Annotated in this window: 44 protein-coding genes, 1 tRNA gene and 2 rRNA genes (2 of these 47 running past the window's edge); 18 read left to right on the plus strand and 29 right to left on the minus strand. The window is 60.5% G+C overall.

Translation table 11 applies throughout. The features are described 5' to 3' along the window. A protein-coding gene (gene polA, locus I6L44_RS15870; RefSeq protein WP_216952357.1) for a DNA polymerase I crosses the window boundary here: on the minus strand, nucleotides 1-2,322 show its 5' portion. It extends 444 nt beyond the left edge of the window; only the first 2,322 of its 2,766 coding nucleotides appear in the window; the start codon lies at nucleotides 2,320-2,322; the stop codon falls past the left edge of the window. 400 nt (nucleotides 2,323-2,722) lie between these two features. On the opposite strand from polA, the gene elbB reads away from it, so the two are divergent. Beyond that, nucleotides 2,723-3,373 carry an isoprenoid biosynthesis glyoxalase ElbB gene (gene elbB, locus I6L44_RS15875; protein ID WP_216952358.1) on the plus strand — a complete coding sequence of 217 codons (651 nt, stop codon included), beginning with the start codon at nucleotides 2,723-2,725 and terminating at the stop codon, nucleotides 3,371-3,373. Nucleotides 3,374-3,445: 72 nt separating this feature from the next. Here elbB and I6L44_RS15880 read toward each other — a convergent pair whose 3' ends face one another. The 4 genes from I6L44_RS15880 to I6L44_RS15895 all read right to left on the minus strand — a co-directional run bounded on the left by I6L44_RS15880 (nucleotide 3,446) and on the right by I6L44_RS15895 (nucleotide 6,902). Then, on the minus strand, nucleotides 3,446-3,655 hold the full coding sequence (locus I6L44_RS15880; RefSeq protein WP_005339554.1) for a cell division protein ZapB: 210 nt from the start codon (nucleotides 3,653-3,655) through the stop codon (nucleotides 3,446-3,448). A gap of 246 nt (nucleotides 3,656-3,901) precedes the next feature. Continuing rightward, nucleotides 3,902-5,182: a hypothetical protein gene (locus tag I6L44_RS15885; RefSeq protein ID WP_216952359.1), complete on the minus strand. Its 1,281-nt coding sequence runs from the start codon at nucleotides 5,180-5,182 to the stop codon at nucleotides 3,902-3,904. 20 nt (nucleotides 5,183-5,202) lie between these two features. Next, a complete protein-coding gene (gene cysE, locus I6L44_RS15890; protein ID WP_005339552.1) occupies nucleotides 5,203-5,982 on the minus strand; it encodes a serine O-acetyltransferase in 780 nt (259 codons plus the stop codon). A gap of 8 nt (nucleotides 5,983-5,990) precedes the next feature. Then, entirely contained in the window at nucleotides 5,991-6,902 is a 912-nt protein-coding gene (locus I6L44_RS15895; RefSeq protein ID WP_216952360.1) for a cation diffusion facilitator family transporter, read from the minus strand. 85 nt (nucleotides 6,903-6,987) lie between these two features. On the opposite strand from I6L44_RS15895, the gene I6L44_RS15900 reads away from it, so the two are divergent. From I6L44_RS15900 to trmL, 3 genes are all read left to right on the plus strand, one after another. Then, nucleotides 6,988-7,683: a response regulator gene (locus I6L44_RS15900; RefSeq protein WP_216952361.1), complete on the plus strand. Its 696-nt coding sequence runs from the start codon at nucleotides 6,988-6,990 to the stop codon at nucleotides 7,681-7,683. Then, entirely contained in the window at nucleotides 7,680-9,035 is a 1,356-nt protein-coding gene (locus tag I6L44_RS15905) for an ATP-binding protein (protein WP_216954469.1), read from the plus strand. The genes I6L44_RS15900 and I6L44_RS15905 overlap by 4 nt, the downstream gene beginning before the upstream one ends. A gap of 74 nt (nucleotides 9,036-9,109) precedes the next feature. Beyond that, entirely contained in the window at nucleotides 9,110-9,574 is a 465-nt protein-coding gene (trmL, locus tag I6L44_RS15910) for a tRNA (uridine(34)/cytosine(34)/5-carboxymethylaminomethyluridine(34)-2'-O)-methyltransferase TrmL (RefSeq protein WP_005339545.1), read from the plus strand. Between the two features lie 13 nt (nucleotides 9,575-9,587). Here the strand turns inward: trmL and I6L44_RS15915 are convergent, their stop codons facing one another. The 4 genes from I6L44_RS15915 to lexA form a co-directional block, all read right to left on the minus strand. Continuing rightward, nucleotides 9,588-10,877, minus strand: a complete 1,290-nt coding sequence (locus I6L44_RS15915) for an MATE family efflux transporter (RefSeq protein WP_254204299.1) — start codon at nucleotides 10,875-10,877, stop codon at nucleotides 9,588-9,590. 74 nt (nucleotides 10,878-10,951) lie between these two features. Continuing rightward, nucleotides 10,952-11,578: an SCO family protein gene (locus I6L44_RS15920; RefSeq protein ID WP_150997314.1), complete on the minus strand. Its 627-nt coding sequence runs from the start codon at nucleotides 11,576-11,578 to the stop codon at nucleotides 10,952-10,954. A 210-nt stretch (nucleotides 11,579-11,788) separates the two neighbouring features. Beyond that, nucleotides 11,789-12,004, minus strand: coding sequence for a hypothetical protein (locus I6L44_RS15925; protein ID WP_019446524.1), 216 nt, complete (start codon nucleotides 12,002-12,004; stop codon nucleotides 11,789-11,791). Nucleotides 12,005-12,488: 484 nt separating this feature from the next. Then, the gene (lexA, locus tag I6L44_RS15930) at nucleotides 12,489-13,112 is read right to left on the minus strand and encodes a transcriptional repressor LexA (protein ID WP_005339540.1); all 624 of its coding nucleotides are present in this window, start codon (nucleotides 13,110-13,112) and stop codon (nucleotides 12,489-12,491) included. Between the two features lie 204 nt (nucleotides 13,113-13,316). On the opposite strand from lexA, the gene plsB reads away from it, so the two are divergent. Then, nucleotides 13,317-15,740 carry a glycerol-3-phosphate 1-O-acyltransferase PlsB gene (gene plsB, locus I6L44_RS15935; protein WP_058057057.1) on the plus strand — a complete coding sequence of 808 codons (2,424 nt, stop codon included), beginning with the start codon at nucleotides 13,317-13,319 and terminating at the stop codon, nucleotides 15,738-15,740. A 69-nt stretch (nucleotides 15,741-15,809) separates the two neighbouring features. Here plsB and ubiA read toward each other — a convergent pair whose 3' ends face one another. Together ubiA and I6L44_RS15945 are read right to left on the minus strand one after the other, a co-directional pair. Then, nucleotides 15,810-16,679: a 4-hydroxybenzoate octaprenyltransferase gene (gene ubiA / locus I6L44_RS15940; RefSeq protein WP_216952367.1), complete on the minus strand. Its 870-nt coding sequence runs from the start codon at nucleotides 16,677-16,679 to the stop codon at nucleotides 15,810-15,812. Next, complete coding sequence (locus I6L44_RS15945; RefSeq protein WP_005339534.1) at nucleotides 16,676-17,212, minus strand: chorismate lyase; 537 nt, start codon at nucleotides 17,210-17,212, stop codon at nucleotides 16,676-16,678. The genes ubiA and I6L44_RS15945 overlap by 4 nt, the downstream gene beginning before the upstream one ends. Nucleotides 17,213-17,357: 145 nt before the next feature. Here I6L44_RS15945 and I6L44_RS15950 point away from each other — a divergent pair, with 145 nt between their 5' ends. Together I6L44_RS15950 and I6L44_RS15955 are read left to right on the plus strand one after the other, a co-directional pair. Continuing rightward, the gene (locus I6L44_RS15950; protein WP_216952370.1) at nucleotides 17,358-17,798 is read left to right on the plus strand and encodes a flagellar basal body-associated FliL family protein; all 441 of its coding nucleotides are present in this window, start codon (nucleotides 17,358-17,360) and stop codon (nucleotides 17,796-17,798) included. Nucleotides 17,799-17,910: 112 nt separating this feature from the next. After that, a complete protein-coding gene (locus tag I6L44_RS15955) occupies nucleotides 17,911-18,075 on the plus strand; it encodes a hypothetical protein (RefSeq protein ID WP_216952372.1) in 165 nt (54 codons plus the stop codon). A gap of 18 nt (nucleotides 18,076-18,093) precedes the next feature. Here I6L44_RS15955 and I6L44_RS15960 read toward each other — a convergent pair whose 3' ends face one another. From I6L44_RS15960 to I6L44_RS15985, 6 genes are all read right to left on the minus strand, one after another. After that, entirely contained in the window at nucleotides 18,094-18,426 is a 333-nt protein-coding gene (locus I6L44_RS15960; protein ID WP_216952374.1) for a DUF2799 domain-containing protein, read from the minus strand. Nucleotides 18,427-18,563: 137 nt separating this feature from the next. Then, entirely contained in the window at nucleotides 18,564-18,701 is a 138-nt protein-coding gene (locus tag I6L44_RS15965; protein WP_216952376.1) for a hypothetical protein, read from the minus strand. A gap of 74 nt (nucleotides 18,702-18,775) precedes the next feature. After that, nucleotides 18,776-19,756, minus strand: a complete 981-nt coding sequence (locus I6L44_RS15970) for an MDR family oxidoreductase (RefSeq protein WP_216952383.1) — start codon at nucleotides 19,754-19,756, stop codon at nucleotides 18,776-18,778. 95 nt (nucleotides 19,757-19,851) lie between these two features. Then, nucleotides 19,852-21,117, minus strand: coding sequence for a lipid IV(A) 3-deoxy-D-manno-octulosonic acid transferase (waaA, locus tag I6L44_RS15975; protein ID WP_216952385.1), 1,266 nt, complete (start codon nucleotides 21,115-21,117; stop codon nucleotides 19,852-19,854). 1 nt (nucleotide 21,118) lies between these two features. After that, nucleotides 21,119-22,153, minus strand: coding sequence for a lipopolysaccharide heptosyltransferase II (waaF, locus tag I6L44_RS15980; RefSeq protein WP_124243350.1), 1,035 nt, complete (start codon nucleotides 22,151-22,153; stop codon nucleotides 21,119-21,121). Nucleotides 22,154-22,191: 38 nt separating this feature from the next. Next, nucleotides 22,192-22,584 (minus strand): hypothetical protein, encoded by a 393-nt coding sequence (locus I6L44_RS15985; RefSeq protein ID WP_216952387.1) that lies wholly within the window; start codon nucleotides 22,582-22,584, stop codon nucleotides 22,192-22,194. Nucleotides 22,585-22,633: 49 nt separating this feature from the next. Here I6L44_RS15985 and I6L44_RS15990 point away from each other — a divergent pair, with 49 nt between their 5' ends. Continuing rightward, nucleotides 22,634-23,410 carry a glycosyltransferase family 2 protein gene (locus I6L44_RS15990; protein ID WP_216952388.1) on the plus strand — a complete coding sequence of 259 codons (777 nt, stop codon included), beginning with the start codon at nucleotides 22,634-22,636 and terminating at the stop codon, nucleotides 23,408-23,410. Nucleotides 23,411-23,461: 51 nt separating this feature from the next. Here I6L44_RS15990 and I6L44_RS15995 read toward each other — a convergent pair whose 3' ends face one another. Then, nucleotides 23,462-24,499, minus strand: a complete 1,038-nt coding sequence (locus I6L44_RS15995) for a glycosyltransferase family 9 protein (protein ID WP_005339514.1) — start codon at nucleotides 24,497-24,499, stop codon at nucleotides 23,462-23,464. 134 nt (nucleotides 24,500-24,633) lie between these two features. Between I6L44_RS15995 and coaD the strand changes: the two genes are divergently transcribed. Continuing rightward, a complete protein-coding gene (coaD, locus tag I6L44_RS16000) occupies nucleotides 24,634-25,119 on the plus strand; it encodes a pantetheine-phosphate adenylyltransferase (protein WP_071914926.1) in 486 nt (161 codons plus the stop codon). Nucleotides 25,120-25,210: 91 nt separating this feature from the next. On the opposite strand, the gene I6L44_RS16005 is transcribed toward coaD, so the two are convergent. The 6 genes from I6L44_RS16005 to radC form a co-directional block, all read right to left on the minus strand. Further along, nucleotides 25,211-26,083 carry a VirK/YbjX family protein gene (locus I6L44_RS16005; RefSeq protein ID WP_216952390.1) on the minus strand — a complete coding sequence of 291 codons (873 nt, stop codon included), beginning with the start codon at nucleotides 26,081-26,083 and terminating at the stop codon, nucleotides 25,211-25,213. A gap of 177 nt (nucleotides 26,084-26,260) precedes the next feature. After that, nucleotides 26,261-27,073, minus strand: a complete 813-nt coding sequence (gene mutM, locus I6L44_RS16010; protein ID WP_005357390.1) for a bifunctional DNA-formamidopyrimidine glycosylase/DNA-(apurinic or apyrimidinic site) lyase — start codon at nucleotides 27,071-27,073, stop codon at nucleotides 26,261-26,263. Between the two features lie 24 nt (nucleotides 27,074-27,097). Next, a complete protein-coding gene (locus I6L44_RS16015) occupies nucleotides 27,098-27,553 on the minus strand; it encodes a hypothetical protein (protein ID WP_216952392.1) in 456 nt (151 codons plus the stop codon). 93 nt (nucleotides 27,554-27,646) lie between these two features. Next, a complete protein-coding gene (gene rpmG / locus I6L44_RS16020; protein ID WP_005307500.1) occupies nucleotides 27,647-27,814 on the minus strand; it encodes a 50S ribosomal protein L33 in 168 nt (55 codons plus the stop codon). An 11-nt stretch (nucleotides 27,815-27,825) separates the two neighbouring features. Next, the gene (rpmB, locus tag I6L44_RS16025; protein WP_005307492.1) at nucleotides 27,826-28,062 is read right to left on the minus strand and encodes a 50S ribosomal protein L28; all 237 of its coding nucleotides are present in this window, start codon (nucleotides 28,060-28,062) and stop codon (nucleotides 27,826-27,828) included. Nucleotides 28,063-28,198: 136 nt separating this feature from the next. Further along, complete coding sequence (gene radC / locus I6L44_RS16030) at nucleotides 28,199-28,873, minus strand: DNA repair protein RadC (RefSeq protein WP_033113596.1); 675 nt, start codon at nucleotides 28,871-28,873, stop codon at nucleotides 28,199-28,201. 148 nt (nucleotides 28,874-29,021) lie between these two features. Here radC and coaBC point away from each other — a divergent pair, with 148 nt between their 5' ends. The 6 genes from coaBC to I6L44_RS16060 all read left to right on the plus strand — a co-directional run bounded on the left by coaBC (nucleotide 29,022) and on the right by I6L44_RS16060 (nucleotide 34,601). Beyond that, the gene (gene coaBC, locus I6L44_RS16035) at nucleotides 29,022-30,224 is read left to right on the plus strand and encodes a bifunctional phosphopantothenoylcysteine decarboxylase/phosphopantothenate--cysteine ligase CoaBC (protein ID WP_216952395.1); all 1,203 of its coding nucleotides are present in this window, start codon (nucleotides 29,022-29,024) and stop codon (nucleotides 30,222-30,224) included. 81 nt (nucleotides 30,225-30,305) lie between these two features. Further along, on the plus strand, nucleotides 30,306-30,764 hold the full coding sequence (gene dut, locus I6L44_RS16040; protein ID WP_005339498.1) for a dUTP diphosphatase: 459 nt from the start codon (nucleotides 30,306-30,308) through the stop codon (nucleotides 30,762-30,764). A 68-nt stretch (nucleotides 30,765-30,832) separates the two neighbouring features. Further along, on the plus strand, nucleotides 30,833-31,429 hold the full coding sequence (slmA, locus tag I6L44_RS16045; RefSeq protein WP_005339495.1) for a nucleoid occlusion factor SlmA: 597 nt from the start codon (nucleotides 30,833-30,835) through the stop codon (nucleotides 31,427-31,429). 165 nt (nucleotides 31,430-31,594) lie between these two features. Continuing rightward, nucleotides 31,595-32,431: a mechanosensitive ion channel domain-containing protein gene (locus tag I6L44_RS16050; protein WP_005339493.1), complete on the plus strand. Its 837-nt coding sequence runs from the start codon at nucleotides 31,595-31,597 to the stop codon at nucleotides 32,429-32,431. Nucleotides 32,432-32,778: 347 nt separating this feature from the next. Next, the gene (gene pgi, locus I6L44_RS16055; protein WP_103251795.1) at nucleotides 32,779-34,428 is read left to right on the plus strand and encodes a glucose-6-phosphate isomerase; all 1,650 of its coding nucleotides are present in this window, start codon (nucleotides 32,779-32,781) and stop codon (nucleotides 34,426-34,428) included. Continuing rightward, nucleotides 34,416-34,601, plus strand: a complete 186-nt coding sequence (locus I6L44_RS16060; protein ID WP_216952396.1) for a hypothetical protein — start codon at nucleotides 34,416-34,418, stop codon at nucleotides 34,599-34,601. The genes pgi and I6L44_RS16060 overlap by 13 nt, the downstream gene beginning before the upstream one ends. On the opposite strand, the gene ilvC is transcribed toward I6L44_RS16060, so the two are convergent. Next, nucleotides 34,598-36,079 (minus strand): ketol-acid reductoisomerase, encoded by a 1,482-nt coding sequence (ilvC, locus tag I6L44_RS16065; protein ID WP_005355979.1) that lies wholly within the window; start codon nucleotides 36,077-36,079, stop codon nucleotides 34,598-34,600. The two genes, I6L44_RS16060 and ilvC, sit on opposite strands and share 4 nt — an antisense overlap. Before the next feature lie 221 nt (nucleotides 36,080-36,300). Here ilvC and ilvY point away from each other — a divergent pair, with 221 nt between their 5' ends. Further along, a complete protein-coding gene (gene ilvY / locus I6L44_RS16070; RefSeq protein WP_005339488.1) occupies nucleotides 36,301-37,194 on the plus strand; it encodes an HTH-type transcriptional activator IlvY in 894 nt (297 codons plus the stop codon). On the opposite strand, the gene I6L44_RS16075 is transcribed toward ilvY, so the two are convergent. Beyond that, nucleotides 37,183-38,043 carry a transporter substrate-binding domain-containing protein gene (locus I6L44_RS16075; RefSeq protein ID WP_216952397.1) on the minus strand — a complete coding sequence of 287 codons (861 nt, stop codon included), beginning with the start codon at nucleotides 38,041-38,043 and terminating at the stop codon, nucleotides 37,183-37,185. The two genes, ilvY and I6L44_RS16075, sit on opposite strands and share 12 nt — an antisense overlap. A gap of 192 nt (nucleotides 38,044-38,235) precedes the next feature. On the opposite strand from I6L44_RS16075, the gene I6L44_RS16080 reads away from it, so the two are divergent. Together I6L44_RS16080 and I6L44_RS16085 are read left to right on the plus strand one after the other, a co-directional pair. Continuing rightward, nucleotides 38,236-38,427: a hypothetical protein gene (locus I6L44_RS16080; RefSeq protein WP_216952398.1), complete on the plus strand. Its 192-nt coding sequence runs from the start codon at nucleotides 38,236-38,238 to the stop codon at nucleotides 38,425-38,427. A gap of 73 nt (nucleotides 38,428-38,500) precedes the next feature. After that, complete coding sequence (locus I6L44_RS16085; protein WP_216952400.1) at nucleotides 38,501-41,083, plus strand: bifunctional acetate--CoA ligase family protein/GNAT family N-acetyltransferase; 2,583 nt, start codon at nucleotides 38,501-38,503, stop codon at nucleotides 41,081-41,083. A 266-nt stretch (nucleotides 41,084-41,349) separates the two neighbouring features. Here I6L44_RS16085 and I6L44_RS16090 read toward each other — a convergent pair. The 3 genes from I6L44_RS16090 to I6L44_RS16100 form a co-directional block, all read right to left on the minus strand. Then, nucleotides 41,350-41,426 (minus strand) — tRNA-Asp (locus tag I6L44_RS16090). 97 nt (nucleotides 41,427-41,523) lie between these two features. After that, nucleotides 41,524-41,638: ribosomal RNA gene (rrf, locus tag I6L44_RS16095) — 5S ribosomal RNA — on the minus strand. Nucleotides 41,639-41,761: 123 nt separating this feature from the next. Further along, a 23S ribosomal RNA gene (locus I6L44_RS16100) occupies nucleotides 41,762-42,500 on the minus strand; it runs 2,151 nt beyond the window's last position.

Raw genomic sequence — 42,500 nt, forward strand, 5'->3', positions numbered from 1 at the left:
GGCACGGCCGATACCCAACTGCTTGGCCAGACCGAAGGCACTCATGCCGTAGATGAGGCCAAAGTTGATCGCCTTGGCGCTGCGGCGCATGTCGGTGGTGACCGCATCGAGCGCCACGCCGAATACCTCGGCGGCAGTCGCCTTGTGGATGTCCTTACCCTCGGCAAAGGCGGTCAGCAGCCCCTTGTCACCGGAGAGATGCGCCATGATGCGCAGCTCGATCTGGGAATAGTCCGCCGCCACCAACTTGTAACCGGCGCTCGGAATAAAGGCCTGACGGATCCGGCGCCCCTGCTCGTTGCGCACCGGGATGTTCTGCAGGTTGGGATCAGATGATGACAAACGGCCCGTAGCCGCTACCGCCTGATGATAGGAGGTGTGCACCCGCCCGGTCCGGGGCTTGATCATCAGCGGCAACTTGTCGGTGTAAGTGGACTTGAGCTTGGCCAGACCGCGATGTTCCATCAGCAGTTGCGGCAGCTCATAGGTCTCCGCCAGCTCGGCCAGCACCTCTTCTGCGGTGGACGGTGCCCCCTTCGGAGTCTTTTTGATGATCGGCAGGCCCAGCTTGGTGAAGAGGATCTCCCCAAGCTGCTTGGGTGAGGAGAGGTTGAACTCCTGTCCAGCCAGCTCATGGGCCTGCTTCTCCAGCTCCGCCAGACGCACTTCGATCTCCTGGCTCTGCTGGTGCAGCAACTTGGGATCGATGGTGGTGCCGAGCAACTCCATCCGCGCCAATACCGGCAGCAGCGGCAGCTCGATCTCGCTGAATACCCTAGCAAGGCCCGGTACGGCCTCCAGCTGACTCCACAGGGTCTGGTGCAGGCGCAAAGTGATATCGGCATCTTCCGCCGCATAGGGGGCAGCCTGCTCCAGCTCGATCTGGTTGAAGGTGAGCTGTTTCACTCCTTTGCCCGCGATATCTTCAAAGGAGGTGGTCTCGACCCCGAGGTAACGCTTGGCCAGCGAATCCATGTCGTGACGGCTGGCGGTTGAGTTGAGCACGTAGGACTCGAGCATGGTGTCGTAGGCGATGCCCTGCAGGTCGATGTCATGGTTGAGCAGCACGTTGCGATCGTACTTGAGATTCTGCCCCACCTTGAGACGGGTCGGATCTTCCAGCAGCGGTTTGAGCTTGCCCAATACCACAGCCTCGCTCAGCTGTAACGGTGCCCCCAGATAGTCATGGCCAAACGGCACATAAGCAGCCTTGCCCGGCTCAACCGCGAAGGAGACGCCGACGATCCGCGCCTCCATATAGTCGAGACTGGTGGTTTCGGTATCGAAGGCAAACAACGGTGCCGCTTTCAGCTGTTCCAGCCAGCCGTCAAACTCGGCTTCGTCCAGAATGCAGCGGTAGTCGGTTTCGATGGCGGCAACCGGAGCGGCGCTCTCATCGCCAGCCTCGTCTTGTCCGGCGCTCTCGCTGCCCTCTTCACCACCGGATTCCAGCTCCTTGATCAGGTTGCGCAGCTCGTATTCGCGATAGACCGCCAGCAGGGACTCCTTGTCGACCGGCTTGAGCAACAGCTCTTCCAGACTCTGTTCCAGCTCGACATCGGTCTTGATGGTCGCCAGTCGATAGGAGAGGCGCACCTGCTCTTCCTGCTCGCGGAACTTGTCGGCGAACGCCTTGGAGCCGCGGAAACCGAGCGCAGCCACCTTGTCGAGGTTGGCGGCGATCTCGTCGATGCTGCCGATCCCCTGCAGCAGGGCCAGTGCGGTCTTCTCGCCGACACCGGTCATGCCGGGGATGTTGTCCACCTTGTCCCCCATCAGGGCCAGATAGTCGATGATGAGCTCGGGCGGTACGCCAAACTTCTCGATCACCCCTTCCCGATCGGTCTTCACATCTTTCATGGTGTCGATCAGGGTGACATGGTCGGAGACCAGCTGTGCCATATCCTTGTCACCGGTGCTGATCAGCACCGGCAGCTGCTTCTCGGTCGCCTGGCGGGCCAGGGTGCCGATCACGTCGTCGGCCTCCACCCCCTCCACCATCAGGAAGGGGAAACCCATCGCCTTGATCATCTGGTGGATAGGGGCAACCTGGCTGCGCAGATCGTCCGGCATGCTGGCGCGGGTCGCCTTGTACTCGGGATAGATGTCGTCGCGGAAGGTCTTGCCCTTGGCATCAAACACCACGGCCACATGACAGTCAGGATATTGCTTGCGCAGGCTGCGCATCATGTTGGCCATGACACGGACGGCGCCGCTCGGCAAACCGGTCGATGTGCGCAGATCAGCCTGCTGGGAGGCGAAGAAGGCGCGGTAAAGATACGAGGAGCCGTCGACCAGAATAAGGGGGTTGCTAGGGGCCATGAAATCGTCCTGCCAGAGATAAACAGCCGCTAGGATGCCACAGGGCCCCCCTCACACCAAGGGGCGCAGCAACAGCACACAGCGCCTGATAAAGGGACTCAATCTGTGGATAACTCTGTGTTCAAAAATGGGGCGCATCAGAGTGCACAGTGATAAAACTGTGCATAAGAATATAAAAAGCCATTAAAAACAATGAATTGAGATCGTAAAAACAGATCGCAAGACAGTTGGAATGATCTCGATCAATGTGGAAAAAGATTTAAGGGAGTAGGTACGGCAGGATCCAAAACGAAACAATCCTAGCACAGCAAGATGACTTGACCAGCGGAGGGCGAGCGATAACCATACAAAAGTACAACAATCCATCCTGGCTCACATTTTCAACAACGAGGAGTTTGCCATGAAAAAAGTGGCCGTGATTTTGAGTGGCTGCGGTGTCTTTGACGGGGCCGAAATCCACGAGGCCGTAATCAGCCTGCTGGCGTTGGCCCGTCAGGGAGCCGCCGTCCAGTGCTTCGCCCCGAACGTGGCGCAGCTCCATGTCATCAACCACCTGACCGGTGAAGTGAGCGAGGGAGAGAACCGCAATGTGCTGGTCGAAGCGGCCCGCATCTGCCGTGGCCAGATAAAGGATGTGGCCGAGCTGGATGCGGCCGATTACGACGCGCTGCTGGTGCCCGGCGGCTTTGGCGCAGCCAAGAACCTGTGCGACTTCGCCATCCGGGGGGCCGAGTGCCAGATCCAGCCCGATGTGCTGAAAGCGTGCCAGAGCTTTGCCAAAGCCAACAAGCCGGCCGCGTATATCTGCATCGCGCCCGCCATGATCCCGCTGATATATGGCGCCGGGACGCTGGCGACCATAGGCCATGACGAGAGTACCGCCAACGCCATCGAGGCGATGGGTGGCAGCCATCTCAACTGCCCGGTCAACGAGTTCGTAGTGGATCAGGAGCGCAAGGTGATCTCCACCCCCGCCTACATGCTGGCCAACAATATTGTCGAGGCGGCGGACGGCATCGAGAAGACAGTCAAGCAGCTGCTGGCGCTATAATCCTCACCCAGCCAAAAACAGACGGGCCGCTCATGGAGCGGCCCGTTTTCAATTCTGCCTGAAGGCGATGAATTAGATGGTTTCGCCCATCTGATCCATTTTGCCCAGCAGGGCACGCAGACGCTCCTGCCATGCAGTGTGCTCGTTGCGCAGCTGATGGTTCTCGTCTTGCAGCTTGCTGTTCTGCTCTTTCAGCTCGTCCAGCTCCATCTTCAGCAGGGAGATGTTGTCGACAGCGGATTGTACTTTGGATTCGAGTTGCTCAAGGACTTCTAGTGACATATGCATACCTGTTTGTTCAATTGCGATGCCCCACAGAGGGCGATTCAAGCGCGTGAAGCCAGCATACCCCGAGCGCATCGGCACAAACAAGCCAGTGCGCTGTAAAATGCGCCTTCCATAGATGTATTGTCTAAATATGCGTCTATTTTTCTCGCATCCTGCGCCAGAGCCGCGACAACACTCTAAACCGTACCTAAAAAGCGCCGCTACCAACGCATCATTGATGCCATCCTGATGGCACGGTCGCTATCCATGCAAGGCGATATAAGCCCCCAGCAACAGACAGGCGACGACATACATCAGCAGGCCGTAGAGCAGGTTCCAGCGCAGGATCAGCCCGGCACTGAGGTTGTAGCGGGAGGCCAGCGCCAGATTGGATCCGGAGAGCGGACTGGTGCCGGTGGCAAGCCCCCATCCCAGCAGGAAACACATGCCGAGCAGGCTGGGATCCGGCGCCAGCGGCCAGAGCAGCGGCGCCAGCCCGGAGATACTGATGAGCGGATGTACCCCGACGATGGCCACCAGCAGGATCAGCAGCAGAGTGAGGGATGCCTCAAGCCAGCCAAAGTGGTTGAACAGCGGCAGACCGTGACCGGAGCCGAAATCGATGACCGACAGCGCACTGTTGATGCCTGCCGCCAGCAAACCGGCCCCCAGAAACAACACCAGCTGACCGCCGATGGCGGGAAAGCGTTCCACCACCTGCCGCTTGAGGGCCGCCTTGCGCCCAACCCTCGGCATAAAGAGCAGCGCCAGCAGTGGGGCCACCAGCGCGATCACTGCCAGAATGCCAAGCTGGGGCCAGATCTGCTTGATGAGGAGCACCAGCAGCGCCAGCGTGACCGGCAACCCCAGGGTCTGCAGCCGCAGCGGATAACCGGCAAAATCGGCCACTCCGATCCGCTCCACCTGCCAGGCGGTCAGCCCCATCGCCAGCAAGGCGGCGAGGATCCCGAACGGCAGAATATGGGAGAGTTGCAAACCCGGCGCATAGGTCAGTGCTACCGCCATGGCGACAAAGAAGGGTGACCAGAAGGCGGCGGCACAGAAGATCCGGCTCAGTACCATCACCTGACGCCGCTCCAGGGTGCCATTGCGCTCCAGCCGATCGCCGATGATAAAGAGCACCGAGAGGTTGATGACCGCCCCCAGCAGATTGAGGCTGGCCATGGTGCTCCACAGCCCCTTGCGCCCGGTCCAGGAGGTGGTGCCGGTCAGCAAGCCGGAAGTGGCAAGGTTGAGGGTGCTCACCGCGGCAAACATGGTGAGCATATTGATATTGGGCAGCAGCCAGTCACCGGCAATGAGGGTCGCGCCCTGCCACCAGGAGAAGATCAACAGCAGCAGGGCGGCACTATACAGGGCCAGCGCCTGCCGCCTGGCGGCCCCTACCAGCCAGGGCCAGGTGAGCAGTGACGCCCCCCAGGCTGCAATGGCCGCGGGCCAGGGGGAGAGACCCAGATAGAGATGAAGCAGGTTGAGCAGCCACATCCCCAAAATCAGATAACCCGACCAGCGTTTGGCCATCGACGCCTCCGGTCAGGAGATCAGAGACACTGATCCATATCCAGTGAAGGCTTGTCGCACTCCGGACGGCCGACGATCTTGGCGGGTACGCCAGCAACCGTGGTATGAGGTGGCACCGGGTTGATCACCACGCTGCCCGCGCCAATTTTGGCACCCACGCCCACTTCGATATTGCCGAGCACCTTGGCGCCCGCCCCTATCATCACCCCTTCGCGGATCTTGGGGTGGCGATCGCCGCTCTCCTTGCCGGTACCACCGAGGGTCACGCTCTGCAGGATGGAGACATCATCTTCAATCACCGCCGTCTCGCCCACCACTATGCCGGTGGCATGGTCAAACATGATCCCCTTGCCGATGCGGGCAGCCGGGTGCACATCCACCCCGAACACCACCGAGATCTGGTTTTGCAGATAAAGGGCCAGCGAGCGGCGCCCCTGACGCCACAGCCAGTTGGCGACCCGATAGCCCTGCAGGGCATGGAACCCCTTGAGGTAAAGCAGCGGGGTGGAGAAGAGATCGACCGCAGGATCGCGCTCCTGCACGGCGCAGATGTCGGCCGCCACTACCGTCAGCAACTCGGGCTCGCTGCGCAGGGCCAGCTCGATCACCTCGCGCAGAGCGATGGCGGGCATGGTGGCGCTGTCGAGTTTGTTGGCCAGCTGGAAGCTGAGGGCCGAACGCAGATTCTTGTGATTTAGAATGGTGGAGTGGAAGAAGCTGGCCAGCATCGGCTCCTGGGCCGCCATGCACTCCGCTTCTTGCTGAATTTTGTGCCAGGTTTTGGCAACCAGTTCATCCATGTTGCAGCCTACTGTTGTTCTGGGTGAGGGCTCTGTTGTTCTTTTGTCAGCACCGAGATGGGGTCCATGTGGATGATGACATCCATCCGCTCGAATGCCTGGCGTACCGCCAGCTCGGCTTCATCGGCGATCTGATGGGCCTTGACCAGGGGGATCTGATCATCCAGTTCCAGATGCAACTGTACGAATCGGGTCGGCCCGGATTGACGGGTGCGCAGGTCATGTACGCCGTGTACACCTTCTACGGCACAGCAGAGCGCCATTATTCTCGCTTGTTCTTCCGCTGGCAACTGACGATCGAGCAGGGCCTGCACCGACTCGTAGCCGATATGTCCCGCCCCCCACAACAGGAACAACCCGATCAGGATGGCAAACAGGCCGTCAGCCCAGTACCACCCCTGCCCCGCCAGCACCAGCGCCAGCAAGACACCGGCGTTGAGCAGCAGATCGGAGCGGTAGTGCAACATGTCCGCCTTGATGGCCACGCTGTTGGTCTTGCGAATAACGAAACTCTGGAAACTGACCAGCAGAAGGGTCAGCACAATGGAACCGCCACTAACCCAGAGACCCGCCTCTAACCGTTCAATAGGTGCCTGTTTGAGCAGGGAGGAGATGCCGTGCATCACCAGCAGCAATGCGGAACCGGAGATAAAGGCCGACTGGATCAGCCCCGCCAGAGACTCCGCCTTGCCGTGACCGAAGCGGTGTTCATCATCGGCGGGGGCCAGCGCATAGCGAATGGCCAGCAGGTTGATGATGGAGGCACTCACATCCATAAAAGAGTCGGTGAGCGACGCCAGCAGGGTCGACGAGTCTGTCATCAGCCAGGCGATCAGTTTGCCGATGATGAGCAGGGTGGCAGTCGTGACGGCCGCCATGCTGGCAAAGGTAACCCAACGGGAATATTGTTGATGGCTCAAAACCGGCTTTCCTCTGGCGATGAAAAACTTATTATACCCTGACCCCGGCGTCAGTTTGGCGCGAAAATCTGCGGAATAACACCCGATGAACAGAATACTCCTGGTCGACGACGATCTTGAATTGACCCAGCTGCTCACCGAAATTCTGACCCTGGAAGGATTTCAGGTCACGGTCGCCGAGGATGGTGAAGAGGGGCTGCAACGGCTGGCGGAGCAGGGCTTCGATCTGGTGCTGCTGGACGTGATGATGCCCAAACTCAACGGCTTTGCCATGCTGACCAAGCTGCGCAAGACCCATGAAACCCCGGTGCTGATGTTGACCGCTCGTGGCGACAGCCAGGATCGGGTTAACGGTCTGGAAGCGGGTGCCGACGACTATCTGGCCAAGCCGTTCGACGATCGGGAGCTGCTGGCCCGGGTTCGCGCCATCCTGCGCCGTACCCAGAGTGCCCCGCCCCAGCGTGGCAGCTCCTCCGACGAAGTGCACTTCATGGATATCGTGCTGCAACCCGGCCTGCAGCAGGCCCGCTGCGGCGTACAACTGCTGGAGCTGACCGCCACCGAATTCGGGCTGCTGGAGTGCCTGCTGCGCAATCCCGGCCAGATTGTCAGCAAGAGCCACCTCTCCGAACAGGTGCTTGGCAAGAAGCTGGAGCCCTTCGATCGGGCCATCGACATGCACCTGAGCAACCTGCGCAAGAAGCTGCCGGACCGCAGTGATGGCCAGCCCCGCTTCAAAACCGTACGGGGGCGCGGTTACCTGTGGCTAGAGCAAGAATAAAGAGTACCAGCTCCCTCAACGGCATATCGACCCACATCTTCCTCTGGTTCTGGTTCATGCTGCTGGTGATGCTGGCCGCCGTGATCAGCCTGCCCACTCTGGATCCTCGCAACCAGATCCCGCTGCCGACCCATGAGGCGGTGCGAATGCAGAAAAATGTGCAGGCCCTGCTCAACGCTGCCGATCCGAATCAGGATTTCGATCTGGCCAAAACGATGGACAAGATCGCCATGCTCCCGGTGGACAATGTCTACCTGCGCGACGAGAGGGGGCAGATCCAGTCCACCACCCATCCGCGCAAGTTTGTGGTGCGCTTTATGGTGGACGCCGATGACCCGGCCAAACCCATGCTGGGCAACGAGGATCGCAAGGCGATCGCTGGTCCCTTCCTGATGGAGCACCGCGGCCATCGCTATCACGTCTATTTCGGCCTCAATGCCGAGAATCCCTACCTGTTCCTGTTTATTCAGGTGCTGGATCACCCGATCCGCATTCTGGGCATCTCGATGCTGGTCAGCACCCCGCTCTGCCTGCTGCTCGCCTGGCGGCTGACCCGCCCCATCCTGCAGTTGCAGAAATCGGTCTCCCAACTGGCGGCTGGCAATCTGGAGGTACAGATCCCCAACCTGGGACGGGGCGACGAGATTGGCCAGCTGGCGGACAACGTCAGCCGCATGGTGGAGACGCTCAAGAGCATGATCCAGAAGCAGAAACAGCTGCTTTCCGATATCTCCCACGAGCTGCGCAGCCCCCTCACCCGGATGCAACTGGCGCAGGCGCTGATCCGCCGCAAGCAGGGTGACAGCGCCGAGCTGGCGCGGATCGAATCGGAGATTGGGCGGCTGGACAAGCTGATCGGCGATCTGCTGGATCTGTCGCGGGTGCAGCAGCATGTGGAGGCACCGGTGGTACACCCGCTGGCCGACCTGCTGGAGCCCATCCTCGAAGATGCCATGTTCGAGGCAAACCAGAGCGGCAAACAGCTCAGACTGCCGCCACTGCCCGCAGAGTCGATCCAGATGTGGCCCGAGCTGCTGGCCCGGGCGGTGGAGAACCCCCTGCGCAACGCCCTCAAATATGCCCGCGAGTTCATCAAGGTGGACTGGTATCGGGAGGGGCAGGAGTGGGTGATGACCATTCGAGATGACGGCCCCGGCGTGCCTGACGAGCAACAGGCGCTGCTGTTCCAGCCCTTCTTCCGGGTCGATGATGCCCGCAACGCCAAGACTGGCGGCACCGGGCTGGGGCTGGCCATCGCCTCGGAGGCGATCCAGCGCCACGGCGGCACCATTGCAGCCAGCAACAATCACCCGACCGGGCTGACCATCACCATCCGCTTGCCCATCGCCTGATCCTTTTCATCCGGACGGGCGCTGGGTATGCTGGCGCCCCTTCTTGGCTTTACATCTCTTTGCAGGAGCTCGTCATGCTCGATATCGTCCTCTACCAGCCGGAAATTCCGCCCAACACCGGCAATATCATCCGGCTTTGCGCCAATACCGGTTACCGGCTCCATCTGATCGAGCCGCTGGGATTTGAGTGGGATGACAAGCGGGTGAAGCGGGCGGGACTCGACTATCACGAATTTGCCGAGGTGAAGCGCTGGCCGAGCTATGAGGCTTTTCTGGCCGCCGTGGCGCCCAAGCGGGTGTTTGCCTGCACCACCAAGGGCCGCACCGCGCACTCGGCAGCTCAATATGCCCTTGGCGACGCCCTGCTGTTTGGCCCGGAGAGTCGCGGCCTGCCCATCGAGATCATCGAGAGCCTGCCATTCGAGCAGCGGCTGCGCATCCCTATGGTGCCCCAGAGCCGCAGCATGAACCTCTCCAACGCGGTGTCTGTCTTTGTCTACGAGAGCTGGCGCCAGCTCGGCTACGACGGCGCCATGTAAGCGCCACCGATGCTCAGTGGCGGGCGTCGAGCAGATGCCCGCTGCGCTCCAGCCGCCAGCAAGTAACCCCCAGCGACAGACCTCGCCCCACCATCAGCGCTGCCATCGCCGCCCATAACGCGGCCACGCCCCACGACTGACAAAGCCACCAGATCGGGAAGAAGCCGCCAAACGCGGCAAGCAACATGCTATTGCGCATCTCCCGTGCCCGGGTCGCCCCGATGAATACGCCATCCAGCAGGAAACACCAGACCGCCAGCAACGGCATGGCGATCAGCCAGGGAAGCTGACGATTTGCCTCCGCCACCACGGCCGGAATATCGGTGATATAGCCGATAAGGTGGGCACCAAAGAGGGCAAACACCAGGGTAAAACCACTGGCAATGAGGGCGGCCCAGCCCAGATTGAGCACGATGGCCTCCCGCAGTTTCTGCCGATCCCGCTGACCGATGGCTCGCCCTACCATGGCCTCCACCGCATAGGCAAAACCATCGAGCCCGTAGGAGATGAGCATCAGGAAGTTGAGCAGCACCGCATTGGCGGCCACCGCCACATCCCCCAGTCGTGCCCCTTGCAGAGTCATGAAGGCGAAACAGAGCTGCAAACAGAGGGAGCGCAGGAAGATATCGCGGTTGAGGCCGAGCAACCGCACCATGGGCGCAAGCTGCCGCCAGCGCTGCCAACCATCCTGCCACACCGTCGGCGCCAGTTGCCGCAGCTGACGGCGTACCAGCCAGATCCCGGCCGCCAGCGCGCAGTAGTCCGCCATGACCGAGGCCGCCGCCACTCCCCGCACCTGCCAGCCGAGCCCCAGCACAAACAGGGCATCGAGCGCCATGTTGACCAGATTGGTGAGGATCAGCATCACCATGGGGCTGCGGGCATCCTGCATCCCCAACAGCCAGCCCATGACCACCAGATTGCAGAGCGCCGCCGGGGCGCTCCAGATCCGCACCGCCACATATTGGCCCGCATAAAGCTGCACCTCGGGCGAGCCGCCACTCAGGGCGATCAGTCGTGGCAACAGGGGGAAGAGCAACAACAGCAGCGCCAGACCGAGAGCAATGGCCAGCCCCAGCGCCCGCAGCAGGGTATCGAGCTGGGCACGACCATCAGCTGCGCCGTGCGCCTGCGCCGTCAGGCCGGTGGTCGACATCCGCAAAAAGCCGAGCAGCCAGAAGATGAGGTTGATCAGGGTCGCACCGACCGAAACGCCCCCCAGAAACCAGGCCTGACCGAGATGACCGCTCACCCAGGTGTCCACCAGCCCCAGCAAGGGGGTGGTGATATTGGAGAAAACCATGGGCAGGGCGAGCGCAAACACAGCGCGGTGGCGAGAGGGATCTCGCCACCAGGGGGCAACAGCTGGGGTCACGCTCAGTGGCCTGTCAGCTTCAGGATGCGGGAGAAGTCAGAGAGCATGGTGGCCATCTGCACTCTGGGCACCTGACCCGGCGCCACCTGCGGACGGAATACCGCCTGCAGCTTGCCCTTGGGATTGATGAGCACGATGGAGGCGGAATGATCGATCAGGTAATCCTTCTCCCCCTGATTGGCGATGGAGTAGATGAGCCCCAGATTGCGCACGAACGGGAACAGCTTGTCGTGGGGGGCAGTGGCCGCCTTGAACTCGGGATTGAAGAAGGCGGTATAGGTCTTGAGGCGTGGAATATCGTCACGCTGGGGATCCGCCGAGATAAACACCACCTGACTGTCGGGCGCCATCTTCTTCAGCTGGTCATAGACGGAGCGCATATCTGCCAGCGTGGTGGGGCAGATATCGGGGCAGAAGGTGTAACCGACAAACAGGAAGGTCCAGTGCCCCTTCAGGTTGGCAGGAGTGAACGGCTGGTTGTCCGCATCGGTAAAGGCGAAATCATTGATGTCCCGCCCCGCTGGATAGTAGTCGGCCTGTTCCGGCTGCTCTGGCTGCGTGGCGTAGAACACCAGGATCAGACAGGCAGTCAGCAGCAGAAAGAGCAGGGGATAGCGGAGCTTCATCATAACAAGAGACCCTTTCAGTTCGAGGCAGATGGCCAGCAGTGACCGGACAAGAGGGGGGCATTGTACCCCAGCGAGCCGCCAAGGTGGTTCAACCTTGTGCAACGCCCTGTCAGGAGTCGACCATTTGGCATAATTAATCGCCAGTTGCGGCCATAAAAAAACCGGCCCCCTCGGGGGCCGGTTATGGATGGATTTGTTGGTCTCTTCTGCTCAGGGGCGAGCGTTACGCCCCTGCTGCAACATCTTGCCGATGGCCCGCACGCCGATGGGAATCACGGGGGCCAGCCAGCCCTCTTCCCCCTGGCGATCACCGTGACCCCGTTTGAACAGCAGCACCAGACGCACCACCTTCTCTTTCGGGCATCCCAGCCAGAGCGTCCAGTGCGAACCACGATGGTGCAGCCAGAGACCGTAAAACCAGGTCATCCGGCTACCTTTGACAAAACGGGTGATTGACGATTCCGCTGGCGCAACCCCAGCCTCTGAATCCCATGGCGATCTTGATGCCATACCAGTCCTCCTTGACCGACAGGTCATGTTGCTTCGTCGGCCTGAACTGGGAACAGGCCCGTCACGACTATCTGCAACCATTACGAGTGGTCCCCTTTGCCCGACAAGGCTCGGGATCTCCCCACTCCCCCTTCATATCCCGTGAAGGTGCACTGCCCGATTCTCGTTGTTACCGGCCCTCCCGTACCGACACATTGTGATGGTCAGAGGGAGGTGCCAAGCCCTGTCTCAGCGACAGGGCACTGATCTGAGCATATATCTGAAATGGATGATTGGTAGCCGGTCGCACAGGACAAAAATGCCGCAGCCGATGATCTGTTTGATATGACAGGGAAAGTGCGCCAGAAACAGCACGGCCTCCCGAAGGAGGCCGTGTGACAAACGCAGTTGGCGGGGATAATTACATCCAGTCGGCGTTGCGGATCACCCCGACAGCCAGTCCTTCGATGGTGAGCTGCTGGCAGGAAAGATCCACCTCGATGGGGGAGAGCTCTTCATTTTCCGGCAGCAGCCATACCTGACTGCCCTTGCGCTGGAAGCGCTTGACGGTGACATCCTCATCGAGACGGGCGACCACCACCTGACCGTTGCGCACCTCCTGGGTCTTGTGCACCGCCAGCAGATCGCCATCCAGAATACCGATGTTCTTCATGCTCATCCCCTGCACCCGCAGCAGAAAATCTGCGCGCGGGTGGAACAGGGCGGGATCCACCTGATAGTGGCTCTCGATATGCTCCTGAGCCAGGATAGGTTCACCGGCGGCAACCTTGCCGATGAGCGGCAGACCGCTCTCTTCCAGCACCTCTTCCTCTTCGAGCAACAGGCGAATGCCGCGGGACGTGCCCGGCATGATCTCGATGACCCCTTTTTTGGCCAGGGCCTTCAGATGTTCTTCGGCCGCATTGGCCGACTTGAAACCAAGCTTCTGGGCAATCTCGGCACGAGTCGGCGGCATACCGGTCTCGCTCATGTTCACCTTGATCAGCTCCAGCACTTCGGCCTGGCGGGGGGTAAGGGGTTTCATAGAATTGGCACCTGTCTTTTTATACAGCACACTGGCAGTATATACAGTGCAGTGGCCAAGGCAAGGCGCAGCTGACATTTGTCGCAACAGACCCCTCATTTACTGCTGTTTTGATCCTGCGCAGCCGACTCATCGTACCTCTCGGCGACAAGGGGCTGTCGATTTGCTATGCTCACGCCGCATTTTTTTGGAGAGCAGACGCACATGTCCCTAGGACAGAAGATTTCCAGAGCCATCTTGCAATGGCCGGTCAGCGGCTTGGTCAATCACAAGAGCCTGCCGGAAAATCCCATCACAGAACTCAATCTGGATCCGGCCAGACCCATCGTCTATGCCCTGAAAACCAGTTCGATCACCGACCTGATGACCCTGCAGCAGTGCTGCGAGGATCTCGGTCTGCCCGGCCCCTTCACGCCGCTGGAACTGAACGGCCAGCTGCTGCCGCGCTATGTCTGTCTGGACCGTCCGCCTCCCCTGTTTGGCAAACGCAGCAAACCGCTCCCCTTCCTGCAGGAGTTCCACCAGCTGCTGGATCTGCACAAGCAGGATCCCGAGCTGGATATCCAGGTGGTGCCCGTCACCCTGTTCTGGGGCCGCGCTCCGGGTCGGGAAGGGGAAGAAGCCTCCGGCCTCAACATCATCAGCAGCCTGGCGCCGAACCGGCTGAAGAAGGCGCTTATCGTGATCCTCAAGGGTCGCGAGAATCTGGTGCGCTTCTCGCCGCCCCTCTCCCTGCGCTACATGGCCGACAAACACGGCACCGACGAGGCCATCGCCCACAAGCTGGCACGAGTGGCCCGTACCCACTTCAGCCGCCAGCAGCTGGCTGCCACCGGCCCGAAACTGCCGAACCGCAACCTGCTGTTCAAGCAGTTGCTCGACTCCGCGGTGATCCAGCAGGCGATTGAAGAGGAGGCCCAGCGCGAGGGGATCAGCCTCGAGAAGGCGCAAAAGCGTGCCCATGGCTACATGGACGAAATCGCCTCCAACTTCTCTTACCGGCTGATCCGCCTGGGTGAGAGCTTCCTCGGCTGGCTGTGGAACAAGCTCTACCGCGGTTTGTCGGTCAATGGCGCCGAGAAGGTACGCCAGCTGGCGCAGGAAGGGCACGAGATCGTCTACGTTCCCTGCCACCGCAGCCACATGGACTACCTGCTGCTCTCCTACGTCATCTACCACCAGGGGATGGTGCCACCCCATATCGCGGCAGGCATCAACCTCAACTTCTGGCCGGCGGGCCCCATCTTCCGCCACGGCGGCGCCTTCTTCATTCGCCGCACCTTCAAGGGCAACCCGCTCTACAGCACGGTATTCCGGGAATACCTCAACCTGCTGTTTGCCAAGGGTTACTCGGTAGAGTTCTTCACCGAAGGTGGTCGCTCCCGTACCGGCCGTCTGCTACCGCCCAAGACCGGCATGCTGGCAATGACCCTGCAGGCAATGATGCGCGGGCTGGACAGGCCGGTGACTCTGGTGCCGGTCTATCTGGGCTACGAGCACGTGATGGAGGTGAACACCTACCACAACGAGCTCAAAGGGAGCCGCAAGGAGAAAGAGAGCTTCCTGCAGGTGCTCGGCATCCTGCGCAAGCTGCGCAACTACGGCCGTGGTTTCGTCAACTTCGGCGAGCCGCTGACCCTCAACAGCTACCTGAGCGAACATATCCCCGACTGGAAAAAGCACATCGGGGAAGAGGAGCGTCCGGAGTGGATGGCGGGCACCGTCAACAATCTGGCCGAACTGCTGATGACCCGCATCAACGGTGCGGCCGCGGTCAACGGCCTGACCCTGAGCGCGCTGGCGCTGCTGGCCGCCGAGCGCCACGCCCTGACCCGCGACGAATTGCAGGCCCAGCTCAACACCTATCTGGATCTGCTCAAGGCGGTGCCCTACAGCCCGCAGAGCACCATTCCGGATGAGGATGCCAAGACCCTGCTGGATCAGGCGATGGAGCTCAACAAGTTCGAGGTGAGCGAGGACAAGCTGGGGCAGATCATCAGTCTCGACCGCTATCAGGCGATCCTGCTGACCTACTACCGCAACAACATCCTCCACCTGTTTGCCATGCCCTCTCTGGTGGCGGCATTGATCGAACGGTGCGAGGGGATCTCCCGCAGCGAGATCATGGCCCGCTGCATCGACATCTATCCGCTGCTCAAGACCGAGCTGTTCCTGCGTTATGAAGAGGAGGATCTGCCGGCGCTGGTTGACAGCCTGCTAGACGCCCTGCAGACCCAGCAACTGATCGAGACCCGCGATGACGGCTACTGGGTCAATCCGGCCAACCAGATGCGCCTGTTGCTGCTGGCGGAGAGCATTCAGGAGACCCTGCAACGCTACGCCATCGTGCTGACCCGGGTGCTGGCACAGCCTCATATCGAGGCGGAGCAGCTGGAGGCGGACGGCCTGATGATGGCAGAGCGCCTCGGCACCCTGCACGGCATCAACGCCCCCGAGTTCTTCGACCAGAAGCTGTTCAGCACCCTGATCCACACGCTGCGCAAGGAGGGTTACCTCTCTCCCGAGTGCAAGCCGGATCTCGGCCGCTTCCAGGCGCTGGCCGACAACATAGTGCCGCTGCTGAGCAACAAGATCCGCCGCACCATTCAGGCAGGCAATCAGCTCTGATCTGCAACGCAAACAAAGAAGGCCGCATCATGCGGCCTTCATTTTTATCGGAGTCTGCGCGGGAACATGTCACGCCAGCAGGTAATCGAGCACCAGACCGGCAAACACCAGCGCCCCCACATAGTTGTTGTTGAGAAACGCCTGGAAGCAGGCTTCCCGCTGCCGCTCACGAATAAGCCGCTGCTGATAGACAAACAGCACCGCCGCTCCCAGCAATCCCCAGTAATACCAGCCCCCCAGCGTCATCAGTTGCCCGACCGCCAGCAACAGCAGCAGCGTCGAGAGTTGCAGTGCGCCGATGATCCGCTTGTCGTAACGACCAAACAGGATGGCGCTGGATTTGAGGCCGATCTTGAGGTCGTCATCCCGATCCACCATGGCGTACTGGGTGTCGTAAGCCACGGTCCAGAGCAGGTTGGCAAAGAAGAGCAGCCAGGCCACCAGCGGCAGGGCATCCGCCTGCGCCGCATAGGCCATCGGGATCGACCAGGAGAAGGCCATCCCGAGCACCAGCTGGGGATTCGAGATAAAGCGCTTCATGAAGGGGTAGCTCACCGCCAGCAGCAGGGCGACAAACGACAGACCGATGGTGAGCGGATTCATGGTCAGCACCAGACCAAACGAAATGAGCGCCAGCACGAAGAAGAGCGCCAGCACTTCCCACGGCTTGACTCTGCCCGTGGGCAAGGGGCGACCTGCGGTGCGTTTGACGTGGCCATCGAAGTTGCGATCCGCATAGTCGTTGATCACGCACCCTGCCGAGCGCATCAGAAAGACGCCGACCACAAACACGGCCAGCACCCAGAGATTGGGCAGGCCACCAGCGGCCAGCCAGAGCGCCCACAGGGTTGGCCACAGCAGCAGCAGAGTGCCTATGGGTTTGTCGACGCGGGCCAACTGCATATAGGCAAGTCCCCGCTCCTTGGTTAACAGATTCACTCCAGCTCCTTGTCACAGACGAGAGAGGGCAGAAACAGCTCGTGCACCAGCAGTGGCCACTGCCCCAGAAACAGACGGGAACGACGCCCCCAGACAGTGGCGGCCGGGCAACGGGGATTGGCGGCAATATCGAAACGGGCCAACTGCAGATGATCGCGGCGGGCAGGCTCATGGCCAAATACCCGCTCACCCAGCGGCTGCTCGCCAAGCTCGGCAATGCCGCTCCCTTGCAATGCGTCATCGGCAAACAGGGTCCAGCCCAGCACGGCGGGCCCACGATCCCCGTGCAGGATCACCTCGCGGCAGGTACCGGCCGGAGAGGCCGAATCCACCAGCCACTGCTCATCGGCAGTAAGGGCGACCGGGTGATTGCCCAGCCACTCCACCGAAAAGTGGCGATTGTGCTGACGCAGCCGCCGGGTCATGGAGCCGGGCTCCAGCAGCCAGGGGCGCAAGCTGGCGGGCAATTCACAACATTCGGGGGCCAGCCACCCGCTTAACGGCGTGAGAGGAACAGTCAACTCGGACTTCACAGCTTCACCATCCAGAGATTTCCGTGTTCAGGTTAAAATCCGGTTTATTATCCGTAAATCAATAGCGAAATGTAAGAACATCCGTGCTTGACGGCCCCGATGGCAACATCAAAAATGGGTTATCTCTTGCTGATGAGCCATCTATATGAAGATCTTCAAAATTCTGCTGGTGTTGTTACTGAGCTGTGGTGCGCTGCATGTACAAGCCTCATCCGAAGAAGAGCCGCCCGCAGAGGGAGAAGAAGCAGCCGCAGCCGCCAAGCCGGGCTTTTCCTACCACGCGCTCGACCCCGACATCATCACCAACTACCTGAGCAACGGCAAAACCCTCGGTTATGTCCGAGTCACGGTGGAGCTAATGGCGGAAAACGAAGCCGACCTCAAGCTGCTGGAGCAGCATGACCCGCTCATCCGAGATACCATCATTCGTTTGATGGGCAGCAAGAGCGCCGAGCAGATCAAATCCCTGGTCAGCCGTGAAGAGTTGCGCAAGGAGTGCGAAACCAAGGTCAACGAACTGCTGGTCAAAGAGACTGGCAAGAAAGCGGTGCGCGAGCTTATCTTCACCAAGTTCCTCTACCAGTAATCCCTCCCGAAACAATCGCTTATTGGCATAACGGCCAATAAGCGAGCTTTACCGATTCACTCGAAATGAAAATCGATTACAATACGGCCGTCGAGTCTTAGAGGTAGTCGTTATGGGCAGCAAGACCCTGTGTGAGTGGCGTCGCCACGAGATCCCCACGGATCTCAAAGCGTTGCGCAAAATTGTTCGCAAGCCGAAATTCGTCTGCGGCAAGTGCGCCCGCAGCGCCAATGACAAGGGTTACCTCTGCCTGCCACTCCGCTTGAAAGAGGAGTAACCCCTCACGGTCAGTGCACTATTGATCGGTCCAACCCTGTCGTCCCTGCTCGAACAATCTGCGCGCCTGGGTATCGTTCGGGCAGACACCGCGATACTCCTCGCCTGAGCGGCCAGCCAGATAGAGATGCTCGGGGCGGCAATACCATGCCAATCCCTTCTGATGTCCCTGCTTCCACAGTTCGGTATCCACCTTCTTGCCACACTGGCCCTGATGGAACTCAACCCGTTCGGTGGTGAAGCCCAGCTTGCCGTCAGCCTCCCCCACTTCGCTCCACACCTTCTCGCAAGGGTCATCGTTGGAGACACAGCCCCCCAGCAGGGCCGCCAGCAATATGATGGAAAGTCGCATAGTCATCCTTGAGTGTCGTTTGAGCTGTTCATTCTTGACCAGCCAGGGGATGACCACAAGCAACTTGCATCCACCCTGTGAGCGCACCAAAAAAATCAGGCGGGCACAATGCCCGCCTGTTCATTCAATGCTATGGATCACGGGTTGTTGAAGGGGTCATCGAAGGGATCATCGTCCTGCCAGCCTTCTTCTTCCCACTGATCCAGCTCTTCTTCCCAAGAATCCGGCTCCCAATCATCATCAGAGGAGTCGTAATCCGGCTTGTGTCCACCCATCTTCACTCTCCTTGGATAGTTCACCCGCACTCCAATTTTATCCAGAATTGTCGGGCTCGCCAGTCAGAGAGAGTTCAAAGTTTGACCAAGGTGCGGCCGGCGATCTGGCCTTGCGTGATGGCCTCGGCGGCCTCCACTACCTGCTCCAGCCCAATCTCGGTGACCGCCTGTTCAAAGAAGCTGGCAGGCAGATCCCGTGCCAGTCGCTGCCACGCCAGTTGGCGACGTTCAAACGGGCACATCACCGAATCGACCCCCTGCAACCGCACATTACGCAGGATAAAGGGCATCACACTGGTCGGCAGATCGAAACCGCCCGCCAGCCCACAAGCTGCCACAGCGCCGCCATAGTTCATCTGGGCCAGCAGCTTGGCCAGCACCTGACTGCCGACGGTATCGATGGCAGCGGCCCAAAGCTGCTTCTCCAGCGGTTTGGCAGGCACCTGCAGCTCGCTGCGCGGCACGATGCGGCTGGCACCCAGTGCGGTCAGCATGGCGCCCTGCTCTTCGGGACGACCGGTCAGCGCCGCCACCTGATAGCCAAGGGCCGCCAGCAGGGCGACCGAGGTGGCCCCCACACCGCCTGCCGCACCGGTGACCAGCACCTCGCCGCTTTCGGGAGTAATGCCCGCCTCTTCCAGCGCCAGCACGCAGAGCATGGCGGTGAGACCGGCGGTACCGATGCACATGGCCTGCCGTTCATCCAGCCCGGCGGGCAATGGCACCAGCCAGTCCCCCTTGACCCGCGCCTGTTCGGCCATACCGCCCCAATGCCCTTCGCCCACGCCCCAACCGGTCAGCACCACCTTGTCGCCGGGCTTATAGCGGCTGTCGGCAGACTCGAGCACGGTACCGGCGAAGTCGATACCGGGCACCAGCGGCCACTGACGCACAATCTTGCCCTTGCCGGTAATGGCCAGCCCGTCCTTGTAGTTGATGGAGCTGTAAACGACCGCTACCCGCACTTCACCTTCCGGCAACTGGCTCTCGGTCAGTCGGGTCAGGGTTGGAACAGTCTTGCCGTCTTGGTTTTCCAGTAACAGAGCCTTGAACATGGTTGCCTCTTTGATGGGGATTGAAACGGAACGGTTAGCTGCTTTGGCACTTTTGCAGTTGAAAATCCAGAGCCAGTGCGATGCTCGTTATGGGTTCAGTCGTTCTCCAGCGCAGTGAGGCAGTGCGAGAGAGTGCGCGCCAGCGCACCCTGATTGCGCAACACCACGGCGCGGGCCTGCTCGCCCATCTCGCGACGGGCGTTGCCGTCGGCAAACAGCTGGGTCACCCGCTCGCCCAGCTCGGCGGCATCGGCCACGATGGCGGCGCCCCCCTGAGCCACCAGCTGGCGGGTGATGTCGCTGAAGTTGAAGTAGGCGGGGCCGGTCAGACAGGGCTTGCCGAGGGCTGCCGGCTCCAGCAGGTTGTGACCGCCAATCTTCACCAGACTGCCGCCAACGAAGGCCACATCGGCCGCCGCCAGCATCAGCGGCAGCTCGCCCATGGTATCGCCGAGATAGACCTTATCCTCCGCACTCACCGCAGCACCATCAGTGCGCCGCACGCAGCCGTAAGGGTCACACTGCTCAGCCACCCGGTCGAACCGCTCGGGGTGGCGCGGCACCAGAATGAGCAGCGCGTCGGGCTGGCGTTTGAGCAGCAGATCGAAGGCGGCCAGCACCTGCTCGTCCTCACCCAGATGGGTACTGGCGGCGATCCAGACCGGCCGCTCGGCGCCCAGCTGCTGGCGCAGGGCGCGCCCCTTGGTCTGCACCTCGTCACCAAACTGGATATCGAACTTGATGGAGCCAGTCACCGCCAGCCGCGAACGATCGATGCCGAGGCGGGCAAAACGGTCGGCATCATCCTGATGCTGGCAGAGCAGATGGGTCAGTGGCCGGCTCAGGGCGTCGAAGGCGCCGTGGAAACGGGCATAACGCTGGCAGGAGCGCTCGGAGAGGCGGGCGTTGATGATTGTCACCGGCAGGTGGCGCGCCTCGCAGGCGGCCAGCCAGTTCGGCCACAGCTCGGTCTCCATCACCCAGAGCGCGCGCGGCTTGAAGGTGTCGAGAAAGGCCGCAATGGCCCAGGGGTAGTCAAGCGGCGCGTAGCGATGGATCACCAGATCCCCCAGCCTGGCAGCCTGATCGGCGCCGGTGCGGGTGGTGGTGGTGAGCAGGATCGGCAGATCGGGCCGCTCCGCCTTGAGGGCACGAATGAGCGGCGTGATGGCCAGCGTCTCCCCCACGCTCACCGCATGGATCCAGAGCGGCGCCTCCTGTCCGGTGGCGGGCAGCCGCCCGAGATGCTCGGCCCAGCGCTTGCCAAAGCCGGGCTTGCCTTTCTTCGGCTTGTAGAGCGCCAGCAGCGCCAGCGGCAATCCCAGATGGATCAGCAGGTTGTAGAGCAGACGGTAGGGCATCTTACTGACTCTGCTCCAGCTTCTTGCAGGCATCGACCACCTGCTCCGGCGCTAAGTCGATCAGGCACTTGAGATGGCCGAACTTGCAGGTGCGCTTGAAGCAGGGGCGACACTCGATGTCGGTGTGAACGATCTCGACCCGATCCGCCAGCGGCGGGGTGTAGAGCGGCGAAGTGGAGCCATAGACGCCCACCAGCGGCCGGTTGAGGGCGGCGGCGATGTGCATCAGGCCGGAGTCGTTAGAGATGACCCGGCTGGCCAGCGCCATCAGATCGATCGCCTCGTGCAGGCTGGTCTTGCCCGCCAGCACGTGGCAGTTGGGGCGAGTCAGCAGGTTGACCCGATCCCGGATGGTATTGGCTACCGGTACATCCTTGTTGGAGCCGAAGATCCACACCTGCCACCCTTCGTCCAGATGCTGCTGGGCCACCACGGCGTAGTGCCCCTCCGGCCAGCGCTTGGCCGGGCCAAACTCGGCACCGGGGCAGAGCACAAGCACCGGGCGGGCGCGATCCAGCCCCAGTCGCTCCAGCGCCTTGCTCTGGTTGACCAGATCGACGTGCAGAGAGGGGTGCGGAATGGTCGGAATATCGGCCCGGCTCTTCATCTGCGCCTTGGGATAAGCGAGCGCCAGATAGCCCTCCACCATCAGCGGGAAGGCGGATTTGTTGCTGCGCATATCGTTGAGCAGGCCGAAGCGGTGCTCCCCTTTCCAGCCGGTACGCACCGGAATGCGGGCAAACCAGGGGATCAGCGCCGACTTCATGGAGTTGGGTTGAACGATGGCCTGATCGTACTTCTCGGCCGCCAGTTGTTTGCCGAGGCGGCGGCGCGCCACCAGCTTGAAGTCACCGTGGCCGAGGGGCATGGTGATCGCCTTGTCCACCTCCGGCATCCGCTCCAGCAGGGCGCAGCACCAGGCGGGAGCCATCACGTGCAGCTCGCACTCGGGATGGTTGGCCTTGATCGCCTTGTAGAGACTCTGGGACATCACCATATCGCCGACCCAGGAGGGGCCGATCACCAATATTTTCATTACGCGTCTTCTCTCGGGTCTGGCCCGGCGGTTAATCATCACTGGACGAGATTATGCCCCAAGAATGGTCGGATAAATAACAGAAGATCCTTGGCAATCGCCTCTGCCGTCTCATTTTCCCAGTGACGATCTTCTTCCAACTGGGCGAGATTACGCGCCACATGCAATGGTCGGATAAATAACAGAAGATCCCTGCTAGGCACCTTCACTTCCTCATTTTTCCAGCGGCGACCTTCCCCCAGCCTGGCGAGATTACGCACCACATGCAATGGTCGGATAAATAACAGAAGATCCTTGCCAGGTACCTCTGCCGTCTCATTTTTCCACAGGTCTTCTGAAGAGACGCAACGCCAGCCGGGCAGGTAAACAGCTGGCAGAAACGGGCAATGGCGGCTCTCTCTTTGACCCGTTTTTCCGTTAGAATGGCCCATCAATACGCATTCGACCCGCCAGCCGGGCAATAACCGTGAGCCCCATTTCGTGAAAAAACCGACTCTGGCTGCCGTTCTGATCGTCAAGAATGAAGCCGACAACCTGCGCAAGTGCCTCGCCTCCCTCGACGGACTGGTGGACGAGATCGTCATTTTGGACTCGGGCAGTCAGGACGAGACCCCGGCTATTGCCGCCGAGTTTGGCGCCCGCTTCTTCGTCAACGCCAAGTGGCCGGGCTTTGGCAAACAGCGCCGACTGGCCCAGTCCCACGTGCTGTCCGACTGGGTGCTGTGGCTGGATGCCGACGAGCGGCTCACCCCCGAGCTGAAAACCGCCATCGCCAACGTGATGGCCAATCCGGCCAGCGATACCATCTACTCGATCCCGCGCCTCTCCTGGGTGTTTGGCCGCTTTATCCGCCACAGCGGCTGGTATCCGGATCGGGTGCTGCGCCTCTACCCCAAGGCACTCACCAGCTACAACGAGGCGCTGGTGCACGAAAAGGTGGAAGTACGGGCCAACATGAAGATCGTCAACATTCATGGCGACCTGCTCCACTTCACCTATCGGGATCTGGAGCACTATCTGGTGAAATCGGCCGGTTATGCCCGCGCCTGGGCCGATCAGCGCACCGCTCGCGGCAAGAAGGGCTCTCTCAGTCAGGGGCTGATCCACGCGGTCGGCTGCTTCCTCAAGATGTACCTGCTCAAAGCGGGCTTCCTCGATGGCAAGCAGGGGCTGCTGCTGGCGATCCTCTCCGCCCACTCCACCTTCGTTAAATACGCAGACCTCTGGGTGCGCCAGCAGCCGCAGCAGCCGGAATAACCGTCATACGAAACAGGGCCCTGCGGGGCCCTGTTTGCATTGCTGCATACCTTACTTGCGCCAGAAAGGCGCCGCCCAGCGGGCCATCACCGGCACCATGGTCTTGGGATCGAGCTGGCTCATATCCTCAGGATGGTCGCTATCCTCCGGCGGGCTGAAGGCAAGGTGACGCCCTTCGCTGTTGAGGGGCTTCCAGCGCAGCGGAGTAGCGGAGCGGCGCATCGGGAAGAAACCGATAGTCGGCACATCGAGCGCACCGGCGATATGGAGCGGGCCGGTACTGCCAGCGATAAACAGGGCTGCGTTGGCCAGCACCTGACAGAACATCGGCAGACCGTCGCTGGAGCGGTAGATCCAGCCATTGCCGCCGTGGGCCAGCAGCTCGGCCGCCAGCTGTTCGGCCATCTTCTCCTCGCCCGGGCCTGCGGTCAGCACGCACTGCAGCTCGGGGCAGGCCTGATTGAGCTTGATGATGATGCGGGCATACTGCTCGATGGAGAGGTTGTTGGCCGAACCGCCGCTACCGGCATGCACCATCAGCCAGGGGCGGCTGGCATCGAGCTTGAGCTTGAGTGCCAACTGCTCGCGCACCTGTAGCAGGGTCTCGTCATCGAACTGCAGGAAGGGGGTCTTGGGCTCCACCACGGCCACCTGCTGATCGGCCAGGAAGCGGCGGATCAGCTCCAGGTTGTACTCGGACTCCGGTTTCTGGGAGCGGGAGCGACGCTGCACCAGTCGCTGGTTGTAGAGCACCTGCGCCAGCTTGGTCGCCGGGGCCAGCCGGTAAGGGATGTGCGCCTTCCACACCAGCATGGCGTTGCGGGAGTTGGAGAAGAGGCAGATGGACGCGTCGAACGCCGCCGCCTTGATCCGCGCCAGCAGCGCTCGCTGTTGCTCCTTGTCGGCCCGCACGCCCGGATCGATGATCACCTCGTCAATCCAGGGGCAGAGCCGGGCCAGCGGCGCCGTGTAGGCCGGAACCAGGGCAGTCACATGACACTCCATGGAGCCTTTGAGCATGGCGAAGCTAGGCCACGCCAGCATGAAGTCACCAATCTTGTCATTGCGAACGACCAGAATACGTTTCATAAAAAATCCCTTTGCTCCCTGTCACCAATGCAAGGAGGCTTGATGCGCGATGGCGTATTCTTGCCTGATGCACTGCTATTCTCAAGCGACGACCTTATAATGCGACCAAATTTCCAGGTTGCAGGACCACAAAGATGACTACCAGGGTGATCTATCCCGGGACATTTGATCCCGTTACCAATGGCCATGCCGACCTGATCGGCCGCGCCGCCAAGCTGTTTGACGAGGTGATCGTCGGCGTCGCCAACAGCCCGAGCAAGCGCCCGCTGTTCGATCTGGCGGAACGTGTCCAGCTTGTCCAGCAAGTGACCAGCCAGCTTCCCAACGTCAAGGTGGTCGGCTTCTCCGGGCTGCTGGTCGATTTCGCCAAAGAGCATCAGGCCAATGTGCTGATCCGCGGCCTGCGCGCCGTCTCCGACTTCGAGTACGAGTTCCAGCTGGCCAACATGAACCGCCGCCTGATGCCCACGCTTGAGAGCGTCTTCCTCACCCCGGCCGAGGAGAACTCCTTTATCTCCTCCACCTTGGTGAAAGAGGTGGCGCTGCACGGTGGCGACATCCGCCAGTTTGTCGACCCCGTGGTAGCCCAGGCAATCGCAGCCAAACAGCAACAGCGCTAATTCCTCCCCTGATGGCAGAAACGACAAGGGCTACCCACGGGTAGCCCTTGTTGTATCTTTCTCGTTATAGAGAGGTCAGCATGCTTGCCGGTTACTGACGGGCAAACCGCTCATTCATCTCCTGCACCAGCAGATCGAGCCACTCGTAGCGGCGCCGGTACATGGCCCGCTTCTTGGAGGCGATCTCCTCCAGCGGCTTGCGCGGCTGGGCTTGCAGGGCGACGAAGTTGGCATCCACATCCCGGGCGCCGAATTCCTGCCACAGCTCGTCATAATCGGCCTGCAGGTTGGCTTTTTGCTTGCTGCTGTAGCGCCTAGCCTGAAACACGTGGGCACGCTTGCGCACCGCCAGCACCTCCGCCGCCCCCATGCTCTGCGCCAGTTGCAGCACCAGCTGCACCAGCAGGGATTTGGGCCGCAGGCCGTGTCCCTCTTTGGTCAGCTCGCGCACCCGATCCTGGGCATTGTCGACCGCAGGCTCCGGCCCCTGCATGGAGCCGATCATCAGAATCAAACGATCCACGCTACCCGCCAGCGAAAAGGCGCAGCTGTAGAGGCGCTGCCCCTCGCCGTTGACGATGGAGAGCGCCAGCTCGGCCTCGCGGCGGAAGGTGCCATCGTGGCGCAGCAGAATGCGGCAGCCACTCTGGGGATAGTGCCCCAGCGCGATCCCCTCGCCCAGATAGAGGGGGTCGATCAGCTGCGGGTAGCACTCCAGCAGCAACCGGTAGTGATTTTCCAGCATCTCGGCCCGCTCACGGGCGCTGGCACAGGCGAAGCGATAGGGTCGCATAGGCTTGTCGAGCAGCTCGGGATAGACCGCTGGCAGTGCCTTGAGCGAGTCGCACTGAAACAGGCTGAAGACCCGGCTCAGCGACTTGCGATAGAGCAGGCTGCGCAGCACGAACTTGCCGCGATTGAAGGTTTTCCGGTCACATCCCTCGGGGTAGAGGAAGCGGGCCATGGATTTTGCGCAATAGCGCTCCTGCCGGGATAAATATTCCCAGTCTATTGATTTTAAAGTCATTTCTAGTTCTCAAACCGCCTGAACGGCCGCTGATACTAGTAATGACTGCGCAAATATTCAACAGCCTGGAAATATGCTGTTACAACTTCCCCCGGATCGGGGAAAAAAGTACGCTCAGCGCTGGCAATGACTGCAAAAAACCGTGGTACGCTGCCCCATTCTTGTCTCGGTCAGCAGGGTGTGACAGTGGAAACAGGGCTGACCGCCACGGCCGTAGACCTGCAACTGCTGCACGAAATAGCCTGGCTTGCCATCGGCACTGGTGAAATCCTTGAGGGTGGTGCCGCCCTGCCGGATGGCTTCGGCCAACACCCGCTTGATCTCGGCCACCAGGGTTCCCAGCCGCTCGGCGCTGATATTGCCCGCCGCCCGTTTGGGGTGAATGCCGGCGGCATAGAGCGCCTCGTTGGCGTAGATGTTGCCTACCCCGACCACCACCTGATTGTCCATCAGGAACTGCTTGATGGCAGTGCTGCGCCCCTTGGCACGCCCCTGCAGGTAATCAGCACTGAAGGCATCGGTGAGCGGCTCGGGCCCCAGCTTGGCGAGCAGCGCGTGGGCTTCGGCCGGTTCCCTGGTCCAGAGCAGGGCGCCGAAGCGGCGCGGATCGTTTAGCCGCAGCAGCTTGCCATTCTCCAGCTCGATATCCACATGGTCGTGCTTCTCGGCCGGGGTGCCGATATCCAGTACCCGCAGGCTGCCGGACATCCCCAGATGGAGGATGGCGGTGCCGAAATCGGTCTCCAGCAGCAGGTATTTGGCACGGCGGCGCACCCGATGGATGGTGAGGTCCACCAGCTCCTGAATCTCACCGGGGATCGGCCAGCGCAGGCGGCCATCCCGCACCACCACGCGCGTCACCTTGATACCGGTGAGCCAGGGGGAGATCCCCTGACGGCTGACTTCAACTTCTGGCAATTCAGGCATGGGTACCTCACAAGGAAAAGGAACTCAGGGGGCAGGGCGCAGCAGATCGCGATACTGCTCGGCTGTGAGGGCGAGCCAGAGACCGGAGGGCAGCTGGGCACCATACTGACCGCTATTCTGATAGAGGCCGATCTCGACCGGATCGTTCTGGCCGGCAATCCACACCTTGATGGTCACCGGCGCACCGCGTACCGCTTCACCGGGGGGTAACAACCAGCCCTGCCAACGTGCCAGACGGGCATCCAGCTGCGCGCTGTCGAGCCCCAGATCCGGCCCGCTGCGCCAGCCCTGACCGATCCGCTCAATCTGCCAGCTCGGCCCCTGCCAGGTGAGCACCACAGCCGCATCAGGCAGCAAGGGGCGAGCCCGCTTGGCGCTATTCTCCTGCTGGGCCAACTCCATACGATGCAACAGGGTGATCACGATCAGCACCACCACGATGATCACGTTATTCCAGCCTTTGCGGCTCAATTTGAACATGGCAAGTCTCCCTTTGAACCGGCAGTGTACTGAATTCGACGCATAAAAAAACCCGGCACGAAGCCGGGTTTTTGGGAATGCAGCATCAAGTAATTACTTGATTTTGCCTTCCTTGTAGATCACATGCTGACGAACAACGGGATCAAACTTTTTGATCTCCATTTTTTCGGGCATGGTGCGCTTGTTTTTGGTAGTGGTATAGAAGTGACCAGTACCGGCGCTGGAGTTCAGGCGAATTTTCTCGCGAATACCTTTAGCCATGATCTAATTCCTTATACCTTAACACCGCTGGCGCGAAGTTCAGCCAGAACCACTTCAACGCCACGCTTGTCGATGATACGCATGCCTTTTGCGGATACGCGCAGGCTTACGAAGCGTTTTTCACTCTCAACCCAGAAACGGTGAGTGTGCAGGTTCGGCAGGAAACGACGCTTGGTAGCGTTGTTAGCGTGCGAACGGTTGTTACCAACTGCCGGGCGCTTGCCGGTTACTTGGCATACTCTAGACATGTCAGTCTCTCCAAATCTTACTTCATTGCTCGAGCAAATATCTGCCCCGCTGGCCTTCGATTGCGGGGCAAACAGAAGGCGGCATTTTATACAGCATCCGTGATCAAAGATCAACTAATACGGTGCCAGAGCACAGTTATAGCCAACCGCGCTCGGCAAAAGAAACCGTGATGCCGTCACCGATCACCAAGTGATCCAGCACTCTGATATCGATCAGGGCCAAAGCGGCCGTGATCCGATCCGTGATCTGGCGGTCGGCCCTGCTGGGCTCGGCGACGCCGGACGGGTGATTATGCGCCAGAATCACCGCGGCTGCATTATGTTTGAGCGCGATCTGCACGATTTCTCTTGGCCAGACGCTCGCCGAATCGATTGTGCCGTAAAAAAGCTCAACAAATTGAATGACTCTGTGCTGATTGTCGAGCAGCAGCAGGGCAAACACTTCGCGCGGCCGATCCCGCAGCTGGGCCTGCAGATAGTCGCGGGTCAGCTGGGGTGAGGTGAGGGCATCGCCCCGCTGCAGCTGCTGCGCCAGATGGCGTTTGGCCATCTCCAGCACCGCCTGCAACTGGGCATATTTGGCTGGGCCAAGACCGTGTGCCTCGCAGAAAGCGCGCTGATCCGCGCCTAGCAGATTGCGCAGCGATCCGAACTGATTCAACAGGTTACGGGAGAGATCGACCGCACTCAGGCCATTGACGCCGGTGCGCAGGAAGATGGCGAGCAGCTCGGCATCGCTGAGCACCGTCGGCCCCTGTCGCAGCAGCTTCTCTCTGGGGCGTTCATCTTCCGGCCACTCCTTGATGCTCATTTGTCTCTCCTCTCTCCCTGTTGAGGAAAAACATAGCAAATATTTGCGTGTTCCCCGCCACAACCCCTTGATGCCAACCCCTGTCGTCATCCCCTGCCTGTGGTATCTTAGCCGACCAGTCAAAGTGAGCCGGATAGAGAAACAGCAGATGAGATTGGCCGATAAACGCATCCTGTTGGGTGTCAGCGGCGGGATCGCCGCCTACAAGAGTGCCGAGCTGGTACGCCGTCTGAAAGATCAGGGTGCCGAGGTGCGGGTGGTGATGACCCGCTCCGCCAAGGAGTTCATCACCCCGCTGACCCTGCAGGCGGTCTCCGGTCATCCGGTGGCCTACAGCCTGCTGGACCCCTCTGCCGAAGCGGGCATGGGCCATATCGAGCTGGCCAAGTGGGCCGATCTGGTACTGATCGCCCCCGCCAGCGCCAACCTGATGGCGCGGATGGCTGCAGGCATGGCCGACGAACTGCTGACCACCCTCTGTCTGGCCACGCCGGCGCCCATCGCGCTGGCGCCCGCCATGAACCAGCAGATGTATCTCAACGCAGCGACCCAGGCCAACCTCAAGACCCTGGCCAGCCGCGGCATTCTGCTGTGGGGGCCGGATGCCGGCAGCCAGGCCTGTGGCGATGTGGGCCCGGGGCGGATGCTGGACCCCCTCGAACTGGTGGATCGCTGCTGTCAGCAACTGGCCGCCGAGCCCTTGCTGGCGGGCGTCAAGCTACTGCTGACCGCCGGTCCGACCCGCGAGGCGCTCGATCCGGTGCGCTACATCAGCAACCACAGCTCCGGCAAGATGGGCTTTGCCATCGCCCGCGCCGCTCGTGAAGCGGGCGCCGAGGTGACGCTGGTGAGCGGCCCGGTAACGCTGGCTACACCTGTGGGCGTCACCCGCATCGATGTCGAGAGCGCCGAACAGATGCATCAGGCGGTGATGAGCCGGGTGGGAGAATGCGATCTCTTCATCGGTTGCGCTGCGGTGGCCGACTACCGCCCCGAGCAGGTCGCCAGCCAGAAGATCAAGAAGACCGGTGACAACGATCAGATGGTGGTGAAGCTGGTGAAAAATCCCGACATCATTGCTGCCGTCGGCGCCCTTCCAGACAAACCCTTCACTGTCGGATTTGCCGCCGAAACCGTGGATGTGGAACAATACGCCCTCGATAAATTGCAGCGAAAGCGGTTGGACATGATCGCCGCCAACGATGTATCCCGCGAGGGGCAAGGCTTCAACGCCGATGACAACGCCCTGACCGTGTTCTGGCAAGGGGGCCAGGCGCCTCTGCCGCTGGCCGACAAGCTGACGCTGGCCCGTCATCTGGTTGCCCTGATTGCGTGTCACTATCGGCGCTAAGCGCCCCGAAAGAACAAGACTCACGGCGCCCCGCCTTGCCAAGATGGGCGCCAACACAAGATCCAACTGAAAAAGCGATTCATGACAACACAAATTGAACTGAAGATTCTGGATGCCCGTATCGGTACCGAGTACCCGCTGCCCGCCTACGCCACTCCCGGCTCTGCCGGCATGGATCTGCGTGCCCTGCTGGATGCGCCGCTGACTCTGGCTCCGGGCGATACCACTCTGGTGCCGACCGGTCTGGCCATCCACATCCAGGATCCGGGTCTGTGTGCCACCATTCTGCCCCGCTCCGGCCTCGGCCATAAGCACGGCATCGTGCTGGGCAACCTGGTCGGACTGATCGATTCCGATTACCAGGGTCAGCTGATGGTCTCGGTCTGGAACCGTGGCAAGGATGAGTTCACCATGCAACCCGGCGAGCGCATCGCCCAGCTGGTGATCATGCCGGTGGTTCAGGCCAGCTTCCAACTGGTCGATGAGTTCAATCAGAGCGAACGGGGTGAAGGCGGTTTTGGTTCTTCTGGTCGCCAATAACAGACCACACCAGCCCGATGGGCGGTGCTTAATAACAGAATCAAGCCATTGTTTTTTTAGGGGAATCCATGGCAAGCAGTAATCAGAAACAGAGTCGGCGCGATCAGATCCTGCAGGCGCTCGCCCATATGCTGGAAACCAGTCCGGGTCAGCGCATCACCACGGCCCGTCTGGCGGCCGAGGTCGGCGTCTCTGAAGCAGCCCTCTATCGACACTTTCCAAGCAAGGCGCGGATGTTCGAGGGGCTGATCGACTTTATCGAGGATTCCCTGCTGTCACGGGTCAATCTGATCATGGCGGAAGAGAAAGACACCATGGCGCGCTGCCACCACATCCTGCAGCTGCTGCTGGTGTTCGCCGAGCGCAATCCCGGCATCACCCGCATCCTCAACGGCGATGCCCTGTTGGGCGAGCACGACCGGCTGCGGGATCGCATCAGCATCCTGTTTGACAAGCTGGAGACCCAGATCAAGCAGGTGCTGCGCGAGAAGCGGCTGCGCGAGGGTCAAGGCTTCCAGCTCGACGAGACCATGCTGGCCAATCTGCTGCTGGCCTACACCGAAGGCCGTATCAGCCAGTTTGTCCGTTCCGAGTTCAAGCTCAAGCCGACCGCCGGTTTCGAAGATCAGTGGCAATTTATCCGCAGCCAACTGCTGCAGAGCTGATGGTTTTTTCGCGTCATTCAGCAAAAAGAAGGGAGGCTTTGGCCTCCCTTCTTTTTTATGGCAGGTTTTTATGGCAGAAAAGAAGTACCAGATGCGACCCGTACTGTCGCGCTGCGGTGTTAGATTTATCCACCATAAACCTTTTAGAACCTGACAGGACATCCTATGGAACCCGAAATCATTACCGAAGCGCAGACCTGGCTGGTCAATAATCAGGGACTGCTGATCGAATACGGCGTCAATATCGCCGCCGCCCTGCTGACCCTGCTGGTCGGCTATATCGCCGCCAACCTCATCAGCGGTGGCGTGGTCAAGGTGATGCAGGCCCGCAAGCTGGACACCACAGTCACCCACTTCGTCGGCAGCATCCTCAAGTACGCCATTCTGGTGTTCGTGGTGATCGCCGCGCTGGGCCGTGTCGGCGTGCAGACAGCCTCCTTCGTCGCCATTATCGGTGCCGCCGGTCTGGCCATCGGTCTGGCGCTGCAGGGCTCGCTCTCCAACTTCGCTGCCGGCTTCCTGCTGATCATCTTCCGCCCCATCAAGGCGGGCGAGTTTATCGAAGTGGCGGGCACCGCGGGTGTGGTGCAGTCCGTTCAGCTCTTTACCACTACCCTCACCTCAGGTGACAACAAGATGGTGGTAGTACCGAACTCCGCCATCCTCAACGGCACCATCGTCAACTACTCGCGTATGGATACCCGCCGCGTCGATATGACCTTTGGCATCGGCTACGGTTCTGACCTGCGCAAGGCCAAACAGATCCTGGAGCGTCTGGTAAGCGAAGAGCCGCGCATCCTGAAAGATCCGGCAGCCACCATCGCCGTCGCCGCGCTGGCCGACTCCTCGGTCAATATCGTGGTGCGCCCCTGGGTGAAAACCGCTGACTACTGGGGTGTCTGGTTCGACTTCCACGAGAAGGTGAAACTGACCTTTGATGCCGAAGGCATCGAGATCCCCTTCCCGCAGATGGTGATGCACATGCAAAAACCGCAGGCGTGATCGCGGTTCTGCTGCAACAGACAATGCCAGCCTTCGGGCTGGCATTGTCGTTTCTGGCCCCAGCCCATGGCCATGTCGGTGCATAACCACGCCAACCGGATGAAAACAATTTCAGGCTATCGGGGTGGCCCCAATCATGAGCAAGCGCAAGATCCGCCTTGCTTTCGTGACACATAATCCCAATGTTCTGGTTGTATGCTCCCGACAGTGACCCATTGCGGTAAAAGACAATCGGTAAAAATCTGTTACACGGGCCGCCCGATCGGCTCGGTATAATGCTCGGATAATAAGGTTTGGCGGGACCTTGCCTGCAAGGTTCAAACACAACTTGGCATTTCAGGAATCCTATGAAAAATATCAATCCAACCCAAACCCAGGCCTGGCAGGCACTGGAAGCCCACTTTGCAGCAAACAAAGAGACCCGACTCAAGGATCTGTTCGCGCAGGACCCGAAGCGCTTTGACAAGTTTTCCCTCACCTTCGGCGGTGACATCCTGGTTGATTACTCGAAGAACCTGATCACCGAAGAAACCCTCAAGTTGCTGGTTGATCTGGCCAAAGAGACCGATCTTCGCAGCGCGATCGATGCCATGTTCAATGGCGACAAGATCAACATGACCGAAGGCCGCTCCGTACTGCACGTGGCCCTGCGCAACCGCTCCGACCGCCCCATCGAGTGCGACGGCAAGGACGTGATGCCGGAAGTGAACGCCGTACTGGCCAAGATGAAAGGCTTCTGCGAGAAGGTAATCGGAGGCGAGTGGAAAGGCTACACCGGCAAAGCGATCCAGCACGTGGTCAACATCGGTATCGGTGGTTCCGATCTCGGCCCGGTGATGATCACCGAGGCACTGCGTCCCTACAAAAACCACCTGCAGATGCACTTCGTCTCCAACGTCGATGGCACCCACATCGCTGAGACCCTGAAGAAGATCGATCCGGAAACCACCCTGTTCCTGGTGGCCTCCAAGACCTTCACCACCCAGGAGACCATGACCAACGCCCTGACCGCCCGCGACTGGTTCATCAACATCGCCGGTGACAAGGCCCACGTTGCCAAGCACTTCGCCGCGCTCTCCACCAACGGCAAGGCCGTGGCCGAGTTCGGCATCGACACCAACAACATGTTCGAGTTCTGGGACTGGGTTGGCGGCCGCTACTCCTCTTGGTCTGCCATCGGCATGCCCATCGCCCTGTCTGTCGGTTTCGAGAACTTCGAAGCCCTGCTGCAAGGCGCCTTCGAGATGGACATGCACTTCGCCACTGCCTCCTATGAGCAGAACGTGCCGGTGCTGCTGGCGCTGATTGGCCTGTGGTACAACAACTTCCATGGTGCCGAGTCCGAAGCCATCCTGCCGTACGACCAGTACATGCACCGCTTCCCTGCCTACTTCCAGCAGGGCAACATGGAGTCCAACGGCAAGTACGTGGATCGCAACGGCAAGCCGGTTGACTACCAGACTGGCCCCATCATCTGGGGTGAGCCGGGCACCAACGGCCAGCACGCCTTCTACCAGCTGATCCACCAGGGCACCAAGCTGATCCCCTGTGACTTCCTGGCGCCGGCCATCAGCCACAACCCGATAGGTGACCACCACCCGAAACTGCTGGCCAACTTCTTCGCCCAGACCGAGGCGCTGGCCTTCGGCAAGAGCAAGGAAGAGGTCGAAGCCGAGTTCCTGGCTGCTGGCAAAACGCTGGAGCAGGTCAAGGATCTGGTGCCGTTCAAGGTGTTCGAAGGCAACCGCCCGACCAACTCCATCCTGTTCAAGAGCCTGACCCCGAAAACCCTGGGTGCCCTGATCGCCATGTACGAGCACAAGATCTTCGTACAGGGCGCAATCTGGAACATCTTCTCCTTCGACCAGTGGGGTGTGGAGCTGGGCAAACAGCTGGCCAACAAGATCCTGCCGGAGCTGGGCAACAACGAGGCTGTCACCAGCCACGACTGCTCCACCAACGGTCTGATCAACACCTGGAAAGCGTGGAAAGCCTGATTTATCCGGCCTTCCTGAATGCAAAAGCCCCGCTCGATGAGCGGGGCTTTTTTATGACCATCTTTTATGACTGTCAGGCTGATTTTTCTGGCTGGCCGGTCGGGTGTCCAGTCCGACCGGCGACGGGGATCGTCATCCCCGCCCCTTCATCATCCAGCCCGATGCAGGCTTAACCGCCGACGGCGATGCGTTTCATGTCTTTCATATAACCGCGCAGTACCTGGCCGATCTTCTCGATCGGGTGGTTACGAGTCGCTTCGTTGGCCGCCAACAGCGCCAGGTTATCCACGCTCTGTCCTTCCGCCTTGCTGGCACCCAGATCGCCCGCTTTCAGGGTCGGCATGAAGTGCTCGCGCAGCAAGGGTACGGCGGCGTTGGCGAACAGGTAGTTGCCGTACTCGGCAGTATCGGAGATGACCACGTTCATCTCGTACAGACGCTTGCGAGCAACGGTGTTGGCAATCAGCGGCAGCTCGTGCAGGGATTCGTAGTAGGCAGACTCCTCGTAGATACCGGAGGCCACCATGGTTTCGAACGCCAGCTCGACACCCGCCTTGACCATGGCCACCATCACCACGCCATTGTCGAAGTACTCCTGCTCGGCAATCTTGCCAGCGAACGCCGGGGCGTTTTCGAAGGCGGACTTGCCGGTCTCTTCACGCCAGGTGAACAGTTTGACATCATCTTCGGCCCAGTCGGCCATCATGCCGCGGGAGAACTCACCGGCAATGATGTCATCCATGTGCTTCTCGAACAGCGGGCGCATCAGGGTCTTGAGCTGCTCGGAGAGCTCGAAGGCGCGCAGCTTGGCAGGGTTGGAGAGGCGGTCCATCATCAGGCTGATACCACCCTGTTTCAGGGCTTCTGTGATGGTCTCCCAACCGAACTGGATCAGCTTGCCGGCGTAGGCCGGGTCTGTGCCTTCGGCAACCAGCTTGTCGTAGCAGAGCAGGGAACCGGCTTGCAGCATGCCGCAGAGGATGGTCTGCTCGCCCATCAGGTCAGATTTCACTTCCGCCACGAAGGAGGACTCCAGCACCCCGGCACGGTCGCCGCCGGTAGCAGAGGCCCACGCCTTGGCGATGGCCATGCCTTCGCCTTTCGGGTCATTTTCCGGGTGAACGGCGATCAGGGTCGGTACGCCGAAGCCGCGCTTGTACTCTTCACGCACTTCGGTACCCGGGCACTTGGGCGCAACCATCACAACCGTGATGTCGGAGCGGATCTGCTGACCCTCTTCCACCACGTTGAAGCCGTGGGAGTAGCCCAGCGCGGCGCCCTGCTTCATCAGCGGCATCACGGTTTTCACCACGTCAGAGTGCTGTTTGTCCGGAGTCAGGTTCAGCACCAGATCGGCGGTCGGGATCAGCTCTTCATAGGTGCCGACCGCGAAGCCGTTGTCGGTAGCCTTCTGCCAGGAGGCGCGCTTCTCGGTGATAGCGGCCTTGCGCAGGGCGTAGGAGATATCCAGCCCGGAGTCGCGCATGTTCAGACCCTGGTTCAGACCCTGGGCACCGCAGCCCACAATCACCACCTTCTTGCCCTTCAGCACGTTGCAGCCGTCCGCGAACTCTTCGCGCTGCATGAAACGACACTTGCCCAGTTGGGCCAACTGCTGACGCAGGTTCAAGGTGTTGAAATAGTTAGCCATGGTGATTGCTCCGTTCGATTGATTCCATGCCGGATAGCGGCGTTGTCTGAACCACTATAGCGCGGGACACTTATTGCCTGAACTGATATATTCGAAACAGTATGTTGCAATAACTGAAACGATCACCCTTCATAATTGCCTGCTGAATGTACCGCGAGATGGCAGAAACAAGCCGCCAACCGCTGGATATCGGGCACACCAGCCGCGCCAGGAGCTGAAAGATGGACCTTCGCAATCTCGAGCTGTTTCTCCACCTCGCCGACTCCCTCCACTTCGGCAAGAGCGCCGATGCCATGGCGGTCAGCCCCTCCACCCTGAGCCGCGCCATCCAGCGGCTGGAGCAGGAGACCGGCTGCATCCTGTTCGAACGGGACAACCGCTCGGTGCGCCTCACCCCCGCCGGCGAGAAGCTGCGCGAATTCGGCGGCGGCCTGTTGCAGGAGTGGCGCCAGCTCAAGCAGGAGCTCAAACGCAGCGATGAACCGTTGCAGGGGCGGCTGCGGGTCTTCTGCTCGGTCACCGCCAGCTACTTTCTGCTGCCCGAAGTACTGGAGCGCTTTCGCCGCCGCTACCCCCAGCTGGAGATCAAGCTGGAGACTGGCGACCCTGCGCTGGCGGTGGACAAGATCCTGGCCGACGAGGCCGATCTCGCCATCGCCGCCCGCCCCGATGCTCTGCCCGCCAAGCTGGAGTTCGCCAGCCTGCAGCTGGTGCCACTGGTCTTTATTGCGCCGCGCAATGCCCCACAGCTCAACCAGTGGTTCCGTCAGGGGGAGCCGGACTGGGAGCAGCTGCCAGTCATCCTCTCCGAGCAGGGGCTGGCCCGCAAACGCAGCGATCAGTGGTTTCGCAACAAGGGGATAGCGCCCAACATCTATGCCGAAGTGGCGGGCAACGAGGGGATTGTCGCCATGGTGGCGCTCGGCTGTGGCGTGGGGCTGGTGCCGGCAGCGGTGATCGACCATAGCCCGCTTGGCGACAAGGTGCGGATCATCGACCTCAAACCCGCCTTCAAGCCATTTGATGTGGGGATCGGGGTACTCAAGAAGCGACTGGAAGAGCCGCTGATCCGCGCCTTCTGGGATACAGCGCAGAACCAGAACTCACTGCGCTGAGACGGGCTGGTAGATGAGCGTCGGGTCGGCCATCATCTTGCGACTCGACAACGGCAGATCAGGGTTGTTCAGCTCGAGGCGCACCCGCTCATCCAGTTTCAGCCGCCGAATGGTGCTGCCAAATCCCTCTTCAAAGACCCGGTCAAAAGCACCAGACTGCCGCGCCCGCTGCAGGCCAAGCTCGATGCGCTGCGCCAGCTCCGGATATTTGGGCGAAACAAAGAAGAGCAGCGCCAGCGGATAGCGAAACACCAGATGGGGCTCGATGGCGAGATCCGGATGCTGCCTTAGCTCATCCTCGACCTCGATGACCGATCGAAGGAAGCAGTCAAAACGCTTCTTGCGCAGCATGTTGAAGAGCGCCTCATAAAGATTGCCCACCGTCACCTTGAGGCCGTTAGCCCGCAGCAACTGGGTGTCTGGCCAAGATCTGTGCTGACCGATGGAGAGCCCGGCGCGATGCCAGTCTGCCAACGACCCGATCGCGGCAAAACGCCCCTCATCCCCCTGCCGAACCAGACACACCCGCCACCCCAGCAGCCCCTTGGCCAGCGGAATGTGGATTGCCAGCAACTCCCGCTCTCGCGCACCATCGGGGGCAAAGACACCGACCTGAACCAGCTCACCGCTGCGCAGCTCCTTCACCGCCCGCCCCTGCTCCATTTGCGGGCTGGATACAAGCTGATAGGGGCCATATTCGGGCACGGTGAGATCGAGGGAGAGGCGCAACAACTGGACGACGGCGGGGTTGGGGTGATCCAGCAGCAGATTCCAGGCGCGGATAGGCTGCTCGGCTGCCGTTGCGCCAACCGTCCACAGTGCCATGCACCACCACCAGACTCTGATCATCCTGCGCACCATCCGTGCCTCATGCTCCTCGCCATGCTATAACGTCAGCCAGCACCTCAACGACGCCCTCTCTGAAAGATGTGTGAGCGCTCTCGTGTCAAATCTCGTGTCAAAAGTGACAATAGGCAAACCCGGCAGGTCATCGCAGACTGGTCGTTCATCAACAAACGCCAAGGCGCAGGGAGGAGAGCCATGAAACAGCATCTGGTAGAGATCAAGGGTTCAACCCTGTTTGACGAGTATCTGCAAAGCATGGGCGTGCCCAGCACGACGCTCGACCGGGAGCAGGATATCTATCTGCAGGAACGCCACCTGGGAGCCATTCGCCGGGTGCAAGGAGAACTGCGCTTTTATCTGCGTGCCAACGCCCTGAACAAACGGTGATCAGGATCCGGTCACAGAACCCGCAGCAAAGGCGTATTAGACTGGTATCTTCCCCCTTCTGTCGGGAGTGCCCATGAAAGCAAGCGGTCTGGATCGGCTGTTCAAACCCCACTCAATCGCCGTGATCGGCGCCTCGACCGACCCGCTCAAGGCGGGTCATGTGATCGTGCGCCACCTGCTGGCGGGCCACTTCAAAGGGCCCATCCTCCCCGTCACCCCGCGTAACAAAGCCATCGCCGGCGTGCTGGCCTATCCCGATATCGCCAGCCTGCCGCTGACCCCGGATCTCGCCATCATCTGCACCAGGCGGGAGCGGGTCTTGCCGTTGCTGGAGGCGCTCGGCCAGAAGGGTGGGGGGGCGGCCATCATACTGGCCGCCGACTTTTCCCCCGAGGAGCGGCTGGAGCTGAAACGGGTCTGCCAACAATACGGCATTCGCCTGCTCGGCCCCAACAGCATGGGGATGCTGCTGCCCGGCCAGGGGATCAACGCCAGCTTTTCACCCATTGCCGCCAAGCCGGGGCAGGTCGCCTTTCTGTCGCAATCCGCCGCCGTCAGCACCACCATTCTGGATTGGGCCAAGCAGCATGAGCTGGGCTTCTCCGCCTTCATCTCCCTGGGTGATCACTGCGACATCGACTTCGGCCAGCTGCTGGATCAGCTCTCCCGCGACTGCGTCACCCGCGCCATTTTGATCTACATGGACAAGTTGCACGACGCCCGCCACTTTCTCTCGGCGGCGCGGGCAGCCTCGCGTAACAAGCCGATCCTGGTACTGAAAAGCGGGCGCCACGAACCGGCCCACGGTCTCGACAATGTCTATGATGCCGCCATCCGTCGCGCCGGCATGCTGCGGGTACGCGATACCCACGAACTGTTTGCCGCGGTGGAAACCCTCAGCCACTCCATGACCCTCAAGGGGGAGCGGCTCGCCATCATCTCCAACGGCCGCGGGCTGGCCAATATGGCGGTGGATGTGCTGCTGGAGCGGGGCGGCAAGCTGGCTCGCCCGCCGCTCGATATCGGCAGCGATGCTACCATCACCACCTATCAGGAGGCGCTGGACAACGTGTTGCAGGAAGATGGCATCGACGCCATCCTGATCATCCACGCCCCCTCGCTCACGGCACCGAGCGCGCCGCTGGCCAGCCATCTTATTGCCCATCTGAAACAGCACCCCAGAGCGCGCCGTTTCAACATCCTCACCAACTGGGCGGGTGAATACTCGGCGCAGGAGGGGCGCAAACTCTTTACCGAGGCGGGCTTCCCGACCTACCGCACACCGGAAAGCGCCATGGCCGCCTTCATGCACATGGTGGAATACCGCCGCAACCAGAAGCAGTTGATGGAGACACCGGCGTCACTGCACGGCAACCAACTCAATGGCGAGCTCTGCCAGCAGTTGATCCGTCAGGCGCAGGAGCGCAAGCAACTGAGGCTGGATACCCATCTGGTACACCCGATTTTGCAAGCCGCCGGTCTCTCGACCCTGCCAACCTGGATCGTTACCGACGCCATTGAGGCGACCCTGACCGCAGAGCAGATCGGCTATCCGGTGGCGGTGAAGCTGCGCTCGCCCGACATCCTGCACAAGTCTGCCGTGCACGGCGTGGTGCTCAATCTGCGCACCTCGGCCGAAGTGGCGCAAGCTGCAGATGCCATTCTGGACAGGGTCAAACAGCATGATCCGGGCGCCCACATCGAAGGCTTGCTGGTGCAACGCATGGCTCGCCGCAGCGGTGGCCTGGAGCTGCGGGTGCGGATCCAGCAAGACGCCATCTTTGGCCCCGTCATTCTGCTGGGTGAGTCGGGTGCGGAACCGCAGGAGATGGTGGCTGCCTTGCCACCGCTCAATCAGGCACTGGCTCGTTACCAGATCATCGGAGCCCTCAAGAGCCGCAAGATCCGTGAACAGGCCACGCCGGAGCGACTGGATATTGATGCTCTCGGTCAGGTGCTCTGCCAACTCTCCGAACTGCTGCTCGCCTTTCCTGAGATTCAGGAACTGGACCTGCACCCGCTGCAAGCGTGCGGTGCCGAAATGGTGGTGCTGGATGCCAGCCTCATGCTGGCTGACCCCACCATCCCGACCAGCAACCGACTGGCGATCCGTCCCTATCCTACCGAACTGGAGGAGGGTGCCTGGCTTAAGGATCAGCGCCATATCCTGCTGCGCCCAATCCGGCCGGAAGATGAACCGGCTCACAAGCAGTTCGTGCTGCGGGTCTCCGATGAAGACAGGTACAAACGCTTCTTCGCCGATGTGGGCGAGCTGGGTCATGAAGAGCTGGCTCGCATGACCCAGATCGATTACGACCGGGAGATGGCCTTTGTGGCGGTGGGGCAAGATGGCGAGCTGCAGGATCAAATCCTCGGCGTGGTACGCGCTATCTCGACCCCGGACATGAGCGATGCCGAGTTTGCCATTCTGGTGCGATCGGACTTGAAAGGGGTGGGGCTCGGCAAATTGATGATGGAGAAGATCATCCGTTACGCCAAAGAGCAGGGGATTGGCCAGCTATCCGGCATGACCATGCCCAGCAATCGCGGCATGGTCAACCTCGCCAAACGGCTTGGCTTCAAGATCGACGTGCAAATGGAAGAGGGGGTGGTCAATATGGAACTGCCCTGTAACCAGCAGGCGGCAGAAGGCTGATTTGGCCGCCTCTAGACTCGCCCAAGTGACTTCCAATGAAGCTGACAAGGCTCGAATATAGCCAGAAAATGGTGGAAATAACCGGCTATCTGGCACTCTTACTTGGCAGGGAAAAGCCAGATATTGGTGGTTTAACACGCTAAAAACATCAAAGCCCGGTCGTGAAGCCGGGCTTTGTATTGGTTCCGATGTGCAAATATGTGGGTCGCTGGGCAAAATCGCCCATAGCAAAAAGGCCTTCCCATCTGGGAAGGCCTTCAAATTAGTGGCGGAGCGGACGGGACTCGAACCCGCGACCCCCGGCGTGACAGGCCGGTATTCTAACCGACTGAACTACCGCTCCGCATTCGGTTAGCTTGCGCTAAATTGGTTGCCGCTTCTTATGAGGTGTCATCCTCGCAGCCAGTGACGTGATTCTTCACATCACCGTTTAATTGGGTGCCTGGCAGTGTCCTACTCTCGCATGGCGAATGCCACACTACCATCGGCGCTACCGCGTTTCACTTCTGAGTTCGGCATGGGATCAGGTGGTTCCACGGCGCTATGGCCGCCAGGCAAATTCTTCAATCTTGGAAAGCTGATGTGAATAACAACTTGGCTAGTTTGCTTTGTCATTACCACTGAATTTGAGTAGTTCGTTCATTCGCTACAAGCCTTAGAACACTTCTTGGGTGTTGTATGGTTAAGCCTCACGGGTAATTAGTACGGGTTAGCTCAATGCATCGCTGCACTTACACACCCCGCCTATCAACGTTGTGGTCTCCAACGGCCCTTTAGGACCCTCAAGGGGTCAGGGATGACTCATCTCAGGGCTCGCTTCCCGCTTAGATGCTTTCAGCGGTTATCGATTCCGAACTTAGCTACCGGGCAGTGCCACTGGCGTGACAACCCGAACACCAGAGGTTCGTTCACTCCGGTCCTCTCGTACTAGGAGCAACTCCCTTCAATCATCCAACGCCCACGGCAGATAGGGACCGAACTGTCTCACGACGTTCTGAACCCAGCTCGCGTACCACTTTAAATGGCGAACAGCCATACCCTTGGGACCGACTTCAGCCCCAGGATGTGATGAGCCGACATCGAGGTGCCAAACACCGCCGTCGATATGAACTCTTGGGCGGTATCAGCCTGTTATCCCCGGAGTACCTTTTATCCGTTGAGCGATGGCCCTTCCATTCAGAACCACCGGATCACTATGACCTACTTTCGTACCTGCTCGACCTGTCCGTCTCGCAGTTAAGCTGGCTTATGCCATTGCACTAACCTCCTGATGTCCGACCAGGATTAGCCAACCTTCGTGCTCCTCCGTTACTCTTTGGGAGGAGACCGCCCCAGTCAAACTACCCACCAGGCACTGTCCGCGAGCCCGATTCAGGGCCCTGCGTTAGAACATCGAACATACAAGGGTGGTATTTCA

The organism is Aeromonas sp. FDAARGOS 1414, assembly GCF_019047065.1.
Lineage (GTDB): Bacteria > Pseudomonadota > Gammaproteobacteria > Enterobacterales > Aeromonadaceae > Aeromonas > Aeromonas veronii_A.

What these genes read in the sequence shown, in the direction of transcription:
- I6L44_RS16050 (WP_005339493.1), top strand. Translation starts at nt 31,595, where the DNA reads ATGGAACCCGAAATCATTACCGAAGCGCAGACCTGGCTGGTCAATAAT.
- dut (WP_005339498.1), top strand. Translation starts at nt 30,306, where the DNA reads ATGACAACACAAATTGAACTGAAGATTCTGGATGCCCGTATCGGTACC.
- I6L44_RS15915 (WP_254204299.1), bottom strand. Translation starts at nt 10,877, where the DNA reads ATGGTTTTCTCCAATATCACCACCCCCTTGCTGGGGCTGGTGGACACC.
- I6L44_RS15965 (WP_216952376.1), bottom strand. Translation starts at nt 18,701, where the DNA reads ATGGGTGGACACAAGCCGGATTACGACTCCTCTGATGATGATTGGGAG.
- I6L44_RS16080 (WP_216952398.1), top strand. Translation starts at nt 38,236, where the DNA reads ATGAAACAGCATCTGGTAGAGATCAAGGGTTCAACCCTGTTTGACGAG.
- I6L44_RS15970 (WP_216952383.1), bottom strand. Translation starts at nt 19,756, where the DNA reads ATGTTCAAGGCTCTGTTACTGGAAAACCAAGACGGCAAGACTGTTCCA.
- mutM (WP_005357390.1), bottom strand. Translation starts at nt 27,073, where the DNA reads ATGCCTGAATTGCCAGAAGTTGAAGTCAGCCGTCAGGGGATCTCCCCC.
- rpmG (WP_005307500.1), bottom strand. Translation starts at nt 27,814, where the DNA reads ATGGCTAAAGGTATTCGCGAGAAAATTCGCCTGAACTCCAGCGCCGGT.
- I6L44_RS15900 (WP_216952361.1), top strand. Translation starts at nt 6,988, where the DNA reads ATGAACAGAATACTCCTGGTCGACGACGATCTTGAATTGACCCAGCTG.
- I6L44_RS15995 (WP_005339514.1), bottom strand. Translation starts at nt 24,499, where the DNA reads ATGAAACGTATTCTGGTCGTTCGCAATGACAAGATTGGTGACTTCATG.
- ilvC (WP_005355979.1), bottom strand. Translation starts at nt 36,079, where the DNA reads ATGGCTAACTATTTCAACACCTTGAACCTGCGTCAGCAGTTGGCCCAA.
- I6L44_RS15950 (WP_216952370.1), top strand. Translation starts at nt 17,358, where the DNA reads ATGAAGATCTTCAAAATTCTGCTGGTGTTGTTACTGAGCTGTGGTGCG.
- I6L44_RS16085 (WP_216952400.1), top strand. Translation starts at nt 38,501, where the DNA reads ATGAAAGCAAGCGGTCTGGATCGGCTGTTCAAACCCCACTCAATCGCC.
- trmL (WP_005339545.1), top strand. Translation starts at nt 9,110, where the DNA reads ATGCTCGATATCGTCCTCTACCAGCCGGAAATTCCGCCCAACACCGGC.
- I6L44_RS15925 (WP_019446524.1), bottom strand. Translation starts at nt 12,004, where the DNA reads ATGACCTGGTTTTACGGTCTCTGGCTGCACCATCGTGGTTCGCACTGG.
- coaD (WP_071914926.1), top strand. Translation starts at nt 24,634, where the DNA reads ATGACTACCAGGGTGATCTATCCCGGGACATTTGATCCCGTTACCAAT.
- I6L44_RS16015 (WP_216952392.1), bottom strand. Translation starts at nt 27,553, where the DNA reads ATGTTCAAATTGAGCCGCAAAGGCTGGAATAACGTGATCATCGTGGTG.
- ilvY (WP_005339488.1), top strand. Translation starts at nt 36,301, where the DNA reads ATGGACCTTCGCAATCTCGAGCTGTTTCTCCACCTCGCCGACTCCCTC.
- waaA (WP_216952385.1), bottom strand. Translation starts at nt 21,117, where the DNA reads ATGCCCTACCGTCTGCTCTACAACCTGCTGATCCATCTGGGATTGCCG.
- I6L44_RS15880 (WP_005339554.1), bottom strand. Translation starts at nt 3,655, where the DNA reads ATGTCACTAGAAGTCCTTGAGCAACTCGAATCCAAAGTACAATCCGCT.
- plsB (WP_058057057.1), top strand. Translation starts at nt 13,317, where the DNA reads ATGTCCCTAGGACAGAAGATTTCCAGAGCCATCTTGCAATGGCCGGTC.
- rpmB (WP_005307492.1), bottom strand. Translation starts at nt 28,062, where the DNA reads ATGTCTAGAGTATGCCAAGTAACCGGCAAGCGCCCGGCAGTTGGTAAC.
- I6L44_RS15885 (WP_216952359.1), bottom strand. Translation starts at nt 5,182, where the DNA reads ATGGCCAAACGCTGGTCGGGTTATCTGATTTTGGGGATGTGGCTGCTC.
- elbB (WP_216952358.1), top strand. Translation starts at nt 2,723, where the DNA reads ATGAAAAAAGTGGCCGTGATTTTGAGTGGCTGCGGTGTCTTTGACGGG.
- slmA (WP_005339495.1), top strand. Translation starts at nt 30,833, where the DNA reads ATGGCAAGCAGTAATCAGAAACAGAGTCGGCGCGATCAGATCCTGCAG.
- radC (WP_033113596.1), bottom strand. Translation starts at nt 28,873, where the DNA reads ATGAGCATCAAGGAGTGGCCGGAAGATGAACGCCCCAGAGAGAAGCTG.
- I6L44_RS15960 (WP_216952374.1), bottom strand. Translation starts at nt 18,426, where the DNA reads ATGCGACTTTCCATCATATTGCTGGCGGCCCTGCTGGGGGGCTGTGTC.
- coaBC (WP_216952395.1), top strand. Translation starts at nt 29,022, where the DNA reads ATGAGATTGGCCGATAAACGCATCCTGTTGGGTGTCAGCGGCGGGATC.
- I6L44_RS16075 (WP_216952397.1), bottom strand. Translation starts at nt 38,043, where the DNA reads ATGATCAGAGTCTGGTGGTGGTGCATGGCACTGTGGACGGTTGGCGCA.
- waaF (WP_124243350.1), bottom strand. Translation starts at nt 22,153, where the DNA reads ATGAAAATATTGGTGATCGGCCCCTCCTGGGTCGGCGATATGGTGATG.
- I6L44_RS16005 (WP_216952390.1), bottom strand. Translation starts at nt 26,083, where the DNA reads ATGGCCCGCTTCCTCTACCCCGAGGGATGTGACCGGAAAACCTTCAAT.
- pgi (WP_103251795.1), top strand. Translation starts at nt 32,779, where the DNA reads ATGAAAAATATCAATCCAACCCAAACCCAGGCCTGGCAGGCACTGGAA.
- I6L44_RS15985 (WP_216952387.1), bottom strand. Translation starts at nt 22,584, where the DNA reads ATGGGCCATTCTAACGGAAAAACGGGTCAAAGAGAGAGCCGCCATTGC.
- lexA (WP_005339540.1), bottom strand. Translation starts at nt 13,112, where the DNA reads ATGAAACCCCTTACCCCCCGCCAGGCCGAAGTGCTGGAGCTGATCAAG.
- I6L44_RS15955 (WP_216952372.1), top strand. Translation starts at nt 17,911, where the DNA reads ATGGGCAGCAAGACCCTGTGTGAGTGGCGTCGCCACGAGATCCCCACG.
- cysE (WP_005339552.1), bottom strand. Translation starts at nt 5,982, where the DNA reads ATGGATGAACTGGTTGCCAAAACCTGGCACAAAATTCAGCAAGAAGCG.
- I6L44_RS15920 (WP_150997314.1), bottom strand. Translation starts at nt 11,578, where the DNA reads ATGATGAAGCTCCGCTATCCCCTGCTCTTTCTGCTGCTGACTGCCTGT.